Source organism: Aquirufa sp. (assembly GCF_044377215.1).
In the GTDB taxonomy this organism is placed as follows: Bacteria; Bacteroidota; Bacteroidia; order Cytophagales; family Spirosomataceae; genus Aquirufa.
This window is the reverse complement of sequence record NZ_JBILJM010000021.1, coordinates 1-42,953: the sequence shown is the minus strand read 5'-3', so window position 1 is coordinate 42,953 and position 42,953 is coordinate 1. Positions and strand designations below refer to the sequence as shown.

The window sequence follows — 42,953 nt, the reverse complement described above, 5'->3', positions numbered from 1 at the left end:
CTATAATCCATAGTAAATTGTTTAGCAATTTTGAAATTATATAATAAATAGACTTATGCCAAATAGTTTTGCCATTTATTCCACGGTAACACTTTTTGCCAAATTTCTTGGTTTATCTACATCCAATCCACGCTCCACCCCAATGTAATACGATAAAAGCTGAGTGGGTAATACGCTAATCAATGGTGCCAAAAGCTCATCCACTTCAGGCACAATCATCACATGATCTGCCATACTTCGGATGAGTGTATCGCCTTCGGAAATTACCGCGATCACTTTGCCTTTTCGGGCCTTAATTTCCTGGATATTTGATACGATTTTTTCGTAGTAAGCATCTTTGGTTGCGATGAATAAGACGGGTAAATTTTCGTCTACCAAGGCAATGGGGCCATGTTTCATTTCGGCAGCGGGGTATCCCTCTGCGTGGATGTAGGAAATCTCTTTCAACTTAAGCGCACCCTCCAAGGCTACTGGAAAATTGTATCCCCGTCCTAAAAATAAGAAATCACGTGCGTCGGCGTAGTGTTTGGCTAATTCCTTGATGGCCTCATGGGTCGCAAGGGTTGTTTTTACTTTTTCAGGTATTAAGGCCAATTCTGCGATTAAACGCACATATTCAGCTTCGGCCAATGTGCCTTTTGCCTTACCAATTTTCATGGCCATCATGGCGAGGACGGTCAGCTGGGCCGTAAATGCCTTTGTAGAAGCCACGCCAATTTCCGGTCCCGCATGCGTGTAGGCTCCGGCGTGCGACAAGCGTGCAATGGATGAACCTACCGCATTGACCACGCCAAAAATAAAGGCACCTTGCTCTTTTGCACGTTCAATGGCAACTAAGGTATCCGCCGTTTCCCCACTTTGAGAGATGGCTAAAATGATGTCTCCTGGTCCGATAACTGGGTTTCGGTAACGGAATTCGGAAGCGTATTCAACTTCGACGGGGATCCGACAAAGGGTTTCGATCATGTACTCGGCCACGAGACCGGCATGCCAGCTGGTTCCGCAGGCAACAATAACAATGCGTTTGGCTTGGGCAAAAACAGATAAATGCTGTTCTAGCCCTGCCAATGTCAGCGTTAATTTCTCGCTGTCTAGTCGGCCGCGTAAACAATCCGTCAAGCTGGCCGGTTGGTCGAAAATCTCCTTCAACATAAAATGGTCATACCCACCTTTTTCAATTTGGGCTAGTTCCATGTCGAGCTGTTGGATGTATGGGGTAATCGGCTCATTTCCCAAGTTTTTCAAAATGATTTCATCTGGTGAAATGATGGCTAATTCGTAGTCATTGACATAAATTACTTTTTTCGTATACTCGATTATGGGCGAGGCGTCTGAGGCTAGGAAATGTTCGCCGTCGCCAACGCCGATTACCAACGGGCTACCTTTGCGTGCGGCGATGAGTCGGTTAGGAAATCCTTCCTCCATGACGATAATCACGTATGCTCCCACGACCCGCTTGAGCGCGATGCGCATGGCTTCTTCGAGAGAAGATTGGTTATTTTTTTGAATTTCTTCAATAAAATTAACGAGCACTTCGGTGTCAGTTTGGCTTTCGAACGTGTATCCTTTTTGGATTAATTCTTGTTTTAGCGAGGCATAATTTTCGATGATCCCGTTGTGGACTAAGGTCAATTTACCTGAATTTGATTTGTGTGGATGGGCATTTGCGTCGGATGGTTCGCCGTGCGTTGCCCAGCGTGTATGGCCGATTCCTACGGTTGCGGTTTGTGTGATGGTTTCTGTCCAAGCATCTAATTCGGCTACCCGGCCTTTTCGTTTGAAGCTAATTACCTTTTGGCCAAACAATGCAATTCCTGAACTGTCGTATCCACGGTATTCCAAGCGTTTTAATCCCTTTAGAATAATGGGGTATGCGGCTTGATGGCCAATATAAGCAACAATTCCACACATGTAGATTGATTATTTAGGGCGAATTTTTGAAGCACAAATATCTTTAAATATCGGCTTAAATGCAAGAAAACGGTAAACGCTGCCGGGGTCGTAGACCCCGGCAGCGTTACCCCAAGAAACAAATTTTTGGCCACTTTAACTACCAATAACCTGATAATTTTCACCTATTTAATTCGAATAGTGCACTTTTTTGGGCTATTTTTACCTAATTTCACGCTTCAGGTTGTTGGGGTCTTGACCCCGACAACCTGGCGAAAACACCCTAAATTCATGAAGAAACTTATAATATTTCTATTCGTATCGATTTCCCTGCATGCACAAGATTTACGGGTCGAACCACTCAGCTGGTGGACCGGTATGAAAAATACCCAATTACAGCTAATGGTCCACGGGAAGGACATAAAAGGGAGTGAAATTATAGCTAAAAAACCAGGTTTAAAGATCGTGAAAGTGCATTCGGCCGACAGCCCAAATTACCTTTTTATTGACTTTGAAATCACGAAAAACACCCCGGCGGGGTCATACCCTCAGTTATTCACGAGGGCAAATTGCTTCATTTTGGCCCAGAGAACGGAGTTTATGTCTATTTTAGATATACAAAAACCGGAAAAATAATGGTGATTTTAAATAAAAATAAGCAGGAGAAAGTTTTGGATGTGGCGCGGTATGCTGAGATGATCCAACCCGGAGTTTCCATGCACGAGGTTTTAACGGATAATCAGTTTACCTTAGGAAATCAAATAAGCATCGCTGGAAAAACTGCGATGATATTGGAAGTAAAATAAAAACCCGGAAGGGTCCTAGTTCTAAAATAATTAATATGTTTCGTAAAATCGATTACGGTTTTATTGCTATTCTCCTATTTGTATTTTTAGGAAGCCATATTTCGAATGCAGCGAATGATGGTTATAATCCGAGTAAGTTTGCTAAACATAGCCAATTTGCTGATTTTGAAACCATTTGGAAGGATTGGGATCAGCAGTTTCGAGTGAATGGCGATTATTTTTCATTGTCAAATGTAGCCGATCTTCAGACTATACTTTTAGGTCATTTACAGGCGGCCCGCAAGGCAAAGGACGTTCGGAAAATTGCGCGTGTTTTGTTGACACTTTCCACAGTATACCACAATCAGGCTAAATTCGAGGAAGGACTTCCTTTGCTTGAATGGCTTCATGCGCATTTGTGGCTAGTTCCGGTTCATTACCGGAAAGATGTCTATGTTAAGTTGGAGGAGGAATATCGGGGTAAAAACCTGATGGAAAAAGCGATTTTAATTCGGCAGAAACGGATTCAATTGGGCTATATTAAAACTTTTTGGGAAATATACCGTGACTGTGGCCTATATGAAGAAGCTATCAAAGATTTTAAAGCGAATCAGCCCTATCCAGCAGATTTAGAAATTCGGCGTGCTTATTATTGTAATCGATTAGGTAATTTATACTTTATAAATGGTCAATACGACCAAGCTATTCAGCTGTATAATGAAGGATCTATACAGGTCAAAATGTTGATTGAATGGAATAAAAAGACGAAGCAATTTTTGCCACGTGAATTAGATTATTGGCGGGGAGATTTTAAGGGAAAGCTCGTGATGTGTCGCATTAAGAAGGGAAACTACACGCGTGCAATTGAGACTTTAAAGGAAGATTTAGCGCTAACGCGGGATGACATTGATCATCAAATTCATAGTATGATTGTTTTAAGTCAATGTTACATTCAGGCAAAACAATACCCGAAAGCTAAAATTTATTTAGACTCCGCAAATCGATATTTTAAAGGGAAAGTTATTCGGCCATTGAAAATAGAATTACTGGCAACGCTTGCATCCTATCATAAATCAGTCAATCAATCGGATACTGCCTTTTTCTATTTAAATGCACAACACCAATATCAAGATAGTTTGAGTGAGACGATGAATCGAAATCGATCCATTTTGTTGTTAGGGCAATTGGAAGTTACGAAGCGCCGAGCGGAGTTATTGGCCTCCAAAAACGACCTAATGAAGTTGACAAAAATTTCCGAAGTACAGCAAGTTCAAGTCCGTAGTTTGATCTTATTGGTGATCATTATGCTGGTTTCCGTCCTTGTCTCTTTTACCATCATTCGTCAAAAATACTTATTGAAAGTGCGAGCAGAACAAATCGTTCTACAGAATAGTCGGAACGAAATTTTACTCAAGGAATTACATCACCGTGTTAAGAATAACTTGCAGGTGATTTACAGTCTGTTGAATTTGCAAAAGCGACGCGTCCGAAATAAAGAGTCTCTTGAGCTTATTCGGTCCATGCAAAATCGGATTCAGACCTTTGCGTTGGTCCATTCCAATTTACATGATACCCACGAATTTGAATTTGTCAATGTCAAAGAATACATCCAAACGTTGGTGGTTCATTTAGTTTCCGTTTTCCAAAAAGAGGAGGAGTCTCCCGTTACCATTCACTATGAGATCGATGCTTCACTTCGCTTGAGTTTGGAGAAAATCACCTCATTTGGCCTGATTTTTAATGAAATCATATCCAATGCATTTAAATATGCATTTTCCGGTTCACAGGCTAGCATATTAAAAATCCAGGTGCAGTTAATTAATGCGGATCTCTCGATTGTTATATCTGATAATGGACTAGGAAAAGAAGCTGATTTAACTAATTCTGGTCAATTGGGTATGAAGTTAATTGCTCTTATGTGTACGCAAATGGGTGCGACTCACAAGGTGCATGTGAATGGGGGGGTGATTCACCAAATAACGTTTAAATATATATAGATGGAACGTAATCGGATATTAGTTTTAGAAGATGAGGTGATTGTTGCTGTGGATCTGCACGAAATCCTAGAGAAATGTGGGTACGAGGTTCAATTTGCGCATAATTATGCTGATGCAATGCGTGTTTTGCCCAGTTGGAAGCCTCAGCTGGCTATTTGTGATATTGATTTAGGTGGGGGTAAAACGGGCATCGATTTTGCGTTGGATGCCAAAAATGGTATTCCTTCGCTGGAGGTGATTTTTTTGACGGCGTTTGGAGATCGAACTCATTTGGATCAAACGAATGATACGAGTCCAATTAATTACTTGGTTAAACCATGGAACGAAAGTCAAATTCGAATTTCAGTTGAAATGGCTTTTAAGACAATCAATAAAAAATCGGGTGCTGGGCATGATTTTACACCGGCAGAGCGGCGAATTTTGGAATTAATTGCTGCTCAAAAGAAAACGAAGGAAATAGCAGAATTACTATATATCTCTGAAAAAACGGTGAAAAATCATCGGTATCACATAACAAAGAAACTGGGGCTTTCTAATGAAAATAACAGCCTACTCTCCTGGACACTAAAAAACATGTAAAAATGAGACCCGGGTCTCATTGTATGCAAATCATTTAGATTGTTTCTTTGAAGTTCTAACTCTAGTTCTAAAATACCACATAAAGTGCCCTTTATCCATAGGGGCATTTTATTGTTTTATGATCTTGACGGATTTTAATCCGTGGTTGAATTTTACGAGATAGATTCCAAGTGGTACTTGGCTCAAGGGAATGCGCTGATTTGGGTCTGCCCGATTTTTTTCCCACCAAATTTTTCCTTGCAGGTCAATTAGTTGCACCAGTAAGTTGGGATAGGCTAAAGCGTCAAAATCCAATTGCAAAAAATCCTGTGCCGGATTCGGAAAAACTCGAATGGCTGTGGGCTCCTCTTTTCCTAAGATGAGTACTTGTTGGCTCGCCGATCTAGGCACGAAGCATCCTGTGACACTTTTGATCTCTACAGCATAGTTGCCTGATTCATTTACGGTTAACATTTGCTTGGTTTCACCGGCCATTAAAACACCGTTTTTAAACCATTGGTATGATCCGGCAGCTGATGAGCTGAGGGTGTTTTCGTTTAGGCTAATTACTGGAATGGGTAATTGTTTTTCGAATGGGCAATCGTCTACTTTATCGAGTAAGCCATCTGAATCACTGTCTCGCTGGTCAGAGGCACAACCGTTTTTGTCAACGGGGTTATTGGGGCTAGTATTGGGGCATTGGTCTTTCGCATTAACGTATCCATCAGCATCGTCATCAAAATAATTATCGTAGGGTTCAATCAGAAAATGGTCGAATGCAAATGCGCGCATGCCATTTTGGTTGACGAGTAGTGGTGCTGCGATTTGATAGCCTTTGGGATGGTTGTAAAATGACGGCGTGTAGGCGAGCGTGTCCGTCGCAGGGGCTTTCGAAAGCAGCAAAGTTAGCTCGTTGGCTTTTGCTTGAATACCGATTAATTCACTAAATCTAGCATCGGGAAATGCGAGGGGTGCAAAGAAAAAATTGTTTTTTAGGCTTTGCGTCAGCTTATTCCCTTTCCAATCTGTCACGGTTGAATCGGCGGGAATTTTCAGCGTTTGGCCTTTGTCAAATTCAAGAATTATTTTTCGCTTGTCTTTACTTGCAAAGTAGGCCCGTTGGATATTAGGGCTTTCGATACTGGGGTTCGTCTTTAAATTGTATAAATCAGCTTCAATTAAGCGGTGTAATTCTGCTGCGGTTTGTGCATAGCCTTCGGGGGTATAATGGATGCCGTCATACCCTTTTGTACCGATGGTCGCTAATCCACGAATGAATGTATCTGTTTGCGTGATGGATCGCTGACCTTCGCGAATGACGCTTTGTAACGAAAGTTCACCATGGAGGATGTTGATTTGGGGAAGGTAGATTTTTTGAATGCTTGGGTATTCTTTTTTGAGCAATTCGGCGTGTTTTTTGAAATTTGCCAACCACTCAGGTGCGTTGCCGCTGGTTTCATTTTCGCCTTGTCGGTAAATGAAAGCTTTAATGTGGGAGGTGACGCCAGCTTTGTGCGCGCGGTAATTGAGTTTACCGCTGGAGGTATTTAGGTCGTATGGGTTTGCGGTGCGAAACAGGTTGTACTCCATGGATGATCCACCGGAACCGCCGTTGATGATGCAGATGGGGACTTTTTGTTTTTCAATGAGGAGGCGCTGGAGTTCGGAGGCGAATAGGCCAACGTCCGATGGGCTATTGGAAATGGACCAAAGCGTATCCGCGGCATGGTAGGGCGTATAGTTTTCGTAATCAGGATTTCGGCCAAAGCTGCGCGCAAATTCACCTTTATAGACCTTTGGATGCTCTTTTCCTGCATAGGAATTGGATTGTCCACTGACAAGAAATACGTCACCTGCAACGATATTTTCACGGCGCGCAAGGAAGCTAGAGTCCTTGCCGTTTAGCCAGTATACATCTACGTGGTATTCTGCTAATTCAGCTTGAATGGGAATGGATAAGGCAAAGTGCCCATTAGATTTTAACGTGGTTTTGACGTATGCGTAGGGTGTTTTATTTTTTTTAACGAGTACGGAAATAGATCCGAGAGTTCCGGATTTCATGTGTCCCGAAATGGGGACTATAGCTATGTTTTTTTCGTTTCGTGGGTAGAGTTGTAGATTTTGAGGGAGCTGGTGGAATGTAACTTGTTGCGCGTTTAGGTGGTAGCAAACCAGCGTGAAAAGAAAATAAAGCGCACGAATACATTTCAAAATTGCGGATACTAGTTAATGCCGTAAAGCTAAGAAATTTGAAGGCGAGTCTGATTATAATTTAGTTTACGGTAGATGCGTAAAAATTGGCGAAAAATGAGGCCTAGGGCCTATTGTAATGGAGGGCTGGAGTTGGTTACTTTGATTTAGTATTTAACCTAGTTCTAATTAAGTGAATACCTAACCCTAATAGTTTAATTTATAAATCGAAATAGCCCTGTCGCGAGATGGGGTTATTTTTTTGGCATAAAAAAAAGACTTTCATGAAGAAAGCCTTTTGTGGCCCCGGAAGGAATCGAACCTTCATCTTAGGTACCGGAAACCTACATTCTATCCATTGAACTACGGAGCCAAGGCTGCAAATTTACGAAAACTTCTCTAACTGTTTGGTCAATACATTAAAATCTTTCGGGTAGGGCGCCTCTACCGTAATTGGGCTTCCATCCATTAATTTAAAACTCAAACTATGCGCATGAAGTGCCACGCGGCGCATGAGCGGACGTTCCTCCGTATCTTTTTTCAGGTGAAAATTGCGCTTCAAATCAGATAGGTATACTTCTTTTCCCCCATACATCTCATCTGCCACAATCGGAGCATGTAGGCAGGTGAGGTGAATTCGGATTTGATGCATTCGTCCTGTAATGGGCATGCATTCCACGAGTGTGTAGCCTTTGTAAACACGTAACGTCTGAAACCAGGTCTCCGCATGTTTGCCGTTTGTGCGCGCAATAATCACCTTTCCATCTTTGAGTGGAAGAATGGGCAAGTTTACAAGTATGCCATCCCAGTCATGCATGCCTTCCACGACTGCATGGTAGCGTTTCGCCGTTTCACGATGTTCGAATTGCATGGAAATGTGGCGGTATGCCTCGGGGTTTTTGGCAATCACCAAAGCCCCCGTCGTCTCTTTATCCAGCCTGTGACCCACCTGTGCATCTTCCGAGTACACTTTTGCGATACGCAAAATGCTGGGGGCATAATCATCTTTTCGCTCATCCAACGTCGCTATGCCGGATGGTTTATTGATGACTATGAAATCGTCATTTTCAAAAAGAATGTAATCTTGTAATTTGTATTTCATATATCAGTCGCTAGTCACTAGTCGCTAGTCTTTAGTCCGGAGTTTCACCTCTTACCTCTTACCTCTCACCTCTTAATTCTAATTGGGTAAACTTATCTTCCCCATCGTCATCCACGGCGAATCACCCAGTCGGCGCGCCGCTCCCGGGGTCGGGTCCATCAAAGTTTCATTAGCAAGCAATGCGAATAATACAGCTTCTTTTGCCGCTGATTCAATTCCCAAAACCGCTGAATCTTGAATCGTAAATCCAGGCATTAAATTTTTCAAATGCTCCATCATCAACGGGTTCCGCGCACCACCACCACTTACATAAATATGCGCCTGATGTAATCCCGTGTAATGTTGGATTGCCAAAGCGATACTTTCTGCCGTAAAGCGCGTTAATGTCGCTAAGAAATCAGCAGGGATAATATTGGAAGGAGCTAGTTCTTTAATGCGCTCCAAGTTAAAATATTCAGGTCCAGTACTTTTGGGGAATGATTCTTTGAAAAAGGGAAGACCTAATAAGGCGGTTAAAAAATCGGTATTTACTTTACCCGAACGGGCGATTTGAGCATCTTCATCAAAGGATTTTTCTGGATAATGGGTGCGAACCCAAGCATCCATCAACGTATTTCCAGGTCCTGTATCTGTTACCAAGATGGCTTTAGGATCTTGATTGGCCGGCAAGTAGGTGAAATTACCTATGCCCCCAATGTTCAGCAAAATGCGTTCTTCTCCTGCTTGGGTAAATAAAAAATAATCACCAAACATCGCTAATGGAGCACCCTCGCCGCCTGCCGCTATATGTTTTTGTCGAAAATCCGAAAGTGTAATGATTCCAGTTAAATGTGCCAAATGATCCCCATCGCCAATCTGTAAAGTTGAATGAGGTAATTTCCCCGAGCGGTCCGGCCGGTGCATAACCGTCTGACCATGCGAGGCTATTATGTCAACTTCATCCGGTTTGATACCCCATGCTTGCAATGTTTTCAAAATTATGGCGGCATGTGTTCGCGCAATTTGCGCATGCAGGGTACTCAGACTCGGAAAATGGATGTTTTCTTGTGCAAATACGGCACGAATGGAAGTTTTAAAGCTTTCGTCAAAGGAAACAGAATCGAAATGAAGTAGTTCGCATTTCGTCGCTGTCCCCTGGCCCGTAAACCGACAAAGCGCCATATCTAATCCGTCCAACGAGGTACCCGACATGAGGCCCAAGATTACTCGGGAGGGTTGTTGCGCAATGCGATAAAGTTTTTCAATTTGTGGATTCAATAGCTTTGTGCTTAACCCCTCTAGCTTCGCCAATCCTTTGAGGTTTGGCGAAGCTAAAAAAAAAGAGGGAGCACAAAGCTACGAAAAAAACAGCCAAGCGAGGTTGATTTTTCATCAAGGACTTGATAATTAATTGATAATTCCGCCGGAGTATTTTGTATCTTTGGGGCTTATTTATTTTACCTTTCCACCTTATGGCATTAGATGTAATCATCGTCGGCGGAGGCATTGTGGGCCTCGCGACAGCTCACCGTTTATTGGAATCAAAACCAAGTTTGAAAATTGCGCTTTTTGAAAAAGAAGCCACCGTTTCCATGCATCAAACGGGAAATAATTCAGGCGTAATCCATTCCGGACTCTATTACAAACCGGGTTCACTAAAAGCCAAAAATTGCATCGAAGGCTACCATCAATTAATCGAGTATTGCCAAAAAGAAGATATTCCTTTTGAATTAACCGGAAAAGTGGTGGTCGCCAGTACCCAAGAGCAACGCCCTCAATTAGAGACCTTGTTTCAACGTGGTCAAGAAAATGGACTTGGCGGATTGAAGAAATTGTCATTAGCCGAAATGCGCGAATATGAGCCACACGTGACCGGCGTTGAGGGAATGTTTGTACCTCAAACAGGAATTGTCGACTACCGCGCAGTCGCTGTTAGATTAGCGCAAGGGATTCAAGCCAACGGATGTGAATTGCATTTAGGGGAAAAAGTAACCAACATCACCAAAGGGATTACCTATTCTATTGTAGAAACTGAAAAGTCCGTTTACGAGGCAAAACTCATCATCAATTGTGCCGGTTTATATTCCGATCAAGTGGCTCAATGGACGCAAAAAGAGCCATTGGATATACGCATTGTCCCTTTCCGTGGTGAATATTTTAAGTTGAAAAAAGACAAAGAATATTTAGTTAAGAATTTAATTTACCCAGTTCCAGATCCTAATTTCCCTTTCCTCGGTGTGCATTTTACGCGCATGATGCGCGGTGGAGTAGAGGCAGGACCTAATGCAGTTTTGGCATTTAAAAAAGAAGGGTATAAAAAATTAGGCATTAATGCCAAAGAACTGTGGGATACCCTAACCTGGCCAGGATTCCAGAAAGTTGCTGCCAAGTATTGGGAAACGGGTCTCGGTGAAATGTATCGAAGTTTCTCCAAAGAAGCTTTTACCAAAGCCCTACAAGTCCTTATTCCCGAAATTCAAATCGGTGATTTAGTCGAAGGGGGAGCTGGTGTCCGTGCCCAAGCATGCGATCGAAACGGTGGCTTACTCGATGATTTCTCAATTGTTCAAGATGAGAAAGTCATCAATATTTTAAATGCGCCAAGTCCCGCAGCCACTTCTTCGCTTTCGATCGGAAAAACAGTAGCCGAAATGGCGCTGGTGCGGTTTGGGTAAATTTCAAAGACGCGATACTTCGCGTCTTTGAAAAGAAATAGACGCGAAGTATCGCGTCTCTACAGTATAATATTCGCGAAGTATCGCGTCTCCACAAATTTGGCGCGAGTTTTCGCGTCATGGAAAAAATGATCCGTCACCAACATGAAATTATTGCTTAACTACCTTACTCATTACCGTTGGCGTGTTTTTGCAGCTTTAGGTCTCGCTGCCACCAACCAGATTTTTTCCTTGATGGATCCCTATATTTTTCGAAAAATCATCGATGATGTAGCTGCGGTTTATCATGCCGATACACATACAATGGCACAATTCGTAGATGCCATTTGGCCTTTGGCCTTAGCGTCTGTAGGTGTGGCTTTTGTTAGTCGGGTGGCGAAAAACTTTCAAGACTATATGATCAATACGGTTACCCAAAAGGTGGGGGCCAATTTATATTCCGATGGCATCCGTCATTCACTGGAATTGCCATATGAGACTTTTGAAGACCAACGATCCGGCGAAACGCTGGGAAAATTGCAAAAGGTCAGAACCGATGTGGAGAAGTTGATTACGCTAGGCATCAACATCCTATTCCAGTCGGTAATTGCCCTCGTCTTCATCTCAATCTATGCATTTTCCGTGCATTGGATGATTATGCCTTTGTTTTTAGTGACAGGCCCACTTATCGCGTGGGTATCCTCCGTTTTAAGTAAAAAAATCAAAGTCATTCAAATCGAAATAGTCAAAGAATCCACAGGTTTAGCAGGCTCTACGACCGAATCCTTGCGCAATATCGAGTTGGTGAAATCACTGGGTTTAGCCGAACAAGAAATTGCACACTTAAATGCAACCACAGAGAAAATCCTAAAACTCGAATTGAAAAAGGTGCGCTATGTGCGCTCCATGGCCTTCGTGCAAGGGACATGCGTGAACCTTTTGCGTATGCTCATGGTCGTGGTATTGATTTATTTAATCTATCAAGGCAAAATTACCATTGGTCAATTCTACTCACTCAACATCTACTCATTCTTCTTATTTAATCCATTGCAGGAGATCGGAAATGTGGTCAACACCTTCCGCGAAGCCGAGGTATCATTGCAGAATTTTGAACAGATTTTAGCTATTCCTGGCGAACAAAAGCCAGAAAATCCGAAGGCAATTACGCATATTGAAGATTTGACATTTGATCATGTGTCATTCCAACATCAATCCGCAACCCAAGAAGCGCTGTCTGATATTTCCTTTCAAGTCAAAGGTGGCGAAACCATCGCGTTTGTTGGACCATCCGGTGCCGGGAAATCCACGCTAGTGAAATTACTTGTGGGTTTATATCGTCCGAAAAAAGGAAATATATATTACAATGGTGAGCCAGAGAATGCCATTGATTTTGACCAACTGCGTAAAAAAATCGGTTTTGTGACTCAGGATACCCAATTGTTTTCTGGCTCGATTCGTGAGAATTTATTGTTCGTAAATCCTTATGCGACTGATGCGCAATGTTTAGAGGTGTTAGAAAAAGCGGCATGTCAGAGTTTGTTGGCGCGCGCCGACAAAGGCCTTGATTCGCTCATAGGCGAAGGTGGCGTAAAAGTATCAGGAGGGGAGAAGCAACGCTTAAGTATTGCTCGAGCATTATTGCGGGATCCGAATTTATTGGTTTTTGACGAGGCAACTTCAGCGTTAGACTCCTTAACGGAGGAGGAAATCTCCGAAACGATTCGTGCGGTTTCGCAAAATGCGGAGCATTTGACTATCTTGATTGCCCACCGTTTGTCCACGATTATGCATGCCACGCGCATCTATGTTTTGGAGAAAGGGAAAGTGGTCGAATCGGGGAATCATGCTAGTTTGTTGGCCGACAAAGGTTTGTATTACGCCATGTGGCGCCAACAAGTAGGGGAAAACAAATAAATTATTTTGAATTTCCTTGATTAGCCATATATTGTTTGGCAATCCTTTGGCTTGAACAAATCGGATTGCGTATATTTGTTGTTTGAAAAAATTTAATCCTATGTCATTAAACAAATTCTCAAGAACCTTAACTCAAGAAGTGACAAATCCTGCGGCGAAAGCAATGCTTTATGGCATTGGATTAACTGCCGAGGATATGGATAAGGCGCAGATAGGTATTGCCAGTACCGGTTACGAAGGTAATCCATGCAATATGCACTTGAATGGCTTATCTGTTCATGTGAAAAAGGGAATTCAAGAAAATGGCATGGTGGGTTTAATCTTTCACACGATAGGTGTGTCAGATGGCATGACCAATGGAAACGACGGAATGAGTTATTCGTTACCATCTCGTGACATTATTGCCGATTCAATTGAAAATGTTGTGGGGGCACAATGGTACGATGGTGTTATAGCAGTCGTGGGTTGTGATAAAAATATGCCTGGAGCGATGATGGCTTTAGCACGTTTGAATCGTCCAGGAATGTTGGTTTATGGTGGTACCATTCGGTCGGGAATCTACAAAGGTGAAAAATTGGATATTGTATCAGCTTTCGAAGCGCTGGGCAAGAAATATGCGGGTACCATTTCAGATGAAGATTATGAAGGGGTTATTCGGAATTCAATTCCGGGTGCGGGTGCTTGTGGAGGCATGTACACAGCGAATACGATGGCATCTTCCATGGAGGCAATGGGCTTAGTTTTGCCAAATTCCTCGACATACCCAGCTACGCACGAAGGAAAGAAAGCAGAGTGTTTGGCAATCGGTGCAGCGATGAAAATATTGTTGGAGAAAAATATCTGTCCGCGCGACATCATGACCCGACATGCATTTGAGAATGCGATGACGGTGGTTATGGCTTTGGGTGGAAGTACCAATGCGGTATTACATTATTTAGCTATTGCGCATTCGGCCGGAGTGGAATTTACGTTGAAAGACATTCAAGACATTTCAGATCGTACACCATTGATGGCTGATTTGAAGCCTTCAGGAAAATATTACATGGAGGATGTTTTGGCGATTGGTGGAATGCCCGCGATCTTAAAATATTTGTGGAAGGAAGGTTATTTGCATGGTGAATGTTTGACTGTGACAGGTAAAACAATGGCTGAAAATTTAGCGGATGCGCCAGATTTGGATTTTGATTTACAAAAAATCATTTTTCCAAAATCGAAGGCATTGAAATCATCTGGCCATATTCAAGTCTTGTATGGTAATTTAGCCACAGAAGGCGCCATTGCGAAGATTACAGGAAAAGAAGGCGAGCGATTTGAGGGGCTAGCGAAAGTGTGCGATCGCGAGGAGGATGTGATGGAATTTTTATCCAAAGGAGAGATTAAAGCAGGGCATGTAGTCGTTATTCGTAATGAAGGACCTAAAGGAGGACCGGGTATGCCGGAAATGTTAAAGCCAACCTCTGCTTTGATGGGAGCTGGGTTAGGTAATTCGGTAGCCATGATTACCGATGGCCGCTTCTCAGGAGGCACGCATGGATTTGTTGTGGGTCACGTAACGCCAGAAGCACAAGATGGGGGGAATATCGCCTTGGTGAAAGATGGAGATAAGATTACAATCGATGCAGTTGACAATAAAATCATTTTACACGTGTCAGATGAGGAGTTAGCAGAACGTCGGAAGGCATGGAAACCATTGGTTTCACCGCATACATCAGGCGTTTTACGGAAGTATATCAAAAATGTTGCCTCAGCGAGTTTAGGCTGTGTGACAGATTTATAAAAAATAATAATTACCCTTTTTTTCTATCATGGGATGGCTTAATTTAGCCTTTCCTTGATTTTAAAAACCAAATAGAATGAATACCATGGGACAAACCCAAACGCAGACTGCTGATTCGAACCAGGCCGACCAGAAAAAATTCTTGACGGGCGCTCAGGCGATTATGGAATCTTTGGTTGCGCAAGGGGTTACGACTATTTTTGGGTATCCGGGGGGTGCGATTATGCCAACCTACGATGCGCTATTTGATTATCAAGATCGGTTGAAGCACATATTAGTGCGTCATGAGCAGGGTGCTGGTCATGCGGCGCAAGGCTATGCACGTATGCTGAATAAAGCAGGCGTTTGCATGGTAACTTCAGGTCCTGGAGCGACCAATTTGATTACTCCGATTGCTGATGCGATGTTGGACTCAACGCCCTTAGTATGTCTTGTGGGCCAAGTTAAAGGAAATTTACTCGGTACAGATGCGTTTCAAGAATGTGATTTAATGGGTATTTCCATGCCGGTGACGAAATGGAATTATCAGGTTATGGATCCCAACGAGATTCCTGAAATCATCGCCAAAGCATTTTATATCGCAGAATCGGGTCGTCCCGGTCCAGTATTGATTGATATTACACGCACCGCTCAGTCTGAAATGATGACGGAGCCCTTTAAATTCACACCTTGCACATCCATTATCTCGTATAAACCACGTATCGAGCCGAAGAAGGAGCATTTAGAGGCAGCTGCTAAGTTGATCAACGGGGCAAAAAAACCCTATATTTTAGCTGGTCACGGAATCATTATCTCAGGAGCAGAAAAAGAATTAAATGAATTAGTTGACAAAGCGGGAATTCCCGTGGCGACAACTTTATTAGGTATGTCCTCCATGGATGCGGATCACCCCATGTTTGTTGGCTGGCCCGGCATGCATGGAAATTACGGCGCTAATGTATTAACAAATTCATGTGATGTGCTTATTGCTATCGGCATGCGTTTTGATGACCGGATAACGGGGGATTTGTCTACGTATGCAAAACAGGCGAAAGTAGTTCACATTGAGATTGATCCGGCGGAAGTTGATAAAAATGTCAAGGCAGATGCACCCGTTGTGGGGGATGCCAAAGCCGCTTTGCGTGCGCTTTTGCCGTTAATTAAGCCTGCGGAACATAAAGCATGGCGTGCGGAATTTGACGCATTTGATAAAGAAGAATATGAAAAGATTACCTTGAAAGATGTATTTCATGATGGGGATCTAATTAAAATGGGTGAAGCTATTGCCATGTTGTCTGATAAGACAAAAGGGGAGGCTGTGATTGTAACGGATGTAGGTCAACATCAAATGGTGACTAACCGGTATTATCGGTTTAAGAAAAGGAATTCAAGTGTGACATCAGGTGGAGCAGGAACGATGGGTTTTGCCCTACCGGCGGCATTTGGGGCAAAAGTAGCGGTTCCAGAACGCGAAGTTGTGGCTGTGATTGGAGACGGTGGATTTCAGATGACTTTACAAGAATTGGGTACGATCGCACAAAGTAAATTGCCCGTTAAAATCATTATTCTAAATAATAATTTCTTAGGAATGGTGCGTCAGTGGCAAGAGTTGTTTCATGCACGTCGTTATTCTTTCGTTGAATTAGAAAATCCAGATTTTATTATGATAGCCAAAGGTTTTGGCATTGAAGGTCATAAAGTATCTGATCGCGGTTTGTTAAGTGAGTCGCTAGACACCCTATTGAATTCCGAGACGCCTTATATTTTAGAAATTGTATGTGAAAAAGAGGGAAATGTTTTCCCAATGGTGCCTTCGGGCAGTACCGTAACCAATGTGAGGCTAGAGTAATATGTTGACAAATTATACACTTTCTGTATTTACCACGAACACGGTAGGTTTATTAAATCGAATTACGATCATTTTCACGCGTCGCCGACTGAACATTGAGAGTTTAACGGTTTCAGAAACAGAGCGTCTTGGCGTTTCACGATTTACGATTGTTATTCGAAATGAAAATCGGGATGTCGTAGAGAAGTTGGTGCGCCAAATCCGAAAAGTAACGGATGTCCTAGCGGTATATGGTTATTTGGATGATGAAATTATTTACAATGAAGTAGCCCTTTTTAAGTTGGCAACGCCACTTGGTGGCGAGCCGATTGACGTGAAAACGATCAATTTAGATTGGAATGCTAAAGTGGTCCATTGGGGATTGGAATATGTTGTGGTAGAGAAAAATGGAACGGGTGATGAATTAGGTGAATTTTATAACTACTTGAAAAAGTGGGAAATATTAGAGTATATCAAATCGGGTCGTATTGCTGTAGGTAAGACGGAAAAAGGTTTGGTAGAATTTCTTCCCGAGGGTAATTGGGAAATCGTATAATCGAAAAAGTTTATAAATTAAAAGACAAAAAAATGGCAAAGATTAATTTCGGTGGAGTTGTTGAAGACATCGTAACACGAGAAGAGTTTCCTTTAGAGAAAGCTAGACAAGTATTAGCAGATCAAACAATTGCTGTAATTGGCTATGGCGTTCAAGGTCCAGGTCAGGCGCTTAACATGAAAGACAATGGTCTGAATGTAATCGTAGGTCAACGTAAAGGTAAAACTTATGACAAAGCTGTTGCTGACGGTTGGGTTCCAGGAGTAACTTTATTCGAAATCGAAGAAGCATTGGAAAAAGGAACGATTATTTGTTACCTACTTTCGGATGCTGCTCAAATCGAATTATGGCCAACGGTTAAGAAATATTTGACGGCTGGTAAGTCGCTTTACTTCTCACATGGATTTGGAATTACGTATAAAGAAAAAACTGGAATCGTTCCTCCGGCGGATGTAGATGTATTCTTAGCTGCTCCAAAAGGATCTGGTACATCCTTGCGTCGTTTGTTCGTAGCTGGTAAAGGCTTGAACTCTTCATTCGCTGTATACCAAGATGCAACAGGAAAAGCACGTGAAAAGTGTATCGCTATGGCGATTGGTGTAGGTTCCGGATATTTATTTGAAACTGATTTCTACAAAGAAGTTACGTCTGACTTAACTGGTGAGCGTGGAACTCTAATGGGTGCTATTCAAGGAATTTTCGCTGCACAATACGAAGTGTTACGCGCGAACGGTCACTCTCCATCAGAAGCATTCAACGAAACAGTGGAGGAATTAACGCAATCGTTAATGCCATTAGTGGCTGAAAATGGAATGGATTGGATGTATGCCAATTGTTCTACGACGGCGCAACGTGGTGCTTTGGATTGGTGGAAACCTTTCCGCGACGCGACTAAGCCTGTATTTGAGAAGTTATACAACTCTGTGAAAACGCAAGCAGAAGCAGAGCGTTCAATTACATTGAATTCGCAACCGGATTACCGCGTGAAATTAGATGCTGAATTAAAAGAAATGGCAGATATGGAGATGTGGAGAGCAGGTGCTGCGGTACGTAGCTTACGTCCCGAAAACAACTAAATTTAACTCGATTTAAAAGGAGTCGCTTGGATCTTTCCAAGCGACTTTTTTTATTGTCGTGCTTTTGCTTTTTTGTACATTTGCGAAGCATGGAATTCAACAAACTTAATCACCGTCCAAGCCTTAAAGAAATCAAACAAGCTGCTAAACAAATCCAAGAGGTCGTTCGCGAATCTCCATTGGAATATGCATCTCGTTTGTCTGAACGGTACGGAGCAAACATTTATCTAAAGCGAGAAGATTTGCAGGATGTTCGATCCTATAAAATTCGGGGTGCCTTCCATAAAATTTCAAGTATCCCCGTCGAATTACGCGCTCAAGGAATTGTAGCTGCTTCTGCAGGAAATCACGCGCAAGGCGTAGCACTCGCCTGTGCACTTTTGGGGATTCAAGCATATATTTTTATGCCTAAAAATACCCCTCTGCAAAAATTGGAGGCTGTACGACTTCATGGTCAAGAACGCGTTAAGATTAAATTAGTTGGAGAAACCTTTGACGAGGCTTATGCAGCATCACGTACTTTTTGTGCAAATAATCAAGCAATTTACATTCCTCCATTTGATGACTTTGATATCATTGCTGGCCAAGCCACTGTTTGTCTTGAAATCCTAGATCAAGTTCCTGAATCACTTGATTACCTTTTTTTAGCTGTTGGCGGTGGCGGTTTGGCCGCTGGCTCAGCCCTGATACTCGACTATTTATCACCTAATACGCGTCTAATTGCTGTGGAGCCAGAAAAAGCAGCATCGTTAACTATAGCCATGACACATGGTGCTCCTATGGCTTTGCAGGAAATTGATTCATTTGTGGATGGCGCAGCGGTTAAACGCATGGGAGACAAAACGTTTGGAATTATTCAAAATCGAATCGATCGTATTTTAACTATTGAAAAAAGCCATTTGTGTCAAACCATGCTAGATTTGTATCAATTTTATGGGATGATCGTTGAACCCGCTGGAGCGTTATCGGTGGCTGCTTTATCCACCATCGCAACTGAAATTAAAGGCAAGACCGTTGTTTGTGTAGTTTCTGGAGGAAATTTTGACCCGAAGCGTTTCCCTGAAATTCGCGAATTCGCAAAAAATGTACAAAAAGAATAATTTATTTCAAATTTTTCGCTCCAATATAAAATTAGATTTAAGACTATTTGTCTTTTTAATTTATTTTTATAGATAAAAAATCTATTATTACCCTTATTTATTAGTATATGTAGTTAATTAGTCTAATTACTGTTCATGCGTGTAATTGCTTCTTAGTATAAAATAATTTAGTTTTACGCTCTAATTTGTAAACAAGCCGCATGAGTAATCGCATTCAAATTTTTGATACTACGCTTCGAGATGGAGAACAAGTTCCAGGTTGTCAGTTAAACCGAGAGGAAAAAGTTGAGGTTGCTAAAGAGCTTGAAAAATTAGGCGTTGATATCATAGAGGCTGGTTTTCCCATTTCATCTCCTGGTGATTTTGCTTCGGTAAAAGCCATTGCAGAATCGGTGACAGAGTCGACTGTTTGTGCGTTAACGCGCGCTAAAAAAGAAGATATAGATGCTGCTGTAGCAGCCTTACAATCAGCTCGTCGTCCGCGTATTCATACGGGAATCGGTTCATCAGACGTTCATATTAAACATAAGTTTAATTCAACTCGCGAAGAAATTATCGAGCGTGGGGTGTGGGCTGTAAAGTATGCCAAATCCTTCGTAGAAGATGTAGAATTCTTTGCCGAAGATGCTGGTCGGGCCGATTTACCTTTCCTTGCTAAATTAACTTCTGAGGTTATCAAAGCGGGTGCGACGGTTGTCAACTTGCCTGATACGACTGGATATCTATTGCCAAATCAAATGTTTGATCGCATCACTTATTTGTTTCAACATGTTGATAATATTCATCAGGCAACAATTTCCATGCACAATCACAATGATTTAGGATTAGCGACGGCAAATACCATGGCGGGTATTCAAGCAGGTGCGCGTCAAGTGGAAGTAACGATCAATGGAATTGGAGAGCGCGCTGGAAATACCTCATTGGAGGAGGTTGCCATGATCTTAAATGTTCACAAAGATTTGGGATATACGACAGGAATTAATCCGAAATATTTATACCCAACAAGTTGCTTGGTTTCGAATTTGATGGGTATGCCTGTGCAGGCCAACAAAGCCGTTGTGGGCGCTAATGCTTTTGCTCATTCATCAGGTATCCATCAGGATGGATTTTTAAAGCATGCGCAAAATTATGAAATCATGAATCCGGAGGATGTGGGTGTGCCCTCATCCGCCATTTTGTTAACTTCTCGTTCAGGGCGGGCGGCACTACGTCACCGACTAAACATCTTAGGATTTGATTTTGAAAAACCTGAATTGGACAAAATCTATACACGTTTCCTACTGATGGCTGACGCGCGCAAAATGATTCATGATGAAGATCTGAAAGAGTTAGTTGGTTAATCAACCATCCAAGGGACGCGCAAGTGTCCCTTTTTTATTTCACGCTACTGGCCAATTTGATTTGATTAGCCTCTAGAATTTGTAGAATTTGCAAATTGATTTCTTGTTTCACTAGTTGGAATTTAGCAAAGTCTTTCGTTTGCACAAAGAAGGTTACGCTGATTTCCAGCGCGTACAAGCCGAATCCCTCAAACACAACTTTAGGTGCTTTCTTTTTACATAAAGCATCTTCAAGAATTGTTTTTTCAATGGCTGCGATGGCAGGTTCAATTTGATTCGTTTGCGTTTGAAGGTCACAGGTTAAGGTAAATTTAGCCCGACGGAATTCGCGATCTGTCAAATTTTCAAGGGACTGCGATGTAAGCAATCGGTTTGGAATCACAATTAAATTTCCATCCACGCCTCGAAGGCGCGTACTACGAAAGCCAATTTTTTCGATGTCGCCGGAGATTGTGCCAACTTGAATTGTGTCACCTACTACGAAGGGCAGGTCCAAAAAAATAGTAAAGGAGGCAAATAGATTTTCGAGCGTTTCTCTCGCGGCTAAAGCAAGCGCTAAACCACCTAAACCTACCCCTGTAATTAAGGCAACTACATCTACTTCGAAAATACGACCGAGTAAAACAAAACTCGCACCGGTGATAATAAAGACCAAGGATAGGTCGTTGATAAACGGAATGAATTGCTGTTTTGCTTTCTCGCCTACCCCCTTCCATTTTTCTTGAGCGACCAAAATACCCACTTTCATTAAGCGAATGATTACCCATGTGAAAGAAAGAATAAGCGTTGTTTCAAAGGTCTTTTTAACTAAATATAATAGGCCAAATTTATCTATTGACGCGATATTCCAGGTTTGTGGTATATGTAAGTTTTGAGATGCCAGATAGAGGAATACCCAAAAGAGTAATAACTCAAAGGGCTTTCGTAATAATTGAATACAATCTTGAATAGAGACCGATTCTACAGGAATGAATCGGTATACAAGTTTAGAAAACGAATTGGAAATAAAACGGCGAATTAAAATCCCTACAAGCAAAACTCCCAAAAATGCGAGTAAATCAAATGCAGTATTTTCAAGCCATACCCATTTATGTAATCTTTCCATACATCATGAAAACAAATTATGATTTCAAATATAGCTAATATCTTATTCGATTATGAAAAAAATTACGACCTTTGCAGACTTGAATTATATAATAGAGCCGATTTTAACCGCATGATTTACAAGCAATTGATTTATACCCAACTTTCTAAAAAGGCTCTCCGAGTATTTTTTTGTGCCTCATTTTGTTTTTCATTTGGCATTTCTCAAACGTCCTTCGCGCAGACTATTGTAAATTCTCCGCTCTCTTACATAGGTATGGGTGAAATCTATCCTGCCGAAACACCTTCAAATTCCATGATGGGAGGAATTGGAATTTCCAATTCGAATGGAATCTACTCGAATCAAATGAATCCAGCGTTACTAGCTCGAAACCGTTACACGGTATTAGAAGCTGGAATTAATGCGGAATTGAAAAATATGCAAGATTACCGTCAGCGCCAACAGGTCTTGGGGGGTAATTATCAATCATTTAGTTTAACCTTACCCATGTCAAATCGCTGGTCCATGTCAATTGGGATTCGTCCGCATTCTAATGTTAATTATGAGACTAAATCATACCGAAGATTAAATGTTTTAGGTGTAGATAGTTTGATTTATGGCTACAAGGGAACAGGGGGCGTAAGTAAATTAACAATGAATCATGGCGTTCGTATTGGAAAAGAATTTTACATCGGATTAGAAACTGCGTATTTATTTGGAACAGTTTCGCGTCAAGTATCAACGCAAAATTTGTCTGATGGGCAATACTACAAGATACAACTAGAAAATGTGACACGTTATTCTGACTTTTCATTTAAAGCGGGAATAGCCTATCGGCACATGATTAAAAATGATATTTTCCTTAATCTAGGAGCGACATTTGATTTATCTAATCAGCTAGGTGCAACGAATTTACGTCGTTTTGCCACCTTAGATTTGACGGGATTAAATGTGATTAATTCGGATACACTTGAAAAAGAGACGAAGTTCAATCAAAAAATTCCTGTTGCCCAGCGCATTGGCATTAGTTTAGAGCGACCAGCAGTATGGATGGTTGGCGTTGATTATTCACGCACAAATTGGACTGCTATTCAAAATAATTTAGGCCGTTCAGCCAAATTACCTACGACCTCAACAATTGCCTTTGGTGCGGAATATACGCCCGATTTTGAATCCATTTCAAATTTTTTCAAACGAACTACCTACCGTGTAGGTTACAGTTATGCAACAACCCCATATGATTTTGCGGGGAATGGGCGTTTTGCGAAAGATGAATTTGTTAGCGGAGGATTCGCTTTCCCATTACGTAATTTCTTGAATTACATTAACATTTCATACCAGTTCGGCCGAAGAGGGTTGTTGGCCGACAACGCCCTTGAAGAACAATACCAGCGCGTTGTGATAGGATTAACTTTAGGAGATGCTTGGTTCCAGAAAGTCAAACTAAACTAATATCGTATCCATGCGCCAGCTTCGGATTATTTATTTGTTCGGTTGGGTCATTTGCCTTCTCGCTTGCAGCGAACAAAAGAAATCTGTTAACTTAATATTTAAAGGTCCGAAATCAGAACTTTCAGGTATTGATATGATTTATTCTGATTCTGCCCGTGCAGTTGTTCGCATGGTAACGGAGAGTCAAATTACGACGCCAACGGAAGATCGAATTTACCCCAAAGAGATGAAACTTTGGTTTTATGATAAATTGGGAAATGTAACCTCGATGATTCGAGGAGATTCTGCGCATTTTTTTCGACAAACTAATTCGTACCGTTTAATGGGTCATGTGGTTATCAATAACCAATTAAAAGGGGAGCTGATTAAGACGGATGAGTTTACCTGGTTGCCAGGGGAAAAGCGTATTTTCACAGAAAAATCCGTTTCAATCAAAACGCGGACGGATATTATTCACGGCGTAGGCTTAGACGCAGCGCAAGATTTTTCAACGTACTCGTTGCGGCATGTGACTAATTCTATTTTGACCGTAGATGAATTACCCACTAATTAATCTACCCCCTTCAATGCGATTCTAGTTGAGTCAAATGAAAAAATTTGCTCATTATTTCCCCACTCATGGCGCATAAACGTGATTATTTCAGCAATGTCAATCGCATGTAATTTCGGATTCGCAGGCATGTAACCTGACGCAGATTTACGCCCTTGTTTGATTAACTTGGCCAGATCGGGAGCAGGAATTTTACTTTTTGTGATAGCTGGATATAAATTTCGAAGACCTAGCCCATTAGATTGGTGGCAATTAGCACAATTGTTTTCATATTGAACTCTCCCTTCAATCACATATTGCTCATGGAGAATCTCCTCTTTAGACTTGCAGGCGATAAAACTAAAAGCCAAAGCGGCTAACAATATGTGTTTCATTTTAGTAAGATTTCTAAATCTTCAATTAGGTGATTTACTTCTTCTTCTTTTGTTCCATCGTAAATTCCACGGATGTGACGCTGCTTATCCACTAGGATAAAGGCACCGCTGTGCACAAATCCACCTACCTCATTTTTATCTTCTTGTGTTGTCACCATATAGCTTTTTTCACCCAAGGCATAAATGGCTTTTTTGTCACCTGTCAGCATGTTCCAGCGCGGAGCTTTTACGTCTAAGCGACTCGCATATTGCCTTAAAATATAAGGTTTGTCAAAATCAGGATCAATGCTGTGCGATAGGATTCGAATTTGATCATTCGTTGCATAACGTTCATAAATACGCAGCAACTGCGTTTTCATTTTTGGACAAATCGTTGGACACGTCGTAAAAAAGAAGTCGGCAATGTAGATTTTCCCCTCCATGTCTTTTTCGCTCACCCAGATTGAATCTTGATTAAGAAATCTAAACGGAGGTATTTGGTGGTAAATCGTATCTGTTTTTCCGCCAATAACTCGTGTTTGATGCCTTCCTAAAAAGGGTAGTTTTTTGTCTTGCGAGCAACTCAACGAGAAAAATAAAAGACTAGCGAGAAAGATACGTTTTAGCGGCATGAAGACTTGAGTCTGTTGATGTTTTTAATCGGGTTAGCGCAGAATATTGTGATTGAAGGTAGGTGACTTTTTCGCCAACGGCCAATTTAGATAAGCTGTCAAGTGAAAACTGATGCATCCATTCCATCATAGAATCATCTGCCTGATCTAGCGCATGGATAATTTGTTTAATGTGCACAGAATCTTTTCCTTTGGAAATGCTATCTAAGGATGATTTGAATGAAATCAATTGTTCGGTTTGCGGCATTAACGTATCGTGAAGTTTCAATACTTTTTCTTGTAATGCGGAACTCAATTTTTCTTCAGCAGTCGTACACGCAAAAGCTGTCGTAAGGAAGACTAACGTAACGATTTTTTTAAGCATGATTTGATTGAATTAATTTTCGAACATTTTCTTTAAGCTCAACATATCCTTTCGTCCCTCCAATCATTTTCGCAATTTCATCCACGCGATCTTCACCTTTCAGTTCTCTCAGGCTAGAAACTGTTTTTTCACCTGCATGATCCTTATAAACGAACCAATGATGTGCACCCGCTGCTGCGATTTGGGGTAGGTGGGTAATGGCAATGATTTGATGTGAATGGCTCATTTGTGTTAACATTTGGCCAATTTTAATTGCAATTTCACCTGAAACGCCCGTATCTATTTCATCTAAAATGAGGGTAGGCATGGCACGCTTTTCGGCTAATAAATGTTTGATCGAAAGCATGAGTCGGCTCATTTCTCCTCCCGACGCAATTTGACGAAATGGCTTGGGTGCCAATCCTTTGTTTGCTGAAAACAATAATTGGATTTTATCAATCCCTGACATTTGTATTTCTTGTTCCCGTATTTCCCAATCGAGCGTTGCGTTTGGAATGCCGAGTGCTTGTAGTGATTCTTGTAATTTTTGGGTGATGGGTTGATAGACCTCCCTGCGGTTAGCTTGTAATTGAGCAGCTTGAGTTTGGGCTAATTTAAAGGTTGATGCTACCTGTTTTTCTGCCAAAGCCAGTGCTTCGTCTAGATTGGCATGACTTGAAATCTGATTGTCAATGTCATCACGAAGCTGAATCAATTGGTCAATCTCACGTAACTGGTATTTTTGAAGTAGACGATTTAGTAAATCAAGTCGCTGTTGAGATTGGATTAATTCGTTCGGGTCAGACTGGAAATTTTCAGCTTCTCGTTCGATCTCGTTGGCCAAATCTTTTGTCTCTAGCCAAATACTCTCTAACCTTTTTTGCCAGCTCGCATAATCCTCTCCAAATTTACTTAGCACATTAACTTGTTGTAATGCGGCACGCATTTGCTCAACCGTTGATATATCAGCTGCGCTCATTAAATTAGCCAGCTGCGCTAGTCTTTCGTTGATTTGCTCGGCGTTTTGTCCTTTTTCTACCTGGGAACGAAGCGTTTCATATTCAGTAGGAAGGAGATTTGCATCGCTTAATTCTTGGAATTGAAATTGCAAAAAATCTAGTCCTTGCGTTCCTTCAGCTGCTTTTTTTTGTAATGCTTGCAGGTCTTTTGTCGCTTGATTGTATAGTCGGTAACTCGTTTGGTAGGCCAATTTAAGCGTCTGGTTTTGCGCAAAACTGTCAACTAACTCCAGTGTAAAATCTGTATTAGCGAGCCACCAGGTGTCTTGTTGGGAATGTATGTCAACCAATTCTTGGCCAATTTTTTTTAGCGAATCTAAGTTGACCGGACTGTCATTTACGAATGTACGTGATTTACCTTGTGGATTAATTTCACGTCGGATAATACATGGTTCTTCGAAATCAATGCCTTCTTCTTCGAAAATTTGTTGAATGTGCGGATACGGCGCTACTGAAAATGTGCCTTCAATAATGCACTTTTTTTCTGGGTCAAAGAGGGATTTTCCATCGGATCGGGCACCCATGAGTAGGGAGATTGCACCTAGCAAAATGGATTTGCCGGCACCTGTTTCTCCTGTGATCACACTCAAGCCGTTGGACAGGCTCAAATTAATTGAGTCTATGAGGGCGTAATTTTGAATGTGCAGGTGCTTAATCATGTAATGGTATTCGAATTCGAATTTACACAAAAATATGTTGTTCGATTTTTTATTTCCAAGCTTAAAAGGTTTTTGATGAATTTTATCAATAATTTGTACCTTTGGAAAAATTTCTTGCCTACGTATATTTAACCCCTACCCAATGAGTGTTTTAGTTAACAAGAATTCGAAAATTATTGTCCAAGGATTTACCGGAACTGAAGGTACCTTTCATGCCGAACAAATGATTGCCTACGGTACGCAGGTTGTAGGCGGGGTTACTCCAGGAAAAGGTGGTGGTTCTCATTTAGATAAGCCTATTTTTAATACGGTTTCAGAAGCGGTTGCTAAAACGGCAGCGGATACGTCTATCATTTTTGTTCCGCCTGCATTTGCTGCAGACGCAATTATGGAGGCTGCAGAAGCTGGTATTAAAGTGATTATTTGTATCACGGAAGGAATTCCGACGAAAGATATGATCATTGCGAAAGAATATATTCAAAATTTTGATTGCCGATTAATCGGTCCTAATTGCCCGGGTGTGATGACAGCTGAAGAATGTAAAGTAGGCATTATGCCTGGTTTTATTTTCCAGAAAGGTCGGGTGGGTATCGTTTCCAAATCAGGTACTTTAACCTATGAGGCAGTAGATCAATTAACTAAAGCTGGATTAGGCCAAACAACTGCTATCGGAATCGGTGGTGATCCTATTATTGGTACAACCACCAAAGAAGCGGTTGAACTTTTAATGAATGATCCAGAAACAGAGGGTATTGTGATGATTGGAGAAATTGGTGGAGGCATGGAAGCTGAAGCAGCACTTTGGATTAAAGCAGACGGGAATCGTAAACCGGTCGTAGGCTTTATCGCTGGCCAAACAGCCCCAAAAGGACGCCGAATGGGTCATGCGGGTGCGATTATTGGTGGGGCGGATGATACGGCAGAAGCAAAAATGAAGATCATGAAAGAATGTGGAATTCATGTTGTTTATTCTCCTGCAGATATTGGTGAAACGATGATTAAGGCGTTAGCTGGAAAATAATAAAATCAAAAGGATGCATCCTTTAGTTCAAAAATCTGCTTACCTGAACTTATTTAGCCAGGTAAGCAGATTTTTTTTATGGGGTTTACTTAGCCTATTTGTGCAAGTAGGACATGCGCAATGGAAGCAATCACATGCATTTGAGAAGGAATGGATGGTGTATCAGCCAACCGTCAAGGGGTTTTTACCCTATATTGCATCAAAACATTTTGGGTATAAATCAAAATCACTTGCTGTAAATCCGGCAGATTATCCGAATGGATATTTACGGATTAATCCAGAGGCTGATTATCAATTATTTATTCAAGGGGAATTTCAGTTATTTCTGCCTAAGGGACAGTTAATTCGTTTGTCGCTCGATAGTTTACAGCAAAAGTATACGGATGAGAGTCAGCTTGTTCTCACAATTTATAGTACAGATTTGAAGGGGCTGCCGAGCGAGTTTAGTGTTGAACGGAAGGTATTCGTAAGCTCCGATACAATGGCCGATTTTCTAACCATAAAACGCCGAAATTCATTTATTTTCTATCAATTTTTCGGCTTTTCTTTTTTAGTTTTACTTCTATTTATTGGAATCTTGTTTGCGGTTTTTCCACGCTATTTTCACACGTATTACCGTTTTTCAGATTGGATTCATTGGGAGGTAAAAGAAGATGCCGTATTAAAAAGTCCCTTTGCCTTCCCTAATTTATGGGTCATTTTTACATTGAGTCTAATTACGGCGTGTTTGTCATTTTTTAACCGGCTCATGCAGCAATCTAATGATGCGCTTTTCGAATCGTGGGAAAACGTCCAAACCATTGGAGCATCTCTCGGATTTTTAGGTATGAAAACTTTCATTGCCTTTATTTTGTTTATTTCGCGGTATTTTGTTTTTAAATTGTTCGCAAATTTATTTCGCTTGTCCCAAGTGCCTGAGGCTCACTATTTCAAATCCTTACAGACTAATTTTCAATTTTTTACTGGTTTATTTTTGTGCATAGGTTTATATTCATTGTATCAAGGACCCTTGGTTTCAATCAATCTGACGCACATCTCGTACGTGATAACCGGGTATTTTATACTTAGATCGTTCTATTTATTTCAAGTTTTTCGGAAATCATTTCAGTTGAACCAACTCTCACTTTTGGCTTATTTGATTTTAATGGAGGGCCAAGTATTGGTCTTCGGTTTACGCGAATTAATTTTCCCGGAGTACATGTAGACGCTTTAAATTTTTGAATAAAAAAAACGTATATTTGCAGGCATTTTGAGAAATAGTAGTCTCAGGCGCATTAATTGAATATTGTTCTTATGAGTGAAATTACAAATGGCGTACAGCAGGACGCCAGCCGGCTAAAGAAAGTAAAAAGTATCCTGGTTACGCAAGCTGCTCCAACGGATGCTAAATCCCCTTACTTTGAGATTGAGCGTAAATACCATGTGAAAGTAGATTTTCGTCCTTTCATTGAAGTTCAAGGTATTGCCTACAAAGAATTTCGGAAGCAAAAAATAGAGATTTTGGCACATTCGGCCATTATTTTTACAAGCCGTAATGCCATTGATCATTTCTTCCGTATCTGTAAAGAGGCAAAAATTGAGGTACCTGCCGATATGAAATATTTTTGTATCACGGAACAAACGGCGAATTACCTACAAAAATATATTGTGATTCGTAAGCGTAAAGTTTTTACGGGGACACGTACGGCGTTGGATTTATTAGAAATAATCAAGAAACATAAGACTGAAAAATTCTTATTTCCATGTTCAAATAAACGCCAAAAGGATTTGCCAGACTACATGGGTACGAACGATTTCCAATTAACAGAAGCCGTGATGTATGAAACGGTATCAGCCGATTTATCAGATTTGGAAAATGTTTTTTATGATATAATTGCATTTTATAGTCCTTCTGGGATCACTTCTTTGTTCTTGAATTTCCCTGATTTCAAACAAAATAATACACGGATCGCGGCATTTGGGCCAACTACGGCGCAGGCGGCTATAGATGCAGGTTTAATCATTGATGTTCAAGCCCCGATGCCCAGCGCACCTTCGATGACAGGCGCACTTGAACTTTATATCAAACAAGTGAATAAATAAATCAGTTTAGCTCCCATCGGGAGCTTTTTTTTTCCTTAGCTTTGTCAAACCTCAAAGGATTGACAAAGCTTGGGGGAAATCAGTTTGCTGGTTTGGTCAATTAATCGTTATTTTAAGGGTTGATATTCATTCATGGGCTATTTTTCACGTTTCTTCTTGTGGATAATTTTGTGTTTGTGCCTGGCACCTCAAATTAGTTTGTATAGCCAATTAGGCCCTCAGTTAAGCATGTTTACGCAAAATCGGATCTATTTAAATCCGGCTTATTCGGGTGATGGCGATCGTGCATACGTTCAATTACATGTTCGAAATCAATGGACTGGGTATCAAGCAACCCAAGAAGGGGCAGGAAGTTTAGGGACTCGCCTACTTAGTGCATCTGTACCACTGGGAGGAACAGGACTAGGGTTTGGCTTGAATTACTTATCGGATTTGACTCCTTCAGGTGTTGGATTACAAATTGCTAATCTTCAGTTAGCTTATCAACTGGCTATCGGGGAGTCTCAGATTTCTTTTGGTGGTGGTTTTGGATTGCAAACCCAATCAGTAGATGGAACTGTTTTTCGTGTCCGTGATTCAGGTGACCCAATTGTGGATGAGTTTACCGGGAAGCAAGTTAGTCAAGCGAAATCGACCTCACGCGGTGGGATTCTATTTAAACGTAAACAATTACACATCGGATTAAGTAGTTCATTTTTTAATCAAGCTCAGGAATTCAGCTTGCATGCGGAACATACAATACCCGTCTTATCGAGTTTGGAACTTAATCCATTTTTTCGGGCACGTTCAATAGCTGATGCCGTAATAATCGAGCCAGGTGTGCGTATTGTGTATCAAAATGCGATTTGGGTAGGTGGTAGTTTCAGATCGAACGATGCCATCGTGGGAATGATTGGCGCAAGTATCTGGAAGCACAGACTAGAAGCAGGTTACTCAATCGACTATACGACTGTTAATTTACCGGTTAAATCGCTTTTGACACATGAAGTTTTTTGTCGGTTCAACTTGCCTAATTTTACATTCAAAACAGTAAATGCCCCAGTCAAAACGCCACGTTTTAGACTAAATTAGGCACTTTTAGTCTGCTTAAAAAAAATAGCTTTTGTGTATTGATTGTCAGAAATATACTTTAATTTTGAGGAATTTGAATTAATTATGTAGTACTGTAGTGCCACATACAATATTTGTTACTTCAAATCGTTTTGTACAAAGATCTATTAATTCGTGTATATGAATTTTAAATTAGTTGGTAAGCAACTCGCCTTAAGTTTATCTGTAATTGTGTTGGCCATGGCTGTATATAGTTGTGGCGGCCCCAAAAGTTCCAAGTCTTCGGGTGGTAAAACGTTAAGTAGCTCCAAGGGAGGTGCAAAAAAAGGGAAAGGTTTACTTAGTTTTGGTAAGCAATCTAAAGAGGCACCTGGTGTTGAAAATGGAGAAATCGTGGCTGCTTCCCGTAAAGGATGGAGTCAACCCACTCCTTATGGTATGGTTTTGGTGCCATCGGGAAGTTTTATGATGGGTCAAGCAGATGAGGATGCGTCTCGTTCTGGAATCAGCTTTAATAAGCGTGTGACGGTAGCTGCGTTTTACATGGACGATACTGAAATAACCAATCATGAATACCGTCAGTTTACAGGTGCTTTGTTAAAGGATTCTGTATCTGTGCTAGGTGAGGATAAGATATTTACAGAATATTATCCTGATACTACGGTTTGGAATAGTGATTTTACATATCACAATGGGGATCCGATGACGGAATACTACTTTTCGAGTCCTGCTTTCGATTTATATCCTGTCGTAGGAGTGAGCTGGGATGCCTCTAAATATTTTTGTTTGTGGCGCTCTAAAATGATGAATGATTTTAGGAAAAAGCAAGGCTTATATATTTTACCCCGTTTTGAATTACCTTCTGAATCTGAGTGGGAATGGGCGGCTCGAGGTGGTCGTGCTGCTAGTAAATATCCATGGGGTAATCCATATGTAGCGAATTCAGTTGGCTGTTTACAAGCTAATTTCAAGCCACATCGTGGTAATTATGATGCGGACGGATATTCGTATACATCGCCTGCGAATGCATTTGAGCCGAATGATTATGGCCTATATAATATGGCTGGAAATGTGGCTGAGTGGTGTGAAGATGCGTATGCCGACAATGCCTCTGCGGTAACATGGGATTTGAATACGGTTAATAAAGATGCCGATGAACCACGAAAAGTTACGCGTGGGGGATCTTGGAAAGATATTGCTTATTATTTGGAGACAGGTACACGTGCCTACGAGTTACAAAATAAAAAACGTTCATATATTGGTTTCCGCTCTATGATGCGGTACCTAGGACGTCCAGCAGTTAAATAACATTCATTTTAGAACATATTAATCGAATAAGTCAAATGGGATTAGAAAAATCAATCAACGTCGTAGCTAGTTTTGGTGCTGCTGTAGTTATTGTTGGCGCATTATTTAAAATCGTACACTGGACAGGTGCTAACGAAATGTTAATGGTCGGCATGTTTACCGAAGCCGCCATTTTTATTTTGTTTGGTGTTTTGTACTTGAAAGCAAAACCCGAGAAGGAATATAATTGGGAAAATGTGTATCCAGAATTAATGGGAGATAAGCCTGCAGCGCCACGTGCATCTACTGGATTAGCTGATCTAGCTAACCAGCCAGGTTTAGGAGCTGATGTCGTAGCTAACTTAACTAAAAGCTTACAGGGTTTGACTGCAACGGCAAATAGTCTACAAGAAATTTCAAAGGCAACTGGTGCGACACAAGAATTTGTGCAATCGTTGACTACTTCTTCGCAATCATTGGGAGCCCTTAATAAAACAGTTGCTGATGCAACAACTTCATTAGGGTCTATTTCAATTTCATCTACTGAGGCGGCAAAATATGCGCAGCAATATGCGAAAGCTGGTGATCAATTGGCCGCATTGAATGCAGTTTATGAAACTGAAATTCAGGAATCCTCCAAGCATTTAAAAGCAATCAACGGATATTATTCTAATGTTACGGCGACAACGGAGCAGCTTGCAGCTTCTTCGAAAGACGCTGCTTTGTTTCAAGCTGAATTAGCGAAGTTAAACGCTAACATTCAAGCTTTGAATCAAGTATACGGAAGTATGTTAACTGCAATGAAAGGGTAATCACGTTTTTGTCACGTATCAGATACTATGGCTAGTTTAAAAGAAACACCCCGGCAGAAAATGATCGGGATGATGTATTTAGTGTTAACAGCTCTTCTTGCCCTGCAAGTGAGCGATGCACTATTGCAAAAATTTACACTTCTAAATTCAAGTCTTGAGGTTGCTAATCAGTCGGCAGCATCTAAGAATAAAGGAATGGTTCAAGGTATTGAGGAGCGAATCAAAGATTTGCCAAACCCTGCTGCTTATGCAGATATTTTGAAGCGTGCGAATGAAGTTAAGAAAGAAGCCGACGCTTTAGTTGGTCATTTGGAGTCGTTGAAGTCACAAGTTTTAGAGACTGGTGGTGGTATTGATCCTGAAACGGGTAATATCAAAAATCCGAAAGAAGAAGAAAAAGTTTATAGTTTGATGGTTGGCGCCAACAAATCAGGAGAAGCCTACAAGTTAGTGGGTCTTTTTGATGCCTATGTTAAGAAGTTGGAAGGTCTGGCTGATCCAGGAACTAAATTTCCAAGTTTGGCGGCAGACGGTAAAACAGATCCAATTGCGAGTAAGGATCCTAATCAGGCTAATAAAGATTTCGCTGAATTGAATTTTGCACAAACTCCTGTACCTGCTGCCATGGCGACAATCAGTCAAAAGCAAGCTGAGGTAAGACGCTACGAAAGTGATGTTTTAGCACAGCTAGCAGCCAAAGTAGGTGCGAAAGAAATTAAGTTTGATAAGGTTTTTGCACAAGTATCTGCTAATGCGAATACGGTTGTAGCCGGTATGGATTATCAAGCTGAGGTATTTATCGCTGCGACTTCGAGTGGCTTTACCCCTCGTATGAGCTTTAATGGCGCTTCCATCCCTGTTTTAGATGGACGTGGTCAAATCAAATTTAAAACCTCCGGTGGTGGCTATGATGCAAATGGTATGTCAAAAAAGACATATACAGCCTCTGTTTCCTACATGAGTCCGGCAGGTCCAAAAACAGAAACGATTCAAAAAGAATATTTTGTTTTAAAGCCTACGTATAATATTGAGACAGCGACTTTGCCGGCACTTTATTTAGGCTGTGCAAACCGACTAAGTGTAGCTAGTGCAGGTTTAGGGGCTCTTTGGAATCCAACTTTTACGGCTGATGGTGGCGAGGCAATCGCTGGTCAAACGCGAGGAAAAGTAACTATAGTGCCAAGTGCGGCTACGATTACGCTAAATGTAGCTAACAGTGGGACTTTGCTAGGAAAAGAAACCTTTCGTGTGCGACGTGTTCCAAGACCGGATGTAAAGGTATTTGGTAACGGTGGAGAGCTAGATGAAAAGCGTGGCGCAAGTGCGTCAGGTTTACGTAGCATCGATGCCCGTGCCTTGGCTGATGAGTCGTTCAAATCAACAAACCCAGAAGATGCGAATTTCCGTGTTTCTGAGCTTTATGTTGCTTTGGCACGTGGCCAACGGAAAATCGATGATTTAACCTTACCTGGCTCGGGCTCAATTGCTAAGTTAGCAGCTCAAGCACAAGCTGGTGATCGTTATTACATTGAAATTAAAGGAGTTCAACGTAAAAACTTTAAGGGTGCCGTTGAAACAATTCCATTTACCATGGCGAAAAATATTCCGTTGAATTAATACGAAATACATGAAATTAGTATCCAAATTTTTATTGTTTAGTGCATTTGTGGGCCTTTCATTTCAGTCCCTTGCACAAGAAAAGCCAGTTCCAGTTAATCCAAACTCAGTTCGTCCCATTGATGAATCTAGTATTCATTATAAAGCGCGTTTGTGGCGCCGAATGGACTTGAATGAAAAAATTAACCAGCCTTTCTTTTCGGTCAATAATGAAATCTCTAAATTTATTTTGGAATGGGTAAAAGCGGGAGTTTTAACTCCTTATGCCAATGATTCATTAGTTACTAAATTGACCGCAGACCAATTTCAAGAAAACTTGAAAATGGAGGAGCAATCAGAGGAGTCAGCTCTATCTGATGCTGAAAAAGCAGCTGGTTTTGGCGCTGAAGGTGCTACGCCTAAGGCTGCTAGTGGAACGGACGACGGCTGGGGTGGTGGTGCAAAGCCTGCAGCAGCTCCAGCGAAAGATGCGTTTGAAGCGAAACCAGCAAGTGCTGCCGTTTCTTATTACTTCCCTAAAGAATTGTCTATTTTAGAAATACGTGAAGATGCGGTTATTGACCGTAGAAGATCTCGTTTATACTTTGATATTCAGTCGATTACGCTTATCATTCCTGCATCTAAAACGAAAGCTGGATTTGATAAATCAGTTGCATCATTCCGCTACAAGGATTTGTACAAGTTGTTCCGAAGTAATCCTAATTGTATTTGGTATAATTCAGAAAATGAGACTCAGCATAAAAATATGGCTGATGCTTTTGATTTGCGAATGTTCCAAGCGCGAATTATTAAGAAAGGTAATGTGGAGAATAAGTTTCTTACCGATTTATATGGGGGAGAGAAGGAAGGTCTAATGATGTCCCAGCTCTTGGAGTATAAATTACTTGAAATGGAGCATGACCTCTGGGAAAACTAAAATGTAATTTAATTGGGGAGCTGTAATTAGTTCCCCTTTTTTATGCCCATCTCATTTTTGGATTAATCGAGTAAAAAATAATACGTTAGGTTAGTAGCCTCTATCAAATCCTAAATTTTTCCGGGTGGTGATATGTATTATCAAGATTTAATTCCATTTTTCGCAGAGTAAAATGTAAATTGCAAAGTAAATTGACTTAATTAATCTATGTCGTATCAACGCAAAACAAAAATTGTTGCCACAGTAGGCCCAGCCTCTGAATCTAGAGAATCATTAATCCAATTAGCCGAGGCAGGTGTAAATATCTTCCGTTTAAATTTTTCGCATGGCACGCATGAGGATCATTTGGCCCGTTTGAAGATGATTCGTTCCATCAGTGATGAAATGGGTTTGAATTTAACTATTCTTCAAGATTTGCAGGGTCCTAAAATTCGTACCCAACTTGTTGAAAATAATGGTGTTCCACTAGAAGCAGGCAAGCATTTGATTTTTGCGATGGACGAAAACCTTTTGGGAACATCTGAGAAAGTAGGTACCACATACACGTCGATGTACTTAGATGTGAATGTTGGCGAGCGTATTTTGATGGATGATGGTAACCTGGAGGTAAAGGTGCTTGCTATTGATAAGGTAAAAAAAGAAGTACTTACGGAAGTGATTTACGGAGGTATTTTGAAGTCAAAAAAAGGAATTAATCTTCCCGGAACCAAGGTGTCTTTACCTTGTTTAACTGAAAAAGATACAGCAGATTTATATTTTGGCTTAGACCATGGTGTGGATTGGATTGCTTTATCTTTTGTACGTAAAGCTTCAGATATCTGGGATATTAAAGATAAAATCAAGGCTTACGGCAAAACGGCTAAAGTTATTGCCAAAATCGAAAAGCCTGAAGCAATTGATAATTTGGATGAGATCATTGAAGCGACGGATGCCATCATGGTGGCGCGTGGCGATCTAGGGGTCGAAATGGACGGTGCCGTTGTTCCCTACTTACAAAAAGTTATGGTAGAGAAGTGTACAGCCGCCGGGAAACCAGTAATTGTAGCTACCCAAATGTTGGAATCTATGATTACCAATCCAGTACCTACGCGCGCTGAAACATCCGACGTGGCAAATGCGGTTTTGCAAGGGGCTTCTGCCACCATGCTTTCCGGCGAATCTGCTTCTGGTGCTTACCCAATCAAAGCCGTTGAAACGATGGCGCATATTCATGAGGTCGTAGAGCAGCAACAAAATGCGATTGAAATTATAAAAGGAGATGAAGCTGCGATCTATTTTAAAAACCATGCATTAGCAAATACACCTAATGTTACCTTAACTGACCGCCTAATTTCTGGTGCATGCCGTTTAGCGCGTGACTCCAAAGCAAAAGCGATTCTTTGTATTACCAATTCAGGCCAAACAGCATTTAAGCTGTCGGCGCACCGGCCAAAAGCCGACTTATATATTTTTACCAATGACAAACAGGTGATGACTACCATGGGTCTTTTATGGGGCGTTAAAGTATTTTATTATGATGCTGCCGTTGAAAGTGTTGAGAAAACGGTGCAAGGTATGGTCGATCGATTAAAGAACGAGGGATTACTTCAGGTGGGCGATGTTTTTGTAACAACTTTATCTATCCCTGCGCATACGACGAAAAAAACGAATACGGTTCAATTGGGAACTGTCGAGTAATTCTTTTATGAAGAAAAAGAATCCATATATTTCAAATCCTCTAATCGGTCTATACTCTGTGTGGACCGGTTTTTGGTTTATTGGCTGGTTTCTCGCGCTGTACCCCTTCATGGTTATTTTACTGCAGCGTAAGGATACCAAACGCTACGCACATAAATTAGTCCGTCTTTGGTCCAGTTTATTTTTTGCTTTTGGATTCGTTCGTTTTGAAATTCAAACAGACAAAAAATTAGATTCTAAGCAAGCATATGTATTCTGCTCGAATCACTTCTCCTATTTAGATATTCCAGCTTTTGTGAAGATCTTGCCCAATTATTTCTCCTTTGTTGGTAAATCTTCCATCAAAAAAGTCCCGCTTTTTGGCTACCTCTACAGCGGCTTAAATATATTAGTTGACCGTAACGACCGCGGCTCTCGAACTGCGACCTTGTCTAAATCCATCCGGGCGCTGCAGTCCAATCGGAGTATTATTATTTTTCCTGAAGGTGGCATCACATCAAAAAATTTTCCTTTTATGTCGAGCCCATTTAAAGATGGAGCTTTTGCGATGGCCATTCAGCAACAGGTACCCGTTTTGCCAGTTTCATTCTTGAATAATTTTCAAATGTTGGACGATGATTTTTTTGCCCTCCGACCAGGTAAGGTGAAAGTGATTATTCACGCGCCTATTGAGACCAAGGGGATGACACAGGAAGATATGCCCATGCTACGAGAAAAAGTATTTGAAACGATACAAAAACCGATTTTGGATTATCACGGTGTAGATATGCCCCAGTAAATGATTCGATACCTACTTTTTGTTGCTTTTGTATGGTCATGTAGTTCTGCTACGGAGGAGGCCAACTACCTTCCGAGGCCTAAAGGTTTTAACCGAATCATTTTGCCTCCCATTGCTTTCCAACCTATAGAAAGTGGACATCCGTACCGTTTTGAGATTTCTAAATACGCACAAGTTATTCCAGATACTGCACAGATTGGGAATAAAAAAAGGGTTTGGAAAGCAGAACCACATTGGATTTACATCTATTACCCCCGCTGGGATGCATTTATTCAGATTACGTACAAATCACTTGGTGGCGATCGAAAAAAAATGAACGCGCTCATTAATGATTCCTACACGTTAGCCTATAAACATCAAGGAAAAGCAGCTAGTATACAAGATTACACGATGACTACGACCGATGGGCGCAAAGCAGGACTTATCGAGCTAAAAGGTGAAGTGGCCACCTCGTTGCAGTTCTTTACAACCGATAGTTCCAAACATTTTCTGCGTGGGGCCATCTATGTTAAAACTGCCACCCAAAACGATTCATTAGCGCCCATCATTCAATATCTGAAACAGGATGCCATTCACTTAGTCCAAACACTTCGCTGGCAAGATTAGCTTGCCCGACTGCCGATCTTTGTGTTTATTTGTAGCTGTCATGGGAGAATCAAGTTTACTTTTTGAATCTGAAGAATCGACGGTTTTCGTTGATGCCCTACTTCCATTACCCATCCCTCGTTTTTTTACCTACCGCGTCCCCAGGCAATGGGCACAGGTAGTTGAGTCAGGCTTACGTATCGTTGTGCCTTTTGGTAGTACCAAAGTATTGACTGCCGTAATCGTATCTGTACATCATCAGCCTCCTAAACAATATCAAGCGAAGTATATTTTAGAGATTTTAGATGATGCTCCCCTGGTGACCTCTTCTCAAATTGCCTTGTTTCAATGGGTCGCAAATTATTACATGTGCTATCCAGGTGAAGTTTTTCAAGTCGCGCTACCCGCTGGATTAAAAATTTCAAGTCAATCCAAAGTACAAGTACACCCTGAATTCGATCAGTTTAATGAGTTAACTGAAAAGGAGCGCGTCATTGTAGAGGCCATTCAAGCTAAAGGGGCCTTAACCTACGATGAGGTCGCACGTGTAGCCGAGGTTAAAAGTCCGTACCACCACATTAAAGCATTAGTTGGCAAGGGAGCTGTGCTGATTTTTGATGAGCTAAAGGATAGGTATACGCCAAAGGTGATTCGTAAAATTCGATTGTGTAGGGCTTGGGAGGATGTAGGCCAACTGACCGAATTGATTAAAAGTTTGGAGGATAAGACAAAGCAAATAAGTGTGCTACTTCATTATTTGCGCTTTATTCCGGTTTTACGTGATCCTTCGATGAACCAAAAGGGTTTAGAAAAATCTAGTTTCTCGCAAGCTGACTTGTCGGAAAGCTCATTACAAACCTTACTTAAAAACGGTGTTTTTGAATCTTTTGAAGTAATCGTTTCGCGCTTTGGTTCGGATAATGATGATTTTATTCCATCCTCATTTGAATTAAATCAGGCACAATCGCAAGCATATCAATCGATATTAGATGAATTTCAAACGAAAGAAACGGTTTTATTACATGGCATTACAGGTAGCGGTAAAACGGAAATATATATTCGCTTAATTCAAGAGGCGCTTGCGAATGGTGATCAAGTCTTGTATTTACTTCCTGAGATTGCTTTGACGACGCAAATCGTTTCGCGCTTGAAAAAGATTTTTGGTGAGCAAGTTGGGATTTATCACTCCAAATTTTCGGATAATGAGCGCGTTGAAGTTTGGAAATCAATCGTGGAAGGGAAATATCCATTTGTGGTGGGCGTTCGTTCATCGGTTTTTTTGCCTTTTTCTCGTCTTGGTTTAATCATCATCGATGAGGAGCATGAATCTTCGTTTAAACAAACGGATCCGGCACCGCGATATCATGCGCGTGATGTAGCGATGGTGCTGGCGAACCAACAAGGAGCTAAGGTTTTATTGGGTTCGGCTACTCCATCCATCGAATCATATTACCAAGCTAAACAAGGTAAATATGGTTTAGTTACTTTATCTGAGCGATTTGGTAAAGCTCAACTACCCGAACTTCGTTTGTTGGACACAAAATATGCTAACCGAATGAAGCAGATGAAGGGAGGTTTTTCGGTAGATCTTGTTTCGGTTTTGCAGTCAAATTTTGAACGTGGAAAACAAAGTCTTTTGTTTCAAAATAGGAGAGGGTATTCGCCCTATATCCAATGCCAAGATTGTGATTGGATTGCAGAATGTAATCAATGCGACGTGAGTTTAACCTATCATGCCAAGGACCAAGAATTGCGTTGCCATTACTGTGGTTACCGTGAAGGATTATTAACGCGATGTGGCGCTTGTGGAAGTACGCAATTAAAAACGATGGGCTATGGAACGGAGAAATTGGAGGAGGAATTACAGCTTTTAATACCTGATGCCCGTATCGGTAGGATGGACTTAGATACAACACGCTCGAAAACAGCATTTAATAGCCTTTTAAGCGAGATTCAATCGGGAAACATTGATATACTTGTTGGCACCCAAATGGTCGCCAAAGGCCTCGATTTTGAGGGTTTATCTACCGTAGCGATTTTCGATGCGGATCGAATTATTAATTTTCCTGATTTTCGCGCGCATGAGCGTGCGTTTCAATTGATTACCCAAGTGGCTGGTCGGGCAGGAAGGCGGGATGAGCAAGGTCAAGTCTATGTACAAACGAATCAACCCAACCATCGCCTGTTTGATTTTATTCAGCGTGGAGACTATGCTGCTTTATATAATGATGAGATTGTGGAGCGGGAAGGATATCATTATCCGCCTTTTTCACGCGTGATTAAATTAACGCTTCGGCACATAGAAGCACAAGTGGTGGATCAAGCGGCGAGGCATTTAGGTATGGTACTGAAGGAGCGTTTTGGGCATGGGAGGGTACTCGGACCTGAAAAACCGCTGATTGAGCGTATTCGTAATCAATATGCGATGGAAATCTTGATCAAATTAGAGAAGGGAGTTTCCTTAGCTAAGTTTAAAGAAAATTTGCGGGGATGTTTGGATGAATTGCCTTCCAATAAACTATTCAAAGGCGTTCAGGTAATTCCGGATGTAGATTGTCTTTAGCGTTTAAACACAACATCTTCATAAGGTAGTCGGAAGCGTTTTCCCCAAATTCCTTCTTCAGTTCCCTTTCCCACCGAGATAATCATGTTAATTTCTGCTCCTGAAGGTAATCCGAGTTCTTTCTTAACCCGCACGGCATCAAATCCTTCCATCGGACATGATTCAAATCCTTCGGCTGCAATGGAAAGCATAAATGTTTGCGCAGCTAGGGCACATGATTTATGAGCCATGACACGCTGATCTGCTTTACCTCCAAAACGCATAAAAGGTTTCCGGATTCCCATAAAAAAGCACATGGCTTTACGAATGCCCGTGAAGAATCCCAACGGGTCCTGACGGTAAAGTAATGGCATTAATTTGCTGTAATACTGCAGGCCTCGCTTCTCCATTTTATTGGGCTCTTTTCCCTGAAGTGATTCTTGAATGCGTGCTAAATTCCATTTTGCTCGCTGTGGCCATACGTCTAAACGCGTGACAAATACGACCAGATGTGCTGTATTTTTTGCTGCAGATTGACCCAAGCATAGGGCATGAAACTTTGCTTTTTCTTCCGGGCTTTGAATCCAATAGAATTCCCACAATTGCATATTGCTGCTGTTTGGAGATAGAATAGCCCGCTTAAGGCTCCTTTCAATTATGTCATCAGAAACGATTACTTCAGGATCAAAACGTCTGTTTGATCTACGGCGTTGTACAATGGTTTCAAATGAATCAGCTAGCATAAGAATAAATTTTGTTCAAATATACGGGATTTGTAGGTAGCACTAAAACAAAAAAGTCAGGACTTTTCAGTCCTGACTTTTTTCAAATTTAAGAAGGATTAATATCCATCATTTTGTTTCAATGTAGCTTTTCCCTCTTTTTGAGAATTTAAGATCTCATCGATAGGTAATGGGAAGTATCTGTTTTTAGGAGTAAATGATTTACCAATCATATAACTTCTTTTGCTGTACGTTCTTCCAGTTAAGTCTCTACCATTTGCTGACTCTTTAGGAATGTACATTTTGTTTAAGAAGTCTTCTGCAATTCCCCAACGAACTAAGTCAAAGAAACGGTGACCTTCCATGGCTAATTCCAAGCGGTTTTCCATGTAAACAGCATTTAATGCAAAGTCTTTTCCATTTGCTGCAAATGTTCCTGCAGGATACGGATTAACTAGGGTAGTTACTGATGCATCTTGAACCGCACTTGTTTTTGCACGATTACGAATCATGTTTACATATTCCTCCGCCTTGGCTAAATTATTTGTTTCAGCCTCAACTTCAGCTAACCATAAGATTATAGTTGACAACTTGAATAAGCGGTAGTTATTATTAACTGAACGACGCGCAGTTGCGTGTGTTGAACTACCTTCATCAGCTAAATAATACATCCATTTTTTTCCTGTATATGGACCCGCATAATTTTGGTCACGAATCCAAGAAAAACCTGGCATCTTACCCCAATCTAAGAAATTAACACCACGACGACCCACTGTCCAATCTAAACGTGGATCTACAGGCTGAGAAACATCTAATACAAAACTAGCATTAGCTCCAACTCCCTGATCATTTGGTAAATCTACATCGTTGTACGTATCCTCAAGACCTGCTTTGTTCTTGCCTATCATTGGAAGACCATCTTTTGTGGTTTTGAATGCATTCACTAGATTTTGAGAAGGTTGATAAAATCCACAACATCCACGGCCAGGAGAGTTTGCACTGTATGGCCAGTTTAAGCCATCACCACCATTACCGTTTCCACCCGTA

37 protein-coding genes and 1 tRNA gene are annotated in these 42,953 nt (G+C 41.2%); 26 read left to right on the top strand and 12 right to left on the bottom strand.

Annotated elements, in window-relative coordinates; translation table 11 throughout:
* Positions 1–75 precede the first annotated feature (75 nt).
* Positions 76–1,911: a glutamine--fructose-6-phosphate transaminase (isomerizing) gene (gene glmS / locus ACIQ6T_RS07775; protein WP_395785330.1), complete on the bottom strand. Its 1,836-nt coding sequence runs from the start codon at positions 1,909–1,911 to the stop codon at positions 76–78.
* Positions 1,912–2,181: 270 nt separating this feature from the next.
* Between glmS and ACIQ6T_RS07770 the strand changes: the two genes are divergently transcribed.
* Genes ACIQ6T_RS07770 through ACIQ6T_RS07755 form a run of 4 tightly spaced genes read left to right on the top strand, consistent with a single transcriptional unit; the run spans position 2,182 to position 5,251 of the window.
* Positions 2,182–2,526 carry a cyclomaltodextrinase N-terminal domain-containing protein gene (locus ACIQ6T_RS07770; protein WP_395785329.1) on the top strand — a complete coding sequence of 115 codons (345 nt, stop codon included), beginning with the start codon at positions 2,182–2,184 and terminating at the stop codon, positions 2,524–2,526.
* Complete coding sequence (locus ACIQ6T_RS07765; protein WP_395785328.1) at positions 2,460–2,696, top strand: cyclomaltodextrinase C-terminal domain-containing protein; 237 nt, start codon at positions 2,460–2,462, stop codon at positions 2,694–2,696. The genes ACIQ6T_RS07770 and ACIQ6T_RS07765 overlap by 67 nt, the downstream gene beginning before the upstream one ends.
* Before the next feature lie 35 nt (positions 2,697–2,731).
* Positions 2,732–4,672, top strand: a complete 1,941-nt coding sequence (locus ACIQ6T_RS07760) for a histidine kinase dimerization/phosphoacceptor domain -containing protein (protein ID WP_395785327.1) — start codon at positions 2,732–2,734, stop codon at positions 4,670–4,672.
* Positions 4,673–5,251: a DNA-binding response regulator gene (locus ACIQ6T_RS07755; protein ID WP_395785326.1), complete on the top strand. Its 579-nt coding sequence runs from the start codon at positions 4,673–4,675 to the stop codon at positions 5,249–5,251.
* A 108-nt stretch (positions 5,252–5,359) separates the two neighbouring features.
* Here the strand turns inward: ACIQ6T_RS07755 and ACIQ6T_RS07750 are convergent, their stop codons facing one another.
* The 4 genes from ACIQ6T_RS07750 to ACIQ6T_RS07735 all read right to left on the bottom strand — a co-directional run bounded on the left by ACIQ6T_RS07750 (position 5,360) and on the right by ACIQ6T_RS07735 (position 9,812).
* Positions 5,360–7,291: a T9SS type A sorting domain-containing protein gene (locus tag ACIQ6T_RS07750; protein ID WP_395785325.1), complete on the bottom strand. Its 1,932-nt coding sequence runs from the start codon at positions 7,289–7,291 to the stop codon at positions 5,360–5,362.
* 430 nt (positions 7,292–7,721) lie between these two features.
* Positions 7,722–7,793, bottom strand: a tRNA-Arg gene (locus tag ACIQ6T_RS07745).
* 12 nt (positions 7,794–7,805) lie between these two features.
* Positions 7,806–8,522: an RluA family pseudouridine synthase gene (locus ACIQ6T_RS07740; RefSeq protein WP_395785324.1), complete on the bottom strand. Its 717-nt coding sequence runs from the start codon at positions 8,520–8,522 to the stop codon at positions 7,806–7,808.
* A gap of 78 nt (positions 8,523–8,600) precedes the next feature.
* Entirely contained in the window at positions 8,601–9,812 is a 1,212-nt protein-coding gene (locus tag ACIQ6T_RS07735) for an anhydro-N-acetylmuramic acid kinase (RefSeq protein ID WP_395785323.1), read from the bottom strand.
* Positions 9,813–9,973: 161 nt separating this feature from the next.
* On the opposite strand from ACIQ6T_RS07735, the gene lhgO reads away from it, so the two are divergent.
* From lhgO to ACIQ6T_RS07695, 8 genes are all read left to right on the top strand, one after another.
* Positions 9,974–11,176, top strand: coding sequence for an L-2-hydroxyglutarate oxidase (lhgO, locus tag ACIQ6T_RS07730; protein WP_395785322.1), 1,203 nt, complete (start codon positions 9,974–9,976; stop codon positions 11,174–11,176).
* A 144-nt stretch (positions 11,177–11,320) separates the two neighbouring features.
* The gene (locus ACIQ6T_RS07725; protein ID WP_395785321.1) at positions 11,321–13,069 is read left to right on the top strand and encodes an ABC transporter ATP-binding protein; all 1,749 of its coding nucleotides are present in this window, start codon (positions 11,321–11,323) and stop codon (positions 13,067–13,069) included.
* Positions 13,070–13,169: 100 nt separating this feature from the next.
* The gene (gene ilvD / locus ACIQ6T_RS07720; protein ID WP_395785320.1) at positions 13,170–14,846 is read left to right on the top strand and encodes a dihydroxy-acid dehydratase; all 1,677 of its coding nucleotides are present in this window, start codon (positions 13,170–13,172) and stop codon (positions 14,844–14,846) included.
* Positions 14,847–14,931: 85 nt separating this feature from the next.
* A complete protein-coding gene (ilvB, locus tag ACIQ6T_RS07715; RefSeq protein WP_395785319.1) occupies positions 14,932–16,674 on the top strand; it encodes a biosynthetic-type acetolactate synthase large subunit in 1,743 nt (580 codons plus the stop codon).
* A gap of 4 nt (positions 16,675–16,678) precedes the next feature.
* Entirely contained in the window at positions 16,679–17,209 is a 531-nt protein-coding gene (gene ilvN / locus ACIQ6T_RS07710; protein WP_395785331.1) for an acetolactate synthase small subunit, read from the top strand.
* A 32-nt stretch (positions 17,210–17,241) separates the two neighbouring features.
* Positions 17,242–18,285: a ketol-acid reductoisomerase gene (ilvC, locus tag ACIQ6T_RS07705; protein WP_395785318.1), complete on the top strand. Its 1,044-nt coding sequence runs from the start codon at positions 17,242–17,244 to the stop codon at positions 18,283–18,285.
* An 89-nt stretch (positions 18,286–18,374) separates the two neighbouring features.
* Positions 18,375–19,385, top strand: coding sequence for a threonine ammonia-lyase IlvA (gene ilvA, locus ACIQ6T_RS07700; RefSeq protein ID WP_395785317.1), 1,011 nt, complete (start codon positions 18,375–18,377; stop codon positions 19,383–19,385).
* A 200-nt stretch (positions 19,386–19,585) separates the two neighbouring features.
* Positions 19,586–20,725, top strand: a complete 1,140-nt coding sequence (locus tag ACIQ6T_RS07695; RefSeq protein ID WP_395785316.1) for a 2-isopropylmalate synthase — start codon at positions 19,586–19,588, stop codon at positions 20,723–20,725.
* Between the two features lie 34 nt (positions 20,726–20,759).
* Here ACIQ6T_RS07695 and ACIQ6T_RS07690 read toward each other — a convergent pair whose 3' ends face one another.
* Complete coding sequence (locus ACIQ6T_RS07690) at positions 20,760–21,830, bottom strand: mechanosensitive ion channel family protein (RefSeq protein WP_395785315.1); 1,071 nt, start codon at positions 21,828–21,830, stop codon at positions 20,760–20,762.
* An 18-nt stretch (positions 21,831–21,848) separates the two neighbouring features.
* Here ACIQ6T_RS07690 and ACIQ6T_RS07685 point away from each other — a divergent pair, with 18 nt between their 5' ends.
* On the top strand, positions 21,849–23,261 hold the full coding sequence (locus tag ACIQ6T_RS07685) for a hypothetical protein (RefSeq protein WP_395785314.1): 1,413 nt from the start codon (positions 21,849–21,851) through the stop codon (positions 23,259–23,261).
* 10 nt (positions 23,262–23,271) lie between these two features.
* Positions 23,272–23,814, top strand: coding sequence for an LPS export ABC transporter periplasmic protein LptC (gene lptC, locus ACIQ6T_RS07680; protein ID WP_395785313.1), 543 nt, complete (start codon positions 23,272–23,274; stop codon positions 23,812–23,814).
* Here the strand turns inward: lptC and ACIQ6T_RS07675 are convergent.
* Genes ACIQ6T_RS07675 through recN form a run of 4 tightly spaced genes read right to left on the bottom strand, consistent with a single transcriptional unit; the run spans position 23,811 to position 26,817 of the window.
* Positions 23,811–24,185, bottom strand: a complete 375-nt coding sequence (locus ACIQ6T_RS07675) for a c-type cytochrome (RefSeq protein WP_395785312.1) — start codon at positions 24,183–24,185, stop codon at positions 23,811–23,813. The two genes, lptC and ACIQ6T_RS07675, sit on opposite strands and share 4 nt — an antisense overlap.
* Complete coding sequence (locus tag ACIQ6T_RS07670) at positions 24,182–24,796, bottom strand: SCO family protein (RefSeq protein WP_395785311.1); 615 nt, start codon at positions 24,794–24,796, stop codon at positions 24,182–24,184. The genes ACIQ6T_RS07675 and ACIQ6T_RS07670 overlap by 4 nt, the downstream gene beginning before the upstream one ends.
* On the bottom strand, positions 24,768–25,160 hold the full coding sequence (locus ACIQ6T_RS07665) for a hypothetical protein (RefSeq protein ID WP_395785310.1): 393 nt from the start codon (positions 25,158–25,160) through the stop codon (positions 24,768–24,770). The genes ACIQ6T_RS07670 and ACIQ6T_RS07665 overlap by 29 nt, the downstream gene beginning before the upstream one ends.
* Positions 25,153–26,817: a DNA repair protein RecN gene (recN, locus tag ACIQ6T_RS07660; protein WP_395785309.1), complete on the bottom strand. Its 1,665-nt coding sequence runs from the start codon at positions 26,815–26,817 to the stop codon at positions 25,153–25,155. The genes ACIQ6T_RS07665 and recN overlap by 8 nt, the downstream gene beginning before the upstream one ends.
* Positions 26,818–26,959: 142 nt before the next feature.
* On the opposite strand from recN, the gene sucD reads away from it, so the two are divergent.
* The 12 genes from sucD to priA all read left to right on the top strand — a co-directional run bounded on the left by sucD (position 26,960) and on the right by priA (position 41,205).
* Positions 26,960–27,838 (top strand): succinate--CoA ligase subunit alpha, encoded by an 879-nt coding sequence (gene sucD / locus ACIQ6T_RS07655; RefSeq protein WP_395785308.1) that lies wholly within the window; start codon positions 26,960–26,962, stop codon positions 27,836–27,838.
* A gap of 13 nt (positions 27,839–27,851) precedes the next feature.
* Complete coding sequence (locus tag ACIQ6T_RS07650) at positions 27,852–29,042, top strand: hypothetical protein (RefSeq protein ID WP_395785307.1); 1,191 nt, start codon at positions 27,852–27,854, stop codon at positions 29,040–29,042.
* 89 nt (positions 29,043–29,131) lie between these two features.
* On the top strand, positions 29,132–29,920 hold the full coding sequence (locus ACIQ6T_RS07645) for a uroporphyrinogen-III synthase (RefSeq protein WP_395785306.1): 789 nt from the start codon (positions 29,132–29,134) through the stop codon (positions 29,918–29,920).
* Between the two features lie 132 nt (positions 29,921–30,052).
* Positions 30,053–30,991 carry a PorP/SprF family type IX secretion system membrane protein gene (locus ACIQ6T_RS07640; RefSeq protein WP_395785305.1) on the top strand — a complete coding sequence of 313 codons (939 nt, stop codon included), beginning with the start codon at positions 30,053–30,055 and terminating at the stop codon, positions 30,989–30,991.
* A gap of 159 nt (positions 30,992–31,150) precedes the next feature.
* The gene (locus ACIQ6T_RS07635) at positions 31,151–32,278 is read left to right on the top strand and encodes an SUMF1/EgtB/PvdO family nonheme iron enzyme (RefSeq protein ID WP_395785304.1); all 1,128 of its coding nucleotides are present in this window, start codon (positions 31,151–31,153) and stop codon (positions 32,276–32,278) included.
* Positions 32,279–32,313: 35 nt separating this feature from the next.
* On the top strand, positions 32,314–33,069 hold the full coding sequence (gene gldL / locus ACIQ6T_RS07630) for a gliding motility protein GldL (RefSeq protein WP_395785303.1): 756 nt from the start codon (positions 32,314–32,316) through the stop codon (positions 33,067–33,069).
* Positions 33,070–33,096: 27 nt separating this feature from the next.
* A complete protein-coding gene (gene gldM / locus ACIQ6T_RS07625; RefSeq protein WP_395785302.1) occupies positions 33,097–34,686 on the top strand; it encodes a gliding motility protein GldM in 1,590 nt (529 codons plus the stop codon).
* A 10-nt stretch (positions 34,687–34,696) separates the two neighbouring features.
* A complete protein-coding gene (gene gldN, locus ACIQ6T_RS07620; protein ID WP_395785301.1) occupies positions 34,697–35,602 on the top strand; it encodes a gliding motility protein GldN in 906 nt (301 codons plus the stop codon).
* Positions 35,603–35,809: 207 nt separating this feature from the next.
* The gene (gene pyk, locus ACIQ6T_RS07615; RefSeq protein WP_395785300.1) at positions 35,810–37,279 is read left to right on the top strand and encodes a pyruvate kinase; all 1,470 of its coding nucleotides are present in this window, start codon (positions 35,810–35,812) and stop codon (positions 37,277–37,279) included.
* Between the two features lie 7 nt (positions 37,280–37,286).
* Positions 37,287–38,057 carry a lysophospholipid acyltransferase family protein gene (locus ACIQ6T_RS07610; protein ID WP_395785299.1) on the top strand — a complete coding sequence of 257 codons (771 nt, stop codon included), beginning with the start codon at positions 37,287–37,289 and terminating at the stop codon, positions 38,055–38,057.
* The gene (locus ACIQ6T_RS07605) at positions 38,058–38,663 is read left to right on the top strand and encodes a gliding motility lipoprotein GldD (RefSeq protein ID WP_395785298.1); all 606 of its coding nucleotides are present in this window, start codon (positions 38,058–38,060) and stop codon (positions 38,661–38,663) included. It begins immediately after the preceding gene.
* Between the two features lie 40 nt (positions 38,664–38,703).
* Positions 38,704–41,205 carry a primosomal protein N' gene (priA, locus tag ACIQ6T_RS07600; protein WP_395785297.1) on the top strand — a complete coding sequence of 834 codons (2,502 nt, stop codon included), beginning with the start codon at positions 38,704–38,706 and terminating at the stop codon, positions 41,203–41,205.
* Here the strand turns inward: priA and ACIQ6T_RS07595 are convergent.
* Complete coding sequence (locus tag ACIQ6T_RS07595) at positions 41,202–41,927, bottom strand: nitroreductase family protein (protein WP_395785296.1); 726 nt, start codon at positions 41,925–41,927, stop codon at positions 41,202–41,204. The genes priA and ACIQ6T_RS07595 overlap by 4 nt on opposite strands.
* Positions 41,928–42,025: 98 nt before the next feature.
* Positions 42,026–42,953, bottom strand: a 928-nt coding sequence (locus tag ACIQ6T_RS07590; protein ID WP_395785295.1) for a RagB/SusD family nutrient uptake outer membrane protein, incomplete at its 5' end; no start/stop codon positions are given.

Bases quoted from the DNA above. Each gene is read 5' to 3' on its own strand.
- glmS (WP_395785330.1), bottom strand. From the start codon at position 1,911: ATGTGTGGAATTGTTGCTTATATTGGCCATCAAGCCGCATACCCCATT.
- ACIQ6T_RS07770 (WP_395785329.1), top strand. From the start codon at position 2,182: ATGAAGAAACTTATAATATTTCTATTCGTATCGATTTCCCTGCATGCA.
- ACIQ6T_RS07760 (WP_395785327.1), top strand. From the start codon at position 2,732: ATGTTTCGTAAAATCGATTACGGTTTTATTGCTATTCTCCTATTTGTA.
- ACIQ6T_RS07755 (WP_395785326.1), top strand. From the start codon at position 4,673: ATGGAACGTAATCGGATATTAGTTTTAGAAGATGAGGTGATTGTTGCT.
- ACIQ6T_RS07750 (WP_395785325.1), bottom strand. From the start codon at position 7,291: ATGAAATCCGGAACTCTCGGATCTATTTCCGTACTCGTTAAAAAAAAT.
- ACIQ6T_RS07740 (WP_395785324.1), bottom strand. From the start codon at position 8,522: ATGAAATACAAATTACAAGATTACATTCTTTTTGAAAATGACGATTTC.
- lhgO (WP_395785322.1), top strand. From the start codon at position 9,974: ATGGCATTAGATGTAATCATCGTCGGCGGAGGCATTGTGGGCCTCGCG.
- ACIQ6T_RS07725 (WP_395785321.1), top strand. From the start codon at position 11,321: ATGAAATTATTGCTTAACTACCTTACTCATTACCGTTGGCGTGTTTTT.
- ilvD (WP_395785320.1), top strand. From the start codon at position 13,170: ATGTCATTAAACAAATTCTCAAGAACCTTAACTCAAGAAGTGACAAAT.
- ilvB (WP_395785319.1), top strand. From the start codon at position 14,932: ATGGGACAAACCCAAACGCAGACTGCTGATTCGAACCAGGCCGACCAG.
- ilvC (WP_395785318.1), top strand. From the start codon at position 17,242: ATGGCAAAGATTAATTTCGGTGGAGTTGTTGAAGACATCGTAACACGA.
- ilvA (WP_395785317.1), top strand. From the start codon at position 18,375: ATGGAATTCAACAAACTTAATCACCGTCCAAGCCTTAAAGAAATCAAA.
- ACIQ6T_RS07695 (WP_395785316.1), top strand. From the start codon at position 19,586: ATGAGTAATCGCATTCAAATTTTTGATACTACGCTTCGAGATGGAGAA.
- ACIQ6T_RS07690 (WP_395785315.1), bottom strand. From the start codon at position 21,830: ATGGAAAGATTACATAAATGGGTATGGCTTGAAAATACTGCATTTGAT.
- ACIQ6T_RS07685 (WP_395785314.1), top strand. From the start codon at position 21,849: ATGATTTCAAATATAGCTAATATCTTATTCGATTATGAAAAAAATTAC.
- lptC (WP_395785313.1), top strand. From the start codon at position 23,272: ATGCGCCAGCTTCGGATTATTTATTTGTTCGGTTGGGTCATTTGCCTT.
- ACIQ6T_RS07675 (WP_395785312.1), bottom strand. From the start codon at position 24,185: ATGAAACACATATTGTTAGCCGCTTTGGCTTTTAGTTTTATCGCCTGC.
- ACIQ6T_RS07670 (WP_395785311.1), bottom strand. From the start codon at position 24,796: ATGCCGCTAAAACGTATCTTTCTCGCTAGTCTTTTATTTTTCTCGTTG.
- ACIQ6T_RS07665 (WP_395785310.1), bottom strand. From the start codon at position 25,160: ATGCTTAAAAAAATCGTTACGTTAGTCTTCCTTACGACAGCTTTTGCG.
- recN (WP_395785309.1), bottom strand. From the start codon at position 26,817: ATGATTAAGCACCTGCACATTCAAAATTACGCCCTCATAGACTCAATT.
- sucD (WP_395785308.1), top strand. From the start codon at position 26,960: ATGAGTGTTTTAGTTAACAAGAATTCGAAAATTATTGTCCAAGGATTT.
- ACIQ6T_RS07650 (WP_395785307.1), top strand. From the start codon at position 27,852: ATGCATCCTTTAGTTCAAAAATCTGCTTACCTGAACTTATTTAGCCAG.
- ACIQ6T_RS07645 (WP_395785306.1), top strand. From the start codon at position 29,132: ATGAGTGAAATTACAAATGGCGTACAGCAGGACGCCAGCCGGCTAAAG.
- ACIQ6T_RS07640 (WP_395785305.1), top strand. From the start codon at position 30,053: ATGGGCTATTTTTCACGTTTCTTCTTGTGGATAATTTTGTGTTTGTGC.
- ACIQ6T_RS07635 (WP_395785304.1), top strand. From the start codon at position 31,151: ATGAATTTTAAATTAGTTGGTAAGCAACTCGCCTTAAGTTTATCTGTA.
- gldL (WP_395785303.1), top strand. From the start codon at position 32,314: ATGGGATTAGAAAAATCAATCAACGTCGTAGCTAGTTTTGGTGCTGCT.
- gldM (WP_395785302.1), top strand. From the start codon at position 33,097: ATGGCTAGTTTAAAAGAAACACCCCGGCAGAAAATGATCGGGATGATG.
- gldN (WP_395785301.1), top strand. From the start codon at position 34,697: ATGAAATTAGTATCCAAATTTTTATTGTTTAGTGCATTTGTGGGCCTT.
- pyk (WP_395785300.1), top strand. From the start codon at position 35,810: ATGTCGTATCAACGCAAAACAAAAATTGTTGCCACAGTAGGCCCAGCC.
- ACIQ6T_RS07610 (WP_395785299.1), top strand. From the start codon at position 37,287: ATGAAGAAAAAGAATCCATATATTTCAAATCCTCTAATCGGTCTATAC.
- ACIQ6T_RS07605 (WP_395785298.1), top strand. From the start codon at position 38,058: ATGATTCGATACCTACTTTTTGTTGCTTTTGTATGGTCATGTAGTTCT.
- priA (WP_395785297.1), top strand. From the start codon at position 38,704: ATGGGAGAATCAAGTTTACTTTTTGAATCTGAAGAATCGACGGTTTTC.
- ACIQ6T_RS07595 (WP_395785296.1), bottom strand. From the start codon at position 41,927: ATGCTAGCTGATTCATTTGAAACCATTGTACAACGCCGTAGATCAAAC.